The 57,671-nt window shown below is 44.2% G+C and carries 48 protein-coding genes (1 of these 48 cut by a window edge); 7 read left to right on the top strand and 41 right to left on the bottom strand.

All coding sequences use genetic code 11. The annotated features are described in order from the left end of the window. Positions 1–15: 15 nt before the first annotated feature. Genes AC787_RS01230 through AC787_RS01220 form a run of 3 tightly spaced genes read right to left on the bottom strand, consistent with a single transcriptional unit; the run spans position 16 to position 3,552 of the window. Entirely contained in the window at positions 16–1,617 is a 1,602-nt protein-coding gene (locus tag AC787_RS01230; protein WP_054023125.1) for an ABC transporter substrate-binding protein, read from the bottom strand. 50 nt (positions 1,618–1,667) lie between these two features. After that, positions 1,668–2,534 (bottom strand): carbohydrate ABC transporter permease, encoded by an 867-nt coding sequence (locus AC787_RS01225; protein WP_235560873.1) that lies wholly within the window; start codon positions 2,532–2,534, stop codon positions 1,668–1,670. A gap of 52 nt (positions 2,535–2,586) precedes the next feature. Then, on the bottom strand, positions 2,587–3,552 hold the full coding sequence (locus AC787_RS01220; protein ID WP_054023123.1) for an ABC transporter permease: 966 nt from the start codon (positions 3,550–3,552) through the stop codon (positions 2,587–2,589). A gap of 236 nt (positions 3,553–3,788) precedes the next feature. On the opposite strand from AC787_RS01220, the gene AC787_RS01215 reads away from it, so the two are divergent. Beyond that, entirely contained in the window at positions 3,789–6,179 is a 2,391-nt protein-coding gene (locus AC787_RS01215) for an AraC family transcriptional regulator (RefSeq protein ID WP_054023122.1), read from the top strand. A 12-nt stretch (positions 6,180–6,191) separates the two neighbouring features. Here AC787_RS01215 and AC787_RS01210 read toward each other — a convergent pair whose 3' ends face one another. Genes AC787_RS01210 through AC787_RS01195 form a run of 4 tightly spaced genes read right to left on the bottom strand, consistent with a single transcriptional unit; the run spans position 6,192 to position 9,437 of the window. Then, a complete protein-coding gene (locus tag AC787_RS01210; RefSeq protein WP_054023121.1) occupies positions 6,192–7,550 on the bottom strand; it encodes a hypothetical protein in 1,359 nt (452 codons plus the stop codon). A gap of 25 nt (positions 7,551–7,575) precedes the next feature. After that, positions 7,576–8,346, bottom strand: a complete 771-nt coding sequence (locus AC787_RS01205) for a DODA-type extradiol aromatic ring-opening family dioxygenase (RefSeq protein WP_054023120.1) — start codon at positions 8,344–8,346, stop codon at positions 7,576–7,578. A 6-nt stretch (positions 8,347–8,352) separates the two neighbouring features. Then, positions 8,353–9,012 carry an alpha/beta hydrolase gene (locus AC787_RS01200; protein WP_054023119.1) on the bottom strand — a complete coding sequence of 220 codons (660 nt, stop codon included), beginning with the start codon at positions 9,010–9,012 and terminating at the stop codon, positions 8,353–8,355. A 23-nt stretch (positions 9,013–9,035) separates the two neighbouring features. Continuing rightward, a complete protein-coding gene (locus tag AC787_RS01195; RefSeq protein WP_054023118.1) occupies positions 9,036–9,437 on the bottom strand; it encodes a DoxX family protein in 402 nt (133 codons plus the stop codon). Positions 9,438–9,581: 144 nt separating this feature from the next. Between AC787_RS01195 and AC787_RS01190 the strand changes: the two genes are divergently transcribed. Then, positions 9,582–10,139 carry a helix-turn-helix domain-containing protein gene (locus AC787_RS01190; RefSeq protein ID WP_054023117.1) on the top strand — a complete coding sequence of 186 codons (558 nt, stop codon included), beginning with the start codon at positions 9,582–9,584 and terminating at the stop codon, positions 10,137–10,139. 121 nt (positions 10,140–10,260) lie between these two features. Here AC787_RS01190 and AC787_RS01185 read toward each other — a convergent pair whose 3' ends face one another. The 17 genes from AC787_RS01185 to coxB all read right to left on the bottom strand — a co-directional run bounded on the left by AC787_RS01185 (position 10,261) and on the right by coxB (position 30,302). Further along, positions 10,261–12,858: a glycosyl hydrolase-related protein gene (locus tag AC787_RS01185; protein ID WP_054023116.1), complete on the bottom strand. Its 2,598-nt coding sequence runs from the start codon at positions 12,856–12,858 to the stop codon at positions 10,261–10,263. Then, entirely contained in the window at positions 12,845–15,037 is a 2,193-nt protein-coding gene (locus AC787_RS01180) for a glycosyl hydrolase family 95 catalytic domain-containing protein (protein ID WP_054023115.1), read from the bottom strand. Before AC787_RS01180 ends, AC787_RS01185 begins: the two co-directional genes overlap by 14 nt. Before the next feature lie 83 nt (positions 15,038–15,120). After that, on the bottom strand, positions 15,121–16,767 hold the full coding sequence (locus tag AC787_RS01175; protein WP_054023114.1) for an extracellular solute-binding protein: 1,647 nt from the start codon (positions 16,765–16,767) through the stop codon (positions 15,121–15,123). 117 nt (positions 16,768–16,884) lie between these two features. Next, positions 16,885–17,775, bottom strand: a complete 891-nt coding sequence (locus AC787_RS01170; protein ID WP_054023113.1) for a carbohydrate ABC transporter permease — start codon at positions 17,773–17,775, stop codon at positions 16,885–16,887. A 13-nt stretch (positions 17,776–17,788) separates the two neighbouring features. After that, positions 17,789–18,643 carry an ABC transporter permease gene (locus tag AC787_RS01165; RefSeq protein ID WP_054026831.1) on the bottom strand — a complete coding sequence of 285 codons (855 nt, stop codon included), beginning with the start codon at positions 18,641–18,643 and terminating at the stop codon, positions 17,789–17,791. 381 nt (positions 18,644–19,024) lie between these two features. Then, a complete protein-coding gene (locus tag AC787_RS01160) occupies positions 19,025–20,113 on the bottom strand; it encodes a GntR family transcriptional regulator (protein ID WP_054023112.1) in 1,089 nt (362 codons plus the stop codon). Positions 20,114–20,346: 233 nt separating this feature from the next. Then, entirely contained in the window at positions 20,347–21,663 is a 1,317-nt protein-coding gene (locus AC787_RS01155; RefSeq protein WP_054023111.1) for an ABC transporter permease, read from the bottom strand. Then, positions 21,656–22,558, bottom strand: coding sequence for an ABC transporter ATP-binding protein (locus AC787_RS01150; RefSeq protein WP_054023110.1), 903 nt, complete (start codon positions 22,556–22,558; stop codon positions 21,656–21,658). The genes AC787_RS01155 and AC787_RS01150 overlap by 8 nt, the downstream gene beginning before the upstream one ends. 17 nt (positions 22,559–22,575) lie before the next feature. Further along, positions 22,576–23,493 carry an ABC transporter ATP-binding protein gene (locus tag AC787_RS01145; RefSeq protein ID WP_235560872.1) on the bottom strand — a complete coding sequence of 306 codons (918 nt, stop codon included), beginning with the start codon at positions 23,491–23,493 and terminating at the stop codon, positions 22,576–22,578. A gap of 12 nt (positions 23,494–23,505) precedes the next feature. Next, positions 23,506–23,892 (bottom strand): GntR family transcriptional regulator, encoded by a 387-nt coding sequence (locus tag AC787_RS01140; RefSeq protein ID WP_054023108.1) that lies wholly within the window; start codon positions 23,890–23,892, stop codon positions 23,506–23,508. 29 nt (positions 23,893–23,921) lie between these two features. Further along, the gene (locus AC787_RS01135; protein WP_054023107.1) at positions 23,922–24,647 is read right to left on the bottom strand and encodes a hypothetical protein; all 726 of its coding nucleotides are present in this window, start codon (positions 24,645–24,647) and stop codon (positions 23,922–23,924) included. A gap of 260 nt (positions 24,648–24,907) precedes the next feature. Continuing rightward, entirely contained in the window at positions 24,908–25,369 is a 462-nt protein-coding gene (locus AC787_RS01130) for a DUF420 domain-containing protein (RefSeq protein ID WP_054023106.1), read from the bottom strand. Between the two features lie 35 nt (positions 25,370–25,404). Further along, positions 25,405–26,301: a cytochrome c oxidase assembly factor CtaG gene (ctaG, locus tag AC787_RS01125; protein WP_054023105.1), complete on the bottom strand. Its 897-nt coding sequence runs from the start codon at positions 26,299–26,301 to the stop codon at positions 25,405–25,407. A gap of 91 nt (positions 26,302–26,392) precedes the next feature. Beyond that, positions 26,393–26,710, bottom strand: coding sequence for a cytochrome C oxidase subunit IV family protein (locus tag AC787_RS01120; protein ID WP_054023104.1), 318 nt, complete (start codon positions 26,708–26,710; stop codon positions 26,393–26,395). A 3-nt stretch (positions 26,711–26,713) separates the two neighbouring features. Further along, entirely contained in the window at positions 26,714–27,331 is a 618-nt protein-coding gene (locus AC787_RS01115) for a cytochrome (ubi)quinol oxidase subunit III (RefSeq protein WP_054023103.1), read from the bottom strand. After that, the gene (gene ctaD / locus AC787_RS01110; RefSeq protein ID WP_054026830.1) at positions 27,328–29,175 is read right to left on the bottom strand and encodes a cytochrome c oxidase subunit I; all 1,848 of its coding nucleotides are present in this window, start codon (positions 29,173–29,175) and stop codon (positions 27,328–27,330) included. The genes AC787_RS01115 and ctaD overlap by 4 nt, the downstream gene beginning before the upstream one ends. 74 nt (positions 29,176–29,249) lie before the next feature. Then, positions 29,250–30,302, bottom strand: coding sequence for a cytochrome c oxidase subunit II (gene coxB / locus AC787_RS01105; RefSeq protein ID WP_054023102.1), 1,053 nt, complete (start codon positions 30,300–30,302; stop codon positions 29,250–29,252). Positions 30,303–30,670: 368 nt separating this feature from the next. Between coxB and AC787_RS01100 the strand changes: the two genes are divergently transcribed. Further along, positions 30,671–31,399 carry a YhcN/YlaJ family sporulation lipoprotein gene (locus AC787_RS01100; protein ID WP_054023101.1) on the top strand — a complete coding sequence of 243 codons (729 nt, stop codon included), beginning with the start codon at positions 30,671–30,673 and terminating at the stop codon, positions 31,397–31,399. A gap of 80 nt (positions 31,400–31,479) precedes the next feature. Here AC787_RS01100 and AC787_RS01095 read toward each other — a convergent pair whose 3' ends face one another. Beyond that, on the bottom strand, positions 31,480–32,454 hold the full coding sequence (locus tag AC787_RS01095) for an aldo/keto reductase family protein (RefSeq protein ID WP_054023100.1): 975 nt from the start codon (positions 32,452–32,454) through the stop codon (positions 31,480–31,482). Positions 32,455–32,608: 154 nt separating this feature from the next. Here AC787_RS01095 and AC787_RS01090 point away from each other — a divergent pair, with 154 nt between their 5' ends. Further along, positions 32,609–32,941, top strand: a complete 333-nt coding sequence (locus tag AC787_RS01090) for a winged helix-turn-helix transcriptional regulator (RefSeq protein ID WP_054023099.1) — start codon at positions 32,609–32,611, stop codon at positions 32,939–32,941. 1 nt (position 32,942) lies between these two features. On the opposite strand, the gene AC787_RS01085 is transcribed toward AC787_RS01090, so the two are convergent. From AC787_RS01085 to AC787_RS01040, 10 genes are all read right to left on the bottom strand, one after another. Next, positions 32,943–33,812 (bottom strand): DUF421 domain-containing protein, encoded by an 870-nt coding sequence (locus tag AC787_RS01085; protein WP_054023098.1) that lies wholly within the window; start codon positions 33,810–33,812, stop codon positions 32,943–32,945. 441 nt (positions 33,813–34,253) lie between these two features. Next, on the bottom strand, positions 34,254–34,991 hold the full coding sequence (locus AC787_RS01080) for a GTP cyclohydrolase II (protein WP_054023097.1): 738 nt from the start codon (positions 34,989–34,991) through the stop codon (positions 34,254–34,256). A gap of 152 nt (positions 34,992–35,143) precedes the next feature. After that, on the bottom strand, positions 35,144–36,910 hold the full coding sequence (locus AC787_RS01075) for a glycoside hydrolase family 2 (RefSeq protein WP_054023096.1): 1,767 nt from the start codon (positions 36,908–36,910) through the stop codon (positions 35,144–35,146). 35 nt (positions 36,911–36,945) lie between these two features. Beyond that, entirely contained in the window at positions 36,946–39,420 is a 2,475-nt protein-coding gene (locus tag AC787_RS01070; protein WP_054023095.1) for a family 43 glycosylhydrolase, read from the bottom strand. Between the two features lie 3 nt (positions 39,421–39,423). Next, entirely contained in the window at positions 39,424–40,260 is an 837-nt protein-coding gene (locus AC787_RS01065) for a carbohydrate ABC transporter permease (RefSeq protein WP_054023094.1), read from the bottom strand. Positions 40,261–40,300: 40 nt separating this feature from the next. Further along, the gene (locus AC787_RS01060; protein WP_054023093.1) at positions 40,301–41,194 is read right to left on the bottom strand and encodes a carbohydrate ABC transporter permease; all 894 of its coding nucleotides are present in this window, start codon (positions 41,192–41,194) and stop codon (positions 40,301–40,303) included. Between the two features lie 58 nt (positions 41,195–41,252). Continuing rightward, positions 41,253–42,629: an ABC transporter substrate-binding protein gene (locus AC787_RS01055; protein ID WP_054023092.1), complete on the bottom strand. Its 1,377-nt coding sequence runs from the start codon at positions 42,627–42,629 to the stop codon at positions 41,253–41,255. Between the two features lie 165 nt (positions 42,630–42,794). Continuing rightward, a complete protein-coding gene (locus AC787_RS01050; protein ID WP_054023091.1) occupies positions 42,795–43,853 on the bottom strand; it encodes a GntR family transcriptional regulator in 1,059 nt (352 codons plus the stop codon). Between the two features lie 147 nt (positions 43,854–44,000). Then, positions 44,001–45,377: an ABC transporter substrate-binding protein gene (locus AC787_RS01045; protein ID WP_054023090.1), complete on the bottom strand. Its 1,377-nt coding sequence runs from the start codon at positions 45,375–45,377 to the stop codon at positions 44,001–44,003. 385 nt (positions 45,378–45,762) lie between these two features. After that, entirely contained in the window at positions 45,763–46,515 is a 753-nt protein-coding gene (locus tag AC787_RS01040) for an SDR family NAD(P)-dependent oxidoreductase (protein WP_054023089.1), read from the bottom strand. 162 nt (positions 46,516–46,677) lie between these two features. Here AC787_RS01040 and AC787_RS01035 point away from each other — a divergent pair, with 162 nt between their 5' ends. Further along, complete coding sequence (locus tag AC787_RS01035) at positions 46,678–47,355, top strand: HAD family hydrolase (RefSeq protein ID WP_268760157.1); 678 nt, start codon at positions 46,678–46,680, stop codon at positions 47,353–47,355. Positions 47,356–47,662: 307 nt separating this feature from the next. Beyond that, positions 47,663–48,991, top strand: coding sequence for an FAD-dependent oxidoreductase (locus AC787_RS01030; RefSeq protein ID WP_054026828.1), 1,329 nt, complete (start codon positions 47,663–47,665; stop codon positions 48,989–48,991). Positions 48,992–49,108: 117 nt separating this feature from the next. Here AC787_RS01030 and AC787_RS01025 read toward each other — a convergent pair whose 3' ends face one another. Next, entirely contained in the window at positions 49,109–50,077 is a 969-nt protein-coding gene (locus AC787_RS01025; RefSeq protein WP_054023088.1) for a family 43 glycosylhydrolase, read from the bottom strand. A 304-nt stretch (positions 50,078–50,381) separates the two neighbouring features. Here AC787_RS01025 and AC787_RS01020 point away from each other — a divergent pair, with 304 nt between their 5' ends. Continuing rightward, positions 50,382–51,296: an ArsR/SmtB family transcription factor gene (locus AC787_RS01020; RefSeq protein WP_054023087.1), complete on the top strand. Its 915-nt coding sequence runs from the start codon at positions 50,382–50,384 to the stop codon at positions 51,294–51,296. A 78-nt stretch (positions 51,297–51,374) separates the two neighbouring features. Here the strand turns inward: AC787_RS01020 and AC787_RS01015 are convergent, their stop codons facing one another. The 5 genes in view from AC787_RS01015 to AC787_RS00995 are tightly spaced (at most 9 nt apart) and all read right to left on the bottom strand, a layout consistent with a single transcriptional unit that may run on beyond the window. After that, positions 51,375–52,355, bottom strand: coding sequence for a carbohydrate ABC transporter permease (locus tag AC787_RS01015; RefSeq protein WP_054023086.1), 981 nt, complete (start codon positions 52,353–52,355; stop codon positions 51,375–51,377). A gap of 5 nt (positions 52,356–52,360) precedes the next feature. Beyond that, positions 52,361–53,239 (bottom strand): carbohydrate ABC transporter permease, encoded by an 879-nt coding sequence (locus tag AC787_RS01010; protein WP_054023085.1) that lies wholly within the window; start codon positions 53,237–53,239, stop codon positions 52,361–52,363. 2 nt (positions 53,240–53,241) lie between these two features. Continuing rightward, a complete protein-coding gene (locus tag AC787_RS01005) occupies positions 53,242–55,602 on the bottom strand; it encodes a DUF5696 domain-containing protein (RefSeq protein WP_054023084.1) in 2,361 nt (786 codons plus the stop codon). A 9-nt stretch (positions 55,603–55,611) separates the two neighbouring features. After that, on the bottom strand, positions 55,612–56,229 hold the full coding sequence (locus AC787_RS01000; protein WP_054023083.1) for a YIP1 family protein: 618 nt from the start codon (positions 56,227–56,229) through the stop codon (positions 55,612–55,614). Then, positions 56,213–57,671 carry the 3' portion of an NHL repeat-containing protein gene (locus AC787_RS00995; RefSeq protein WP_054023082.1) on the bottom strand. The gene runs 41 nt beyond the window's last position, so only the last 1,459 of its 1,500 coding nucleotides appear in the window; its start codon lies beyond the right edge, outside the window; it ends in the stop codon at positions 56,213–56,215. The genes AC787_RS01000 and AC787_RS00995 overlap by 17 nt, the downstream gene beginning before the upstream one ends.

Raw genomic sequence — 57,671 nt, 5'->3', positions numbered from 1 at the left:
CTATGGAATGTGAGATTAATTGTTTCTCCAAGCGTCATATTGGGCTTGTTTTTCTTTGATGATGTCATCTACGCCAGCAGTTTTCAAACGCTCGAGAAATTTAGGCACGGCTGTAGTCGGGTCAATTGAACCAGAACTGATAGCTGGAACCATCTCAGTCATAACGGAAGAAACGTTAGCAATTTGCGTTTTTACAGGAGTCGGGTCAAATACAAAGCCTGACAATGGCGAAACATCTGCTGTTTTATCATTTTCAAAAACGATTGACTGTGCTTTTCTCTTCATCTCACCAGCTGCATTTTCGGCATGATCAGCACGGTTGAACGTTGGGCTGAAGGATTGACCGATTTGCCATTCATTCCAGTTGAAATTGTATTTGCCTTCAATTTGAGTGAAGTCACCTTTTTCGTTGTAGGTGTAGTCAACGTCTTTTTCACCTAATGTAATCAGTTTGTACAGATCGTCATCAGTGTTTAGCAGCTCAATTAACTGCAAAGCTTTTTCAATGTTTTTTGAACCTGAATTGATAGCAATAGCTGCATTGGAGGCAGCTCCAGCTGCAATCAATGTACGAGTAGTCGATACGGATTGAGCAGGTGCATTTTTGTATTCTGTCATTGACATAGCAAGCTCTTGACCTGGAAGATCGATGCTATCAGGCCAGCCATAGTTCGCTGCAAAGATAAATTTCCCAGCTTTACGATCAGGAGTCGTATCTTTTACCGTTGCACCATCTTTGCGCACATAACCTTTATTGTACCAGTCACGCATAATTTCTGCGTATTTGGCGAACTCAGGCGTTTCAAACTGGTTGATAACTTTGTCCGATTCATTAAGATTGATCCATCCAGGAATTAGCAAATCACCTACAGGCTCCATATCCCAGTAAAGCGGCTCATTGGCAAATAAGCTATTAACAGAGCTAGTTTCAAATCCAATCATATCAGGATGCTTAGCTAGCGCTTCACCAAGGAATGGTCCTACCATTTCGAGAGCTTCAATTGTTGGCTTGCCTTTTACAGCTTTCCAGTCAAACCCCGTTTCTTTAAGAATATCATCGCGGAAGATAAAGCCATTGCGCTTGGCAACGCCCCATTGCTGATAATTGACAACGGCATAAATACGATCGTCTACTTTCACACCATCCCATAGTCCTTGAGGGATACGGGAAAACGTTTCAGGCGCATGTACAGGAAGAAGGTCAGTTAAATCTGCATAGGCTCCTTTCGCAGCATTTCCAAAGAAATTAATTCCACCCCAGAATGCTGTGAAAGCAAGATCCCAATCGTCGCCAGAATTGATCATCAGATTCATTTTATCTGCATAAGTACTGCCGTCTACAAGAACCATATTCAATTTGGCATTGATTTTTTCACCAATAATTTCGTTAGCTTTCTTCATGACACGGTCAAAATCATTGACAGGGCCGTTCATCATATAAAAGTTAAGTTCAACGAGTTCTTCTTTTTCTTTTTCCTTTTCTTTTTCTGCATTTTTAGTATCAGCTGGTGGAGCCGTAGGATCGCCATTAGCGTTTGGTGTAGCCTTCGTGCAGCCAGACAGGATCATCGTGAGAAGCAGAGTTAAGCTGATCAACATCATAGAAAATTTTTTCATTGTTCTCCCCCTAAATTTTCAATTTTATTTTCACCTAGATTTCTGTAAAATCACTCTTTTACAGCACCTATTGTTAAGCCTTTTTCAAAATACTTTTGTAGAAAAGGATATAGTAATATAATCGGACCGATGGCAAGTACACAGGTAGCCATCCGTGCTCCTTCACTAGGAAGCATGCCGATAGCGGCTTCCATAGATTTTGAGGCTGCTGCATTGGCTTGTAAATAGCCAATATTGTTCATTAAAGATTGCAGCAAATATTGTAAGGTGTGCAACTTCGGCGATTCGATGTACAATGAAGCGGTCATCCAGTCATTCCAGTAGGAAATCGCTGTGAACAGACCGATAGTCGCTAGTGACGGTTTAGAAAGCGGAAGTGCAATACTGAAAAAAGTACGAATTTCACCTGAGCCGTCTATGCGTGCAGACTCGAACAAGGAATTCGGAATCGATCGGAAAAAGTTTTTCATGATCAGCACGTTAATTGCTGACACAAGGTAGACGACAATGAGTACCCAGATCGTATTCTTAAGATGCAGATATCGCGTGATTAAAATGTACTGTGGAACAAGTCCGCCATTGAACAGCACCGGAATATACACGAACAAAGTGAGTGCATTGCGAAATGTAACTTCTGGACGCGTCAACGAATACGACAGCATGGAAGTAACAAACAAATGCAGCAGTGTACCGACAGCGGTTACAAAGAAAGTAACGGCGTATGCATTCGCAATCGAGCCTGCTCCGCTAAATACATATCGATAAGATGCAGTATCGAACACTTTGGGCCAAAAATGATATCCGTCAATCATAAGCGACTTTTCAGCTGTAAACGATATCGATACAACCAATAGCAGCGGAATGATACAGGCTAGTGCTGATACAATGAAAATGAGATGAATCACAACTTTTGACACGTGAAAATTTCTTGCTAAAATGAAAATCCCTCCCTTTCTCTACGCTGATCGATTAAAACAAGGCGCTGTCGGGGTCTGTTTTTTTAATAATATAGTTAGAAACCAGGACAAGAACGAAGCCAACTACTGCCTGATATAAACCAATTGCAGACGACATGCCGTAGTCGTTCAGCTTTTTCAGCGAGCGGAATACAAGGGTGTCGATAACATCTGTTGCTGCATATAGTGCCCCTGAATCATTGGAAAGGGTATAGAATCCGTTCCAGTCTCCTAATCCGCCATTGAACAGCTTGCCAACCCATAGCAGAGAGAGAACAATAATAATCGGTTTCAGAAGCGGCAGTGTAACATATTTGACTTGCTGCCACTTCGAAGCGCCATCCAATTGGGCAGCTTCATAATAATCAGTATTAATCCCTGCGATCGCTGCTACATACAATACGGAATAGTAACCGATATTTTTCCACAGATAGGCAAAGGGAATGATAAAGCGCCAATAGAAAGGCTCACTGTACCAGTAAACGGCATCTCCACCATTTGAAGAAATGAGATTGTTGACGATGCCTCGGTCTACACTGAGCATGCCGAACACAATATACTGGACTACAATCCATGAAAGGAAGACTGGCAGCAATATCGAACCTTTATAGGTGGCGGAGAGAAATTTATTTTTTACTTCGCTTAATAGAATAGCCAATACAAGTGCACCGAGGGTAACGGCAACCATTTCTATGATATTGTAGAAAAGTGTATTGAACGTAACAATTCTCGCTGTTTCGGATTTAAAGAAAAATTCGAAGTTTTTGAACAGCGGATCCATCCAGGGACTTCCCAATATCCCATTACGAGGGTTGTAATCTTTGAAGGCAATCATAGCACCGCCCATTGGGATATAACACATGACGGCAATAAATAGTAGACCGGGTGACATCATTAGATAGAATGGAAATTGTTTACGTACGCTGCGCAATGTTCTGTTATGAATTGGTTTTGCAATTGGTTTTGCAATTAGTTTCATTTAGTTCACCCCTCTCCTTGCATGAAATGTATTTCTACTTTTAGTGTAGTTAGAGGGAGGGGCTTCCTCAACAAACAAAACCATCATTCTCTTAGTTTTTCGACACAAGCCATCTCTAAAAACTAATGAAATCTATAAAGAGTTATTAATCGGTGACGCTATATGGATTATCATGCTATTATGATAACGATTATAAATACATAGAAAATCGAAGTCGTATGAACTAGGGGGTCACTATGAAGCTACCGAGGGTAATAAAAAAAAGCAGTACGAGCTTTCTGCGCAAATCGTTTTTCTCCTTTCTGATTATTACGATCCTCATCACTGTGTTGCTTACTGTTTTCTTGACCATTACTTATTTGCGCACGAGTATTTCAATGATTAACCGCTTCAATCATGAGCTGATTGAGCATTACAATTATAGTATTACCTACCTAGATGAGACTGCAAAGAAATTAGGAAATGCGCTGTACAGCGACAAAGATATTATCCAATTTATTAATATGAAGAAAAATGATGAGCTCGTGGCGATTTCGGCAAGCAAGGTCATTGACAAGCACTTTCTGACACTAAAAGATATCGAAAGCGTTTATCTTTTCAATGCGGGGGCGGATTTGTTCTATTCTTCAAGGAGTGGCGAACGCCAATCAGCATCTACATTCTCAGATCAGGCGATTGTAGCGTTGCTAACCGATAAAAATTTTGTAGCTGAGTATCGTGGCCGACCTATTGTGACATCTATAGATGAAGAAACGCAATCGGCTGGTACATGCTCCTATATATTATTCGAACCGGGAGAGACTTCAACTGGCTTGAAAAATGCTATTGTCGTCAACATCCGCACGAAAGCGCTTACAGATTCTATTCAAGCCATCAATGGCAATGGCCCTGAAACAAAATCGTCTTTTTTAGTCGTTGATTCGAATGGCTCTATTCTAAGTAAGACGCTCACGCCAGAGCTTGAACATAATAGGAGTGAAACACGCGCATTAAGCCAGCAAGCGCATGAACTCGATAGGAGCAATAATCAGATACGAGAAATAGGTGGAATCAGCTATCTTGTATCAAGCAGTAAAAGTAATGCAAACAACTGGTACATCATGGGCGTTACCCCTGTAAAAGAAACTTTTAAAGATGTAATTAAGGCATCATTTGTGTCTGCGGGTATCGTAGTTGTTGTATTCATAATTTGTGCAGTAATTTGTTTGTATTTGGCTCGGAGATTGAACTATCCGATTCAAACGATTACGAAAATTATGAACGGCGAAGCTCCCGAAAAAAACGATGCCGTCGTTTCGAGAATGGAAGAATTTCAATTTATTTTGTCTGTATTCGAATCTATGAAGGAGAAAAATCAACAGCTTGATAAAATAATTCATGAAGCAGGTTATGCTGTCAAACAAGATTTTCTCAATGCATTATTAAGTGATAGTACCACACACCCCATAGACAAAGTGCTCGAGAAACTGCATGACATCAATCTGGATTATATCGCCACCAGTCAGCTGTGCATGTGTCTCATAAAAATCGATAATTACAGCCAATTTGTATCTATGAACAGCCAGAAGGAACGATGGGCGCTACGTTATGCTATTGTGAATATCGCAACAGAACTGGCAGAGGAATATGGTGTGTGCGAAATCTTCAGCAGTGAACCCGATAAATTCGTAGTGCTTATGGATTGTTCCACAGTAACCCAATATAAAGTGCTGCAGGAGAAAATAGAGCGTTATTTGTGCGAGGTGCAAAGTAATACACTTAAATATATCCGTATTTCTTTATCAATGGCGTACAGCACGATGTTTCGAGGGCTCGAGCATTTGCCTAGCATGTACAATAATATGAAGGGCTCCATTCTGTTGAAGATGCGCTACGGACATGGCAGTATTATTACTCCATACATGATGGATGAAATCAACACGGATAATTTTCACATACCCGTCAAGAAAGAGGAGCAGCTGGTTGAGAAAGTGGTCGAGGGCAATTATGAATCTGCTGCTGCAATCTATCAAACAATCAGCCCCATGTTATATCAATACTCGTACGATGAAATTTTGTATTGCATTGTTCATTTGATTTACAGCATTTACTCCAGTGTTTTAAGCAAGATGCCTGCTGTAAAGGATAGTCAGGATTTAACGCTACAGGAGTTTTTGCGCGGGATACAAAATGCAGAGGTGAGTACAGATATAGACAGCGTGATGGATTCGTTTTTACAGAAGCTATGCTATAAGGTAGCCGTCCTTAGGAATACAGCCAATAGTAATGACCAGCTGGTACAACGCATTATCGGAATTGTCGAGCAGGAATATTCCAACACAGAATTATGCCTCAGCTCTATCGCCGAAAAACTACGGCTATCATCGAACTATGTCGGCCATATATTCAAAACAGCACATGGGCAGTCTATTGCGCAGTATATTTTCGACTCGCGAATGCAAAAGCTGGACGAATATATGCGCAATACGCAACTGCCTTTAACATCCATTATCGACAAGGTGGGACTAGAGAGAAATAATTATTTTTACACGCGATTTAAAAAGCATTTTGGTATGTCCTTGAGTGAATACAGACTGCAGCTGGGGCAAGAAATAGATCATGAAAATGATATGTCAGTTCAATATTAGCTTGTTATTGTTTTAATACCTCACCACAACCATTAAAAAAATGATCAAACTGAGCGCCATACAGCCGGCGAACTTGTAATTCGGTGCGGCTATCTCAAACACTGATTTCTTTAGTAAACCGGACAGCAAGTTGTTTACAGCCGAAGCCGGCGAGATGGGATTAGACAAAGCCCAGCTTCCAAGCAGCAGCACCGCAAAATAAGTAGGGCTGATTTGCACGCTCACGGGATCAATGGCTCCAGCAAGCATAGTCACTGGCACGATTGGATGGAGACCAATTAATGAAGTGCTTGCAATCAAAAGAACGGTTAATATCGTGAATGTGAAGGAAATCGGCATTGGAACAAAGTCAAGCAAATTCGGAACCTTTGTGCCGAAGTTCGTAATCCCAATTGAGCCACTGAAAAAGCCGGCGGCCAGAAAAAGCGTGATCTCTTTCTGCAAAGCCGGCAAAGTGGTTGTTACATGATTTTTAATTCCTTCTCTGTATATGGTCATGGTCCCCTTTATAAGGCACCATAACAAAGGGAAAGCTACTGCAGCCATACAGATTAATAAGACCATTGGCAGCTTAATCATACGTTCCATGGTTAAGATAACAATAATGGCGCCTATTAAATACATTCCGAGTCCCACAGGAAAATTCGAGTTCTCCTTTTTGTCTACCGCCTCTTCAAATTCATCTAGACTAGCGTCACGCAATTCCCGAAAATCGACTGCCCAGCTTATACCGAGGCTAAGAATGGCCAATCCAAGCATATAGGGCAGAACGGTCGACCAGGACAGTCCTAAAGTTGAAGTCACAAGTGTCATGGCAGCGAAATAAGGTGACCAGAGAATCGCTCCCGCAAAACCTCGGTTGAGCGCATTTGCAAGCAAACGGCTCATACCGGGCTGCGGTTTAATAAAGACCATTTGATATACAACCGGTATCGAACCCACATTGATAAATACGCCCATGATTTGAGTGAGCAGCTGCGTTCCCAAGAATAGAGTGGTCTTGCTGTGCAGGTTAGCTTCGTAAAACCTCTTCAAGGTCTTAACGTATTCAGGAATACGAACTGGAATCCCGAACAACGGGGCGAATAGGAAAAGCGTTACAATGGTCACGTTTATTCCAGCCGACTCGAACCAAATCCTAGCATCTGCTTTCTGAAGCGCAAGAAGGACAACGCCTACAGTCACAAAGAAAATCGTGAGCCAAAACGTCATTCCCTTCAGTTTTGGCAACAGTAAGACGATTGCAGCAAACACCAATCCACCGAGCAGAAAGACCAGCATCTCAAGCTGCACCACTTGCAACGCAATATACACAGCGGCAATGGAGAATATTATCGTCCTCTCCGCCGCCGTCTTAAATGCGGATGTCATCCGATCCGCCCTCTTTCATTTCATCTTAATTAAATTGCCAGCAGCTTAAGCTTAGGTTACCGTATTGGTAGCTGCGGTGAAGTAGTTTCGCGTCACGGTTGACGTCACCTGCTCCCATGGCGAGAAGAAGCGGAATGAAGTGTTCACTCGTCGGTACGGCCTCTTGGGCATGGGGAGCAAGCTCATGGTATTGAAACAGGGCTTCGGTATCCCATGACTCCAGCTTACTTTGAATCCAGTTGTCGAATTGTTCCCCCCACTCGTCAATTCCCTCCGACCGCCAGTTCAATTTTCTTAAATTATGAACGGTCCCACCGCTTCCGATGATAAGAACATCCTGCTCGCGAAGTTCCGCTAATGCCTTGCCGATTTGATACTGCCGTTCATTAGATAGATAACGATTTACGGATAGCGCTACGACCGGAATATCTGCATCCGGATACAGTAGTTTTAGAACAGCCCAAGCCCCGTGGTCCAAACCTCTTTTTTCATTCTGAACGTTCTCAACACCATGCTTTGTAAACAAGTTTTGAATCTGATCTACTAACGATCGGTCACTTTGTGCCGGATAAGTCATCTGGTAAAGCTCATCTTGGAACCCGCCAAAATCATAAATGGTTTCATAAGTTTTAGCGGCGCTAACCGTCTGTATCGATTCCTCCCAATGAGCGGAGAAGAGAACAATAGCTTTCGGTCTTGGCGTGTGCTCTTTAAATTGCTTAAGCAACATTGTATATTCGTTATCATCGAGCACGATTGATGGTGCACCGTGCGCGAAAAAATAGGATGGCATCATGTGATCTCACTCCTTATTTATGTTTGATTCGGCATCCTTATTAATCCACTTTATAAAATCAAGCTGGTTCTCTTCAGAAACGCCGTGGTCGGTCGGATATAGTTTGAAAGTTAAACGCTCCGTCTGGTCTTTTAAATAGGCAGCTGTCTCGTGCCCGATACGAACCGGGAACACGGAGTCGAATTCTCCATGCGAGACAAATACGGAAACATCCTTAGCACTTCGAAGTGAATACTCCGTTTTCACAAACTCAGGAATATATCCGTTCAAAGCTACTATTCCCTTTAATTGATCTCCCATTGTAAGTGCAAGCGTCATAGACAGGATAGCACCTTGGCTAAAGCCGAGCAAATAACGTTTATCAGGATCGATTGGATACTCCTCAGTCGCATAATGAATGAATGCTTCGAGATCTTTAACCGCTTGATCATACATCTCTCGAATTGGGTTTCCAAGGCTTTTCAAATCGTAATATTGGAATCCCGCACCCAGCGGCAAATTACCGCGAATCCCAATGATGATGAAATCTTCAGCCAATGGAGCGACCAAACCGAACATATTTCGTTCATTCGATCCTTTGCCGTGGAAGGTGAATATCGTCGGATATTTCTTTCCTTGCTCCAGTTTAACCGGAAAGTGAACGTCATATTGATATTTCGAATTCATCTTAGTTTCCTCCATGATGTAAGTTATTCACTACGCTTGCGCATAATAAAACCGTCAACAGAGAACGGTGATCGATCGGCAACAACCAGATACAACGAGACCAAGATGAATCCAAGATCCAGCTCATAACCAGCCATTTGACCGTTACCAAGAAGTCCAGCCGATAATTTCGCGGTTAAAATTGCACCGATGAGTAGGATGACAAACAATCCTGATACATAACGAGTAAACAACCCCAAGATCAAGAATATACCGCCGATAAGTTCAAGCGCTGCAACAACATAAGCTAAAACTCCCGGGATACCTATCGAACTGAACCAAGCTTCTACATTGCTTATTCCCTGAAACTTATCCACTCCGTGAAATACAAATATAATGCCTAACACCACACGCATGATAATGGAAACAAAAGCTGTTTTAGTCATTCTTTTTTTCCCTCCAAAAATATTAGTAATAAGAATATAATTTCTATATGTGTAATTTAAAACGAATTGCATTGACTTGTCAACATAAATATTGATAATATAAAATTAATTTTTGTATTACAAATATTCTAGAGGTGTGATTAGATGGATATTGGCTCCACTATACGAGCGATCCGGAAGCGAAAAAATATCACAATCGCTCAAATATGCGAAACAACCGGCCTGTCTCAAGGATTTATGAGTCAGGTTGAAACGAATAAGACCTCACCGTCCATCTCAACACTAGAAAACATAGCTCAAGCACTTAAAGTGCCACTTGCCTACTTGCTTCTAAAGAAAGAAGAGCGAATGAAAATTGTTCGGAAAGACGAACGGACAATCACTACAAGCGGTTCAGAACATCTAAAAGTGCAACACTTGAGTTCCACAAAGAACGTACGGATGATGATTATAGAGTTTCCTCCTGGTTCTACAACTGGCAATACTCCTCATGCACATGAAGGCGAGGAGGTCCATGTGGTCATTAAAGGGAGAATTTACGCGGAACAAGGGGAAGATAAAGCTGAATTTGGAGAAGGTGATTCCTTTAGTTGGAATGCTTGTACGCCACATTTAGTAAGAAATATAGGTGAAGATAAGGCAATCGTGCTGATCTCCATCTATAAAGAGAATGAAAATGAGAATGGACAGGACCTCATCTAACTAAACCAAAAACCCACAATCGAGCCAGATAGGCCGAATGTGGGCTTTTTCAATATCTTTTGAAAACCGTTAGGGTAGTGAGTCATAGATGTCTAAGTTCTTTAAACGTTATGAAGCCAGTTCATCGGCTCTCAACATATACAAGAAGATGCAGCATTTGTTTAGCCTCAAGGCCTAACTCGATCGTGTCGTTATGAATGCAAGTTATTTCCGTTTGAATTTCTTCCAGAACATTCGTGTTGTAAGCGGCTTTAATGTGTCTATTCGGAAAATGAATTCGCATGTCTACATGCTCATCCTTACAGTTGCCTAGGCGCAATACAACTCCTGTTCCATCCTCGGCCGGCTTAACATCGAACACCTGAACCCCGTTGCCGCTGATCTGCATAAACTGTCCCGCCTCCTCTTTCTTGCAGGCGATGACAGGGACAGTGACAACATGGGATACGGCCTCGACAGCCGTCTGCATTGTAACCGCAGGGTCAAATGAATGAGAAGTAGTCAACATATAAGTGAACGAAACAAATCCCGGTTGACGTGCTCGAAAATTGGTATCCCAATAATTATTCATTGGCCAAGTCAATAGAAGCGGATTCGGATGCCTTGGGATACTCTTTTGCTCCTTGCCAAAGTTAAAATCTCCTACTTGCACAAGCGGTGCATCCGGGCAAACAAGAGTTACCCCATGTAAGTCGTCATAGACCGAAACACTCTTATCTACGGTAATATAGTCTCTGCATACGCCGGGCAGCTGCTCGGCGTCCAATTCGACGAATTGTCCGGCCGTATCATAATGGCATCGCCATTGTTTCAAGTTTAGCGGAATCGCGAAATAAGTACCTTCCGCTGTTGTAATATCTTGTTTATAACAGGAGACTTTCATTTCAATATCCGCGCGGTAGCTAAAGAATGTAAACCTCTGATCCAGATCGTCCACGCCGGGCGCATCGAACTGAAGAACCAATGTGGCTGAATGCGCACTGCGCTCTACGTGGCATGACTTCATTCCAGTATGCGTCTGCCTCCTGGCCTTCCAACTATGATTCCATACGCTGATGCTGTTGTTCCCCTTCTCCACATCTCTAGGAAAAAAAGTGCTGCGATGGTTATCCTGGCAGGTCGGATCGATCGATTCCTGCACATATTGAAATAAACTCCAGGGACTGGATACATCAAGCACCTCCCAATCCGCCTTCTTATCGTACAGACTCAAAATCCTTCCTGTTGAAGGGTCGAAGAGGCACTTATGGTAGGGGGTTTCTATGCTCCCTGCGTCAACTGTAATATCCTTTGACGACACTGCTTCTTGCAGCCTGTAGAGCGGAATCTTCCGCCAACTGAATGGGGGCAGCTCAATGATTCCATAACTTGTCGCCGAATGGTTAGCTTCAATATTCATCAGTGTCTGACGGATTCGATCGGCGCTAAGATGTCTTCCTCGCATGGTAAAGCTTGAAGGGATGCGAATATCATGTTTTACAGGAACCGAAGATGAATTCAGTACCAGAATCCCTTCGGGTTCTTCCGATTGTAGCGGATTACCTGCTAATTTCTCCATCTGCACTCCCAGCAAATAACCAGTCAAGCTGTTTGCCAAATATGCATAGTGCGCTTTATGCATCCACTGGATGTCCACATTCAAATGATCCGGTTCTGTGACGGAATTGAAAGCCCCCCATGTGTGTTCATCATATAAATGAATTTGTTCCCAGGCTTGCTTCTCCATTTGCATATAGGACGGATCATGCTCTATCTGAAAAGCATTTAAGAACTCCACTGTCTTCATTCCTTGTTTCGTGCGGCGACTCAACTTGGTTTCTTTGGCCGAGCTGCCTGAACCAAAATTCCAATAATCCGTCCAGTCGCCCGAATAAGTGGGTAATTTCTCCTCATGCTTTCTGACCCTTTTATATAGTTGCTCCGGCGTTACGAACGATATCGTCTGTTCCCGGTTTTCTCCGTTCCATCGCTTGATTAACCCAGCCAACTCCTGGTCGGGAGGATTGTTGTCATAAAGCGGTATGTTCGTTGCGGTCAAGTAAATAAAATCAAACGGATAGTCCAGGTTCGCGTCGATTTTCTCCAAATATCGGGTAAGTCCCTCGGCCATAATATTCGTATCTTGGGCGTTCACATTACAGATTTGGCTAAAGAGTGAGTAATGCTCGCCATTAAAAGTCAGCAGCTTTCTTTTATCCGGCGTTTCCCAATGAAAAGCCATCGGCCTCGTCAAAGGGATTCCCCCGAAGTGAATATTAATGCCCATAATGAAAAACTCTACGCCTGCATCCAGCAGAAGTTGGCTATAAGGCCAAGGCTGGCCATTCACATCATGGTGGATAACGGTCTTAATCTCATAACCTAAGCGGCTGCGAATCTCCTTGATCGGTTGCAGCATACGAGCCGCTTGCTCAGCTGTCACAAGCGGGGTCGTATGCATGAGCGAAGCGGAGATACTCATTTGTCCGTTCTGCAAGTAATGTCTAATTTGCCGTATTTGCTGCTCGCTTGCTGTTTCCAGCCAGCGAAGTACCGGATAACTGGACTCACACGTCCAACGAAACTTATTTTCCTCAGCCCAATCTTCAGTCAATTCGCACAACTGCAACGCTTGATCGATATATTTCTTTTGCAGCTCAAGCAAGACAGGCTGAGGGTGTGTGTAGCCAACATCCAAGTGACTATGATGGAGAATAAGTACTTCTTTAATTTTTGACATGAATACTCACCCTATAACTCTTGCCTGCTTCCGTAGTAAAAGAAACGATGTCTCCCGACAACTGCGCATCGATTTTCTTTTGAATATCTCCGCATTTCTCCATAACCACAACTTCCTCCATCGGCCATGGGTTGACGATTTTACATGCCCTGCCTTTCTCGCTTATGATGTCTACGTAAGTTACGTTTTCATCTGCCAGTTCGCTCGATACCACGAATGCTCCGACGGCTCTTAAATTTGTAAAGCGGGCGTTTCTTCCACGGGGCCAGGCGGGAAATAACTTGATTACATGCTCATGGCTTTGCATTAACATCTCGTTGATTGCCGAAGGTACACCGCTGCAGCACTCAATGCCGCCTCCACCGAAGAAAATAAACAGATTCGGATAGCTATGCTCAAGACACTGACGACGCAGCTCGCGCAAGATGACTTCGGGATCGTATCCGACCCGGGCCGCGGCTGTAAATATCGTTGGAAAACCATTATAATCCGTCCAACGGTTCAAAACAGTAATCGTATCTTTGGCTATTTCAAGCAGCTTCGGATCCGAGCCAAGTCCGATCGCTCCGGCAGGCCAGATATGCTGAATGGCCAGCGTATTATCATTCCACCAATCTCGCCCTTCTTCCGTTAAGCGAAATATCGTTTTTCCATCGCGCTCGTACGTTGGAAAATTGCTGATATGCTCCAATATATGCGACCATTTTTCCTGCCGGTTCGAATCGAGGTTCAATTCATGGGACATATCCAGCAGCCCTTTGAATACTGCCCGAATTAGCGCTAACGAGAGGATCGGATTTTTTTCCTCGAGCTCCCGCAACCATTCATCGTTAGGATGTGAATCTGTAAAAGTGGGGACTTCGTGAATCGCATCACGATATATGACATATCGGTTTCCTTCGAACGTCAAATAATCCTCCCAGAAATCGGCAACTTCAAGCAGAAACGGATACGCCTCCTGACTCGCGTATTGCATATCATAAGAGTAATAATAACGCATCAGCATATTGATTGCGCAATACGCTGCATTGCTTTTTTGCCCCAAAAATAAATGGCCGTTCTCATATTTTATGCTTGCTTGTGAAGAGGATAGGGCAGTCGGTAATCCTTTCGGTCCTATACCGACATCATAATAGATTCCTTTACCGCCTAAATATTGCTGGGCATACTTACGTCCGTTCGGTATATATTCCCGCAACGGCGTATCGTAGGGTTCGCTCAATTCGATATGATTCGACGAATACACTCCCCACCAAGGGGCTTGGTAATTGTAATTCAAGTGATAATCCCCCGCCCAGGCAGGGGTGTCTGTCGTAATCCAGTTGCCGAACAAACCAGGCGGAAACGCCTTGTTGCGGCTGCAACAAGCCATGATGTAGTGAGAGCCGTACCAATACTTCTCCAGCACATCATCGCCGATTTCAATCTCGGATTTTGCCCAAAACTGGCTCCACCATTGTTTATGATCCGAATGAAGCATCTCAATTCGGTTTACGTCCATAAGTCCGGCTCTTCTAACCGACTCTAGCTGATAATCTTCAACATTATGATTCGTCAATACAGATGCAACGATATATGTTTTTACTCCCGGCTGCAACAGGAGTGAATCGCGTCCGCCGCCCAAGCAGCGCATGGCGATTGCACCTTCTGTCGTCCAATCGAGGTCGGCGCCGTTAAACTTTCGAGACACCCAAACAACATCGTCCTGCTGCCCCTCTTCCGTCTTGGATTCATTCCCTTGCTGTACCCACAAGTCAACCGTAATCGGTAATGCATCGCCCTCACAAGAAAGCTCAACGATTACCACATTTTCGCCAGCCGGAACCGAGTAGTTTATGGAAACCGATGTCGCGTCATTATGAAATACCGATGCAACTTCCGCTTCAAGCAACCTCTGTTCGCTGTAATACGAAGCTTTTGCCAACGCAGGTATATGAATATCGATTCCTCCGAGCAAGCACGGACTGCCGTTCGGATACAGCCGCTTCGCTTTCCAAAAGTCGGTCTTCGATATCCATAAACGCTGCCGTTCTGGCGATCCGCTGATCACTACTCCGACATCACCGTTTCCAATTAAAGGGCCGTCCACCACTTTGTCCGTAGGTACGTTTTTGGGCGGCTCCGTGAAGATTCCGTTATACTTGGCCATTTGCTCTTTCCATTCAAATTCGCTTTTCAACCATCGTCACTCCTGTACTTAAAATAATTAAATTACCCGCAATATCATTATCCATAAGGAATATTGCGGGTTCGTTCATACCGCTATTTATTTACTCTGTCTTGGTATCTCTTTAGAGCATCGGCGTAGATCTGAAGAACTTTATCAATATCGCCCGTTTTTTTAATTCTATCTTGGAACGCTGTCCAGTTATCGAGGCTCTCTTTGCCGTTAATAAATTTGTTTTGCATTTCCGCTATAAAAGTGTTAATTGGCGACATAACCGAAGTAATTTGTTCCCGTTCGTCATCAGTAAACTCAAGAAAAGGTTCGTTCACCATAGGAGCTGTATACTCGTTAGGAAACGGCATATCTGCGAAAGCTGTTTCCCACGGTTTTTCAACTAAATTGCCATTTACGAAACCAAGGTCGTTCGGGGCAAAATCGACAAATGCCCTCGTATCGATTACCATTTGTAATCCCGGGCGGTACGAGCTGCTTGCTCTCATGCCGTATTTGTCTCCTTCTTCCCAAGCATTGGCGGCCTTTTTAATCGAATCGACAAACGTAGGTTTGCCATCGGCACTTCTCGTATATGTTGTCCCTTCTATGCCCCATGTCACGAGTTCAATGATTTCCGGGTTATATTGCAGATCCATCAACTGGACTAAATCTTTCGCATTCTTTGCTTTGGAGTTTACGACCATCACCGCACCCTGATCCACGCCTACAGTGCTGAAATCGGAAATACTTTGCCAAGCTTTCCCGTATTTCGGGTTATCCGGGAATAGTGAGATGACAAATTTTTCCCCTCCTGTTGCCGAGCGGTTCCAATCTGCGGCAGAGTTAAACCAGCTTTGCAGCAAAATAAAATTCGTTCCATTCATTATTTTTTTCTTGATTGCATCATCTTTATCAGAGAACGTTTCCGGATCCAGTAATTTCTCGGAGAACAGTTTGTTCGCAAACTGCAGAGCTTCCTTATACGACTCTTCCATCGGTCCAAATACATATTTCTCGCCGTTCCAGTAAACTTTAGATCCTCCGTTATGGTGAGCTAAGAAGAGCGAATCAAAGGAATTCCATATTGTACTGACCGGGAACGATTTAGGATAAAGTTCCTTTAGCTTTTTGGCAGCTTCGTATAGCTCGTCTATCGTATTTGGAATCTTCATGTTATTCTTCTCCAAAATATCGTAACGGTAAGTTGCCGGAGTGTATACTCCCATTCCTTTATCTTCGGCCTGTCTTGGCAAATTCATGTTCCACAATCCATAAAATTTACCATCGGATCTGATTGCTTTTATTTCACCGTCTGTCGCCTGTGTAACCAAATTCATGTAATTAGGCAGGAGCTCTTTATATGAGCTAAGATCCATAAATGTGCCGTCTTCTTCATACTGATTATATAAGTCCTTGTTCATGATCAATACTAAATCCGTAATATCGCCGCTTGCAAGCAAAAGTCTCGACTTATCGTCATACTCGCTTATAGGTATATAATTAAATTCAATGTCAAGCTTTTTACCCGTCAGGGACTCCATCTTGGCTACCCATTCTTTTTGCACCATGGAATCTTCGATTTTCTTACCGAAAGAAGGCAAAGTAACGGAAAAACTTAGGGTGCCGCCTGATTTTGCCGAATCATTCGTATTTTTATCTGTATCTTCGGAGCTACAACCCGCTAATATTGTTCCCGAGACGAATAATATCGCGAGAATAAGTGAAAAAAGCCGATTACTTCGTTTCATACTTACCCCTCCATTATTTTTCTTAACTACCCGTTAATCGTCACTATTCCTTTAATGCTCTTCTATGCTTATTCGCAGGATATCCCCTCCCTTCAGTCACCAACTATATGGTGATAGCTAACCTTTAACAGCCCCAATCATGACGCCTTTCACAAAATATTTTTGGAGAAACGGATATATTAACATGATTGGAAACATCGCAATGACAACAATCGCCATCTGAATATTTTTCGGATCCATTTTCATTTGCGACAGCATCGCTTGCATGGCAGCCGATCCGGACCCGGCTTCGAAGGAAAGTGTAAATAAATACTTTCTGAGGATTAATTGCAGCGGATATTTGTTCTCGTCATTCAGATAGATCAGCGCCTCAAACCAACCGTTCCAGCTACCCACAATCCCAAACAGAGCAAAGGTCGCCAATAATGGTTTTGAAAGCGGTAAATAAATTTTTGACAAAATTTGAATGTCATTGGCTCCGTCAATGACAGCGGATTCACGCAAATCGGCCGGTATGGATTGATAAAACGACCTGAACATCAATACATTAAAAGCAGATATACATCCCGGTATAATCATTACCCAGTATGTATCAAGCAGGTTAAGGCTGCGCATAAGCATATATGTTGGGATCATGCCGCCGCTAAAGAACATCGTTATGACCAGGAAAATCGCAAAAAACTTTTTGGCAACAAAATCGGTAATTGTAAGCGGATACGCCATGAGCGAAGTAAAGGTCAACATACACAATGTAGATCCTGCCGCATAGATGATCGAATGTGCATATCCAGAATACAAAAACGGATCTTTAAAGATGTAGCTATACCCGTTTATATTAAATCCTCTTGGAAAAATCGTAATATTGCCTCGTAAAATATGTTCAGAATTGCTTAGTGATACTGCGATTACGTTTAAGAACGGATAAAGCATAACCACACACAGAAGCAGCATGATACCTATATTTATGATGTTAAATATTTTCGAACCGATACTCTCTTTGCCTACCATCTTCAATGCCCCCCTACCAAAGACTTGTTTCTGAAACCTTTCGGCTTATCATGTTAGCCCCAACAAGCAGTATAAATGCAATTACCGACTGGAAGAGTCCAATTGCCGTCGTATATTCAAACCTTGCTCCTATGATGCCTTCCCGGTATAGAAACGTACCGATTACATCGGCGACTTCGTATGTATCCGGACTGTACAACAATAATACCTTTTGGAAATCGGTACCCAATATACCGCTTACAGAAAAAATCAGTAGTATAATCGTCGTCGGTTTAATTTGAGGCCAGTTGATATTCAGCACTTTTCTCCAACGGCTTGCTCCATCGATATTTGCGACATCATATAGGGTAGGATCAACACTGCTTAATGCAGCCAAGTATAGGATTGTACCGAATCCGATGCCCTGCCATATATTTGTACTAATAAAAATAGTCCTAAACCAGCTTGGTTCCGAGAGAAACACGATGGGATCGATGCCAAATAGTGAGACCATTTTGTTAAATAGTCCTTCCCTCTCCGTAAAAGTCCTAATGATCCCTATGATGATCACAGTTGATATAAAGTGAGGCAAATAGGAAATCGTCTGAACCACTTTTTTGAAAACGGAATTTTTGATTTCGTTAAATAGCAAAGCCAGTATGATCGGGGCCGGAAACCCCCACAGCAAAGAATAGATCCCGAGCAGTAACGTGTTCTTAAGAACTCTCAACGCGGTCGGGTCATTAAAAAACATAATGAAGTATTTAAGACCAACCCAATCGCTCCCCCATATCCCTTGCACCCCACTGTATTTTTTGAATGCAATCTGTATGCCGTACATCGGAAAATAGCTGAACACCAAAACAATTAGAAAACCGGGTAATACCATTAAAAATAAGTATCGCTGATTCCATGATTTAACCCAAAAATTACGTAGACTTACCAACCCTCTCAGTCCCCCTCTAGAACATAAACTTGCCAAAGAAAGCGTTTTATAATTCACTTCGATAAGTCAGATATTATAATAAACAAACATCTGTGTCAATAAAAAGATTATTTAATATCATTTTTATGACACATAAATTAATACAGATTTGATCAGTTTTAAAATGAAAAACCTATTACGTTAGTTAATTCTGTCGAACACGCCGAACAAACGGTGTTTCAAGAAGTAATAAAACTGAACCATGGGCTTTTGGTCAGCAAAAAGACGACTATTATCCCAGATATTTGGAATAACAGTCGTCTTCATTTCAATAACCAGCTATAACTAAATCGATTTTACAGATTCTCCAATGTCGATCTTCGATTTGCATACTTGTCCGATATTATATTGTTCTTCTTTTCCATCAATTAAATTGAGCAATAATCTGGCGGCACACTGTCCCATTTCATAAAAGGGTTGTGAAATTCCCGTTACATTGAAATTAATTTTCCGGTTTAAATTGGCAGCATCGTACGTTACAAACGATACATCCTCGGGAATATTATATTTTAGTTTTTTGAAAGAATGAATTACAGCTTCCCCAATCTGATCATTCGCTGTCAATACCGCCGTAAAACTCAATTGTTTCATTTTCTGCTCAAATACGTCACAATACCAATCAAATTCGTCAGAAAAATCTTCCATTCTGGTCGGTATAATCACATCAAATTCTTCGGAATATTCTAAATCAGAATCGATAATCGCTTGTTTAAATCCCACTAACCGTTCATTCATTGTACTTATGTTCGAATTCCGGATAAATAATATACGACGATGGCCATGACTGATTAACAACTTCGTTAAATTATATGCCCCGGTAATATTGTCGCTTGTTACATACGGAATATTGCTGTTATATACGGTTCGATCCAGGCATACAACTTTTATTCCATTATCTTGGAGGAGGGAGAAGATTCGATTATTAATATCTTCATGTCCATGACTCAAAATTGGACATAATATGACTCCCTCGACTTTTCTTGCTACCGCCCCTTTTGCAAGCACTTCCAACTTCTCCAAATTCCGATCATTACTTGAACTTATCAGTTGATATTCTTGTAAATATAATACATCTTCAATTCCTCTCAATGCAGCCGACCAAAGCGGATTTTCAATGCCAAAAACGAAAGCAGCCACCAGATGTGTGCTGCCTTGAACAGTAAGCTTACTTTTATCCATGAAAGTTCCTCTACGGGAATCCCGGATTAACCACCCTTCTTCGACTAATTCTTTGATGGCTTTCTCCACCGTATTCACACTGGATTCGTAGTATTCGGCAAATTCTCTGCTGGAGGGCATTCTAAAACCTTCCGCCCACTCCCCATTCATTAGTCTTCTATGAATGTCTTGTTTAAGAATAATGTACTTAGCCACTATATGAAATCTCCCCGTTTTTATTAACACATTAACTTTTTGCATTCGCTGTGTCAAGTTTTTTGATACAGAACATAGAAGTACCTCGTTTTCTGACTACAAGTCTATTGCAATGCGTCCTACAACTCGTCTTGCACTTCGAGAGATGACAATCACACTCTGTACAAGTAATTCAAAACGAAAAGAGGCCTACAGAAGTAAGCCTCTTTCCGATTTGAGCGTTGCCGTGCCTTCTAAATCTTATACGCCTTCATAGCCTTGCGGATTTCTTTCAAGCTAGGTCGCTTGCCGTACATGAGTACGCCGGTGCGGTAGATCTTAGCGGAGATGTAGACCGCCACGTAGATCGAGACGAGCAGGATGCCGAAAGAGAGAAGCGTCTGCCACATCGGCACGTCCGTCAGCCCAAGGCGGAGCAGCATGACGAATGGTGAGAAGACCGGAATGTACGACGTCACCTTCACGAGCATGCTGTCCGGCGCGCTAATGCTGAAGATTGCGATGTAGAAGCCCGCCAGAGAGACGAATGTCAATGGCATGACCGCTTGACCCAGGTCTTCCGTCCGGCTAACGATCGAACCGACCGCCGCGTACAGCGTCGCGAACAGGAAGAAGCCCGTCAGGAAGAACAGCAGCGCGTAGATGATCAGTAACGGATCGACGAGCGACAAGTCGATGTCGAGATTGCCTAGTGCGCCTTTGTTATGTGGCATGGACACGTTCGTCAGAATGACAGCGAGGTAGAATGTAACCTGCACGATGACGACGACGAACATGCCGAATATTTTGCCGAACATTTGCTTCAGTGGCGATACGCTCGTAATGAGGATTTCCATGACGCGCGAGCTTTTCTCCGCTGTAATTTCCGACGCGATCATGTTGCCGGAGGTCATGATGGCCATGAACAGGAAGATAATCATGATATAGATGACGCCCATGTTGACGCCTTGCTCCGCCGGCGTTCTGCCCGTGTTGCCGCTGCCCGAACCTTCGCCGGTATAAATCTGAACGGTGCCGATCTCGATCGGAGCCGATAGCTGCGCCATTTGCTCAGCCGAAAGGCCCGCATCCTGGAGCACGTTCGTTTGGCGAATTTGCAAAAGTGCTCCCTGCAGTGATTCCGTCATGCCGAATTCCATCAGCTTCTCGGACTTGTAAGTCATTTGCGGGAAACCGTTGTCCGTCATATCGCCGAACTCAAGGTAGCCCTTGATTTTCCCATCGTCGATTGCTTTTTTCAGCTGCTTTTCATTCGCCGATGCATCGCCTTTGTCTTCAAGAGGAACCATCACGATGTTCGAATTTTCTTGTTTCTCGTAGTACGCCTTCAAACTGTCGCCAGTTGCCGTGCCGCTTGCCGCTTGTTCGCTCTGCGACTGGATATAGCCGATATTTGTTACTTTGTCGCCTTTATCGAACTGTGCAATGATATAAGGAAGATTAATGCCGATGCTGATAATTAACGCGATAATCAACGTAGTAATGACGAAAGCTTTGCCTTTGACCTTATTCCGGATCGTAAACCCTACTACCGTCCAGAAACTATTCATGACGATCACCCACCATTCGGATAAAGATTTCATTTAGCGTTGGTTCCTTGATTTCGAAATGATTCACGTTCGCCTGCTCCATCGCCAAACGCAGAATGTCAGCGCCCGCCGCTTCGTAGGAGATGGAAATGTCGTAGCCGCGCTCCGTGCGCGTGACGCCGGTTACGCCGGCCAGCCGATCGAGTCCGCTAATATCTTTGTCGGCGCCAAGGATGACACGTTCTCTCGGGAATTGTTTTTTAATTTCCTTCAAACTGCCCTTCAAGACCGTGTTCGATCGATGCAAAATCGTAATGTTCCGGCACAGCTCCTCGACATGCTCCATCCGGTGCGTCGAGAACAGGATGCTTGAGCCGGAGTCGCGCAGTTCCTTAACCGTTGACTTCAACAATTCGACGTTGACGGGGTCAAGCCCGCTGAACGCTTCGTCCATGACGACGATGCGTGGTTTGTGGTTGACGGCCGCGATGAACTGAATCTTCTGCTGGTTCCCCTTCGACAGCTCTTCGACCTTCTTGTTGTAATATTCCGGCACCTCGAACCTCTCCAGCCACTGCTTCAGGTTGCGGTCGGCATCCGCTTTCGACATTCCTCTGAGCTGCGACAGATAGATAATCTGATCGCTGACCTTCACCTTCGGATAGAGCCCACGCTCCTCCGGCAAATACCCGAGCAGGCTAAGCTGCTCATTGCTGTAAGGCTTTCCGTTGTAGAGAATCCGCCCTTCGTCCGGATAGATCAAGCCGAGCACCATCCGCATCGTCGTTGTTTTGCCGGCGCCGTTGGCCCCGAGCAGGCCGTAAATCTCTCCCTCGCTTACCTCCAAGCTAATTTCGTTTACCGCCGTTTTATCCCCGTATTGCTTCACTACTTTTTCTACTATTAATGGATTCATGTTATTACTCCCCTCTACTAGTTCATCCTTGTACTTAATCTGTCTTGTATAAGTAAAGCATTCATAATCTCATCCAGCTCAAGTACCTGCCTGCTGACGATCTGGTAACCTTCCGCAGCACACCATGCCTCAGCTTCAGCAGCCTTGTTCGTCGCAATACGATACGTTGTTCCGCCTGCATGCTCCACAACGGTTTGACCTGGCATTAACGCCGCTTTCTTCGGCGATAGATCAACACCGCTTACAAATAGCGTAAACCAACTGCTGAATAACTCATCCTTCTCGTACATGCCAAGCACTCTTCCTTGAGCCATAAATATGATAAAATCAGCAAGTCGTTTCACTTCTTCAATAATATGAGAGGTCATGAGAATCGTACGATCTCCACGATCCATATACCGATGAAGCACCTCAATCATCGTTTTCCATGCGAGCGGATCGAGCCCTGAGGAAGGTTCGTCGAGTAGGAGAAGCTCCGGGTTATGCGTTAAGGCTAGTGCAAATTCGAATTTGCGACGCATTCCCTTCGACATTTTGCCAAGCAGCTGATTATCGTCGACTTCAAGAATGCGAAGCAGCTCCCGATAGCGATTCACATCCCATTTGTCGTACCAGAAGCGATGAAACTCAGCTTTCTCCGTCCCCTTCATGTTATCCTCATGCGAGGAGGATTGGTCATGCAAGTAACCGATTCTTTTCTTCAGCTCTGTGTCCAGCCCATTCTCAACTTGCTCTCCAAGCAACTGAATTGTGCCCCCATCCGCTTTATCCAGATCAAGAATTAACCGAAATGTAGAGCTCTTGCCGCACCCGTTCGGCCCAACAATTGCCGTGATGTAACCCTGCGGAATGCTCATATGGACTGGTCCTAGTTTGAAGCTCGCACGATTTTGCACAACACCGTCTAATTGTATCGCCATCGTCTCATTCATCATATGTCCCATCCTTTATTCAAAATGCTTACTCATTGCTTCTTTAAACATCGTCTCCAGCTCTTCTTCTGTACACTGAACCCGCTTGCCGGCAATGACTGCCAGCTCTAACGCTTCGATAACAGCAGCAAGACGATGCCGGTCACGTTCCTGTTCACCAACCTGTGCCACATACGTGCCGGTTCCTTGCCGCGTTCGAAGCAGTCCTTCCGCTTCCAAATCGTTATATACTCTTTTTACTGTAATAACACTGCACTTAACGGTTTGGGCAAGCTCGCGTATCGATGGCAGCAGCATCCCTTCTGAAAGCTGGCCGCTGACGATTAATGCTCGCAGTTGTACTTCGATTTGATGATAAAGCGGCTCTGCACTTTGTTCATTAATTTGGATCGGCAGCCGCATGACCTTCACCTTCTTTCAATCTCGAATATCTATGCTCTGTAGGTACGTTTATCCAGCCGATTTTCGATTCGTTTAACTCCGAGGATGGCAGTAATAACGCTAGCGGTGACCGTTACGATTGGCAGCCACCAGCTGCCATTCTCAATCGCGTGCAGCGAACCGGCAACAATATTTCCAATGTCCAAAAGAGATAAACTAATTGAAATGACGAGCAGCAGAACAAGATAGATGATGTTGAAGAAAAAATATGTTTTTCCTGAATGCCCTGTTTCCCAGTATACATATCCAATTCCCATCGTCAGAGAGTAGCCGAACCAGCTTATTCCATATAACACGAAGTTTCCGGTTGAAATATCAACGCCCATTTCTCGTGCAATTAGAAACTGCAAAAGGAAGAAAACAAGCTGAGCAGCAAATAATACGATGGTGAACTGGATGATTCGTCCCAGTGCAATTTGTTTCGAGGAGATCGGCAATGTTCTCCATTGCGCTATCTTTCTCGTATAGGAATTTTCTTTCCATGAACGCATCATCGTTTTATTAACGACGAAGCCTAGAACAGGCAGAATCGAGAGATAAATGAAATCGAGTGACCAGTTTCCGAATGATCCATTTTCCCCCTCAAAGCCATCATTTATTAAAGAGACGGTAAATAACAATAAATAGCCGATAAAAAATAATGTAAAAAGACTTTTCCAACGATCTTTAGCCAGCTCATGCTTCGCTAAATACCATGCACCCTTCCATAGCCCCACAGCATTTGCTCCTTTCAATCGCTTAGCGAATATACTGTATATATCCTTATACACAGTATATTCAGTGCATACACAGTTGTCAAGTACTTCCATAAAAAGATTTTTGGAGGAGAATTCCCTACTACGGTAAATACTCCTGCACAATGACAATACGCCTATTTGTATACAAATCGCTGCTTAACCATAAAAAAAAGCCATGCTGTCAAAAGAGTTGCCTCTTTCGAAAACATGGCTTACTAACGGTATATCTATTGATGTTCCTATCCGAAAATTGCATCAATGACGGGTTTCGTATGGCCGCCTGGATACATGAGATATAGCAATACGTACACCGCTGTGCCTGTAATAGCAGTAACAAACCAAACCATCGAGGTTACTTTGCCCCACTTGCGGTGTTTAGCAAATTTCTTCTTATAACCGAGCGTTAGTGTGGTAATTCCAAACGCACCTCCAACTGTCGCAAGCACGATATGAAACAATAGGAAGACAAAATAGTAAGGTTTTAAGCTATCTGGCCCGCCCCAGATTGTATTTCCTACGAATATCGAACGCGATACATATACGATAAAGAAGATCGTTGCTGACACTGCTGCGTAGAACATAACCTTCTGATGCTCCGCCAGCCTTCGCTTAATCGCCAGCCTCCAGCCTACGGCTACCAGCACTGCACTAAGTACGATGAAGAAAGTACTGATTGTCGGTACAATATTATATCTGTCCACTTTTACCCCACCTATTGTTCGTAAAATAATTGGTATTAAGCTGTTCCTGTATTCGTGTTCGGCAGTTCATCATCCTTGTGCTCACGCTTGAACCATTGTTTGAAAATATACGCCAAAATAATTCCGTACATAATTTCCTGCACGAATTTCATGACGATTCCGCCAAGCTGCTGGTCCTCAACAACGTCCATCAAATTAAAAAATTGTGGACCGCTGAAGCTCTCGAGCAAACGGCTTGGATCACCCGATACGCAGTAGCCCATCGCTGTAACCCATACATTAGGATCGCTATAGATCGCATACATAGACGTTTTCGCAAAAATAATTAAAGCACAAGCCGGTGTCAGAAGCATTCCGTTCGCAAACACATAAGCCATTCTTTTCACATCGCTAAGCCTGCTCCACTCCGGTACTGGAGCTGCAATCTGCCACCACATCATAAACGACGTTACAAGCAAAATAAAATAATAAAGACGATGCACAGAGAAGTGCGTCATCACATAGTCATGGACAATTGGGACATGATAAACAGAGAATAGTATATTAAACAACAGAAGACAAATAATAGGATGCATCATAAAACTCAACTTTTTCCAAAACCGAGTCGAGAACATTTTTCGCCATAAGAAGCTTGGAATGCCAAGCAATACTAGCGGCGGCACAACTAAATACGATACTGACATATTGACCATATGAAATGTAAACATCAGGTGACCTAATAGATTAAAAGGTCCTCCATGAACCATATAAAACATAATAGCAGCCGAAACAAACATGAACTTCTGAAGCTTTGTCGCAGCATCTGCCTCAGGAGCATGCTTTTCTCGCCATGGTCCAATTAAGTAGAAATATAGAATGACAATTGCGGCCATTCCGAACAAAAACATGGGGGTCCACAATTCCTCGAAGCGAAAATATTGTAAGCCAAGCATCGTGGAAACTCCTTTCAATTACGCTAGCTTTTTTACAAAAGAGGAGGGACCCAAGCCTCGGGACCCTCCTCTCCTCCAATAGTTAAATCTTTTACCACCAAGCCCAGTATTCAGCCATAATGACACAAGTGAATACGATGAATACGCCAGTCAAAATCCCAATAATAGCGAATGTATGACCACGGTCTTTCATATGCATCCAGAATGCCATTTGAACGAATACTTGCAATACCGCTAAGCCGATCAAAATGATGTAGATAAAATCTTTGTTGATTTCTCCGCTTATTACGGTCGCAAATGCGATGAACGTAAGCAAGAGTGAGAAAATAAACGCGATAATATGCTTCTTAGGTCCTTCGACCTTATGACGCTTGGGGCTTTCCTCTGTGGCTGTATGATTGCTTGCCATGGATTAAACCACCTTTCCCATCAAGTAAACGACGGTGAAAATGAATACCCATACAACATCGATAAAGTGCCAGTACATACCAGCTACATATACCTTAGGTGCAGTTACTACAGTCAAACCTTTTCTTGCCAGTTGAATAATAATCAACGTGATCCATGTAATACCGAAAGCAACGTGTGCTCCGTGGAAACCTACGAGCGTATAGAACGAGGAGCTAAATGCACTCGTTGTAAAGCCGTGACCTTCATGTACATAGTGGTAGAACTCATAAATTTCAAGAGCAAGGAAACCTGCGCCAAGAATAACAGTAATAATCAACCAATTAATTAGCGCCTTGACTCTGTTTGTGTGCAGCGCATGAACAGCGAACACGCTTGTTAAGCTTGACGTTAGCAATAGCGCAGTCGCAAGCGCAACGAGTGGAAGCTGGAACAATTCATGTGCTGGCGGTCCATCTAGAACTTGATTCCGTAGTGCGAGGAACGCTGAGAACAACGTTCCGAACAATACAGTCTCTCCACCAAGGAAAAGCCAAAAGCCTAGTACTTTATTGCGTCCCTCGAGGGTCGCCTTTTCGGGCTCATGAGGCAATTGCCCCTCTACATGCGAATGCGCACTCATGCTTTCCCCCCCAAATCTCTAAGGATTTCTTCTTCTTCAATGTGGAAGCCATGATCATCGATTACGGAACGAAGGAACATGCAACCGAACAAGATCAGCAAACCAACAATACCGAGAGCATAACCCGATTTGAACGATCCGAACAAGTTGCCCCAATCTTTTGCATACATGAAACCTAAACCTGCGATAAACAATCCAAGTCCCATGAAGAAAGGCAGGATCGAAGGAGAAGGCATATGAATTGGACCAATTGGCTCCGCAGGCGTCATGCCCTTGTGGCCGTCCGCTTTTTCTTTCCAGTAGGCATCATAGCCGCGTACAAGCGGTGTTTGAGCAAAGTTGTACTCAGGTGGTGGAGATGGAATTGTCCACTCCAACGTACGACCGTCTTCCCATGGATCCGCTGGTGCATTTTGTGGTTTAAATGCTGTGATAACAACGTTCAGCAAGAAGAAAATTGTACCAAAGCCCATCAAGAATGCGCCCACTGTACTGATCATGTTCATTTCGTTAAAACCAAGACCGTCGAGATATGTCCAAATACGACGAGGCATACCAAGCAAGCCTAGGAAATGCTGAATAAAGAATGTTAAGTGGAATCCAATGAAGAAAGTCCAGAACGTCAGCTTGCCAAGTGTTTCATTCAGCACGCGACCGAACATTTTTGGCCACCAATAGTGAAGACCTGAGAATATACCTAGTACCAAACCACCTACGATAACATAGTGGAAATGCGCTACGACAAAGTAAGAATCATGATATTGGAAGTCAGCAGGTGCTGCTGCAAGCATGACACCGGTAACGCCGCCCATTACGAAGGTTGGTATAAATCCGACAGCGAACAAGTTTGCTGTTGTGAATTTAATGGAACCGCCCCACATCGTAAATAGCCAGTTGAAAATTTTGATACCTGTTGGAACTGCGATAAGCATCGTTGCAATCGAGAACAGCGCATTCGCAACTGGCCCTAGACCTACTGTGAACATGTGATGCGCCCAAACCATGAAGCCCAAGAAGCCGATCAGGATTGTAGCGAATACCATCGAGCTGTAACCGAACAAACGCTTACGTGAGAATGTACTTATTACCTCGGAAATAACGCCGAAGGCCGGCAAGATGAGGATATAAACCTCAGGATGCCCGAATATCCAGAAAATATGCTCCCATAGGACCGCGTTACCGCCGCCAGAAGGATCAAAGAAATTAGCATCAAACAATCTGTCGAACATGAGTGCCGCTAGACCAACTGCCAAAGCAGGGAAAGCGAACAGGATAAGCGCCGAAGTAATGAACGCTGTCCATGTGAACATCGGCATACGCATGAACGTCATGCCTGGCGCACGCATGTTAATAATCGTTACGAGGAAGTTAATTCCCCCGATAAGTGTTCCGATACCTGCAATTTGCAAGCCTAGTACATAATAGTCAACGCCATGATCGCCGCTGTAGGTCGTACCCGCGAGCGGTGCATAAGACGTCCAGCCTGCATCTGGAGCGCCGCCAGTAAACCAGCTAACGTTAAGCAGGATACCGCCGAATAAGAATGTCCAGAAGCCTAATGAGTTAACGAAAGGAAAAGCTACGTCGCGCGCGCCGATTTGAAGCGGTACAACCGCATTCATCAAGGCGAATAAAAGCGGCATCGCGGCAAGGAAGATCATTGTCGTTCCGTGCATGGTTAAAAGCTCATTATATGTATCCGCGCTAACAAAGTTATTTAGCGGCTTCCACAATTGAACCCGAATCAAAATCGCTTCCAAACCGCCGACAAGGAAGAAAAATCCGCCGGCAATCATATACAATATTCCGATTTTTTTATGGTCAACCGTAGTCAGCCAGTCCATCAGACCGCTGTAACGTTTGACCTTATGCGTATGCGCATGAGCCAAAGTAGGTACCTCCTTCAATCACCGATAAATTATTGTTCGTAGTTAAGCTTCAATTCAGATAAATACTTAGCAATACCTTCAATCTCTTGTTCAGTCAAATCGTCGATTTTACCCATTTGGTTGCCTGGTTTAATTTCATCAGGGTTTTTGATCCAACGGTGTAAGTTATCGTATACTGAACCTTCATTGGAATATTGCGGATCATCGGTGTTAACAAGTATACCCCCGACAGTCTCACGGCTTCCGATACCTGTCAAGTTAGGATAAGCAGGTCCGCCCAAATCACCCACTGCGTGGCATGATAGACATTTGCTTTCAAATGCTTTAGCAATTGCAGGATCGCTTGGAAGTGCTACAGGCTCTTTAAGAGCTGCTACCCAACGATCAAATGAAGACTCGTCCACTGATTTAACTTTAAAGTCCATCAAACCATGTGAAGGCCCGCAAAGCTCAGCACATTTACCCAGGTAAACGCCTTCTTTTGGTGCAGAGAAGTACATTTTATTTACGTTTGCACCAGGATTTGTATCAATTTTCCCTGCAAGCGATGGAATCCAGAATGAGTGAAGCACATCTGCGGATTTCGCTGTGATAGAGATCGTCTTGCCTTTTGGAATAATAAGCTCTTGTGCTGTTTTGATTCCGTAAGCTGGGTATTCAAACTCCCACCAGTATTGGTGTGAAGTAACGATGACCTGAACCGCTTCCGGATCTTTGCTGTAGTCTTTAGCAAGATTAAACACGGATTGAACGGTTGGAACACCCAAAATGATAAGCATGATAATTGGAATTACTGTCCAAATAATCTCAAGCTTATGATTTCCTTCCACTTGCTTAGGAATTGTTTTGTCTCCCGGACGTCTGCGGAAACGAATAATTACAAACAAAGAAATCGCAAATACGGCAATAATCACGATCAACATGATTCCAATTGCCAGCTTCATCAGCCCGAATTGTTCTTCCGCTACAGGTCCCTGAGGATTCAGCGTCGACAAATCGCTCCGCCCGCAAGCCGCTAGTACCAGTACCATCATGGCCATAAGCGGCGCAAGCCGTTTTACAAATCGCCACCGTTTCATCATTAATCAACCCCACTTTTGACATTATCGCAGCTGCCTAATTTTCACGTGGCATACGGCTGGCTGCGTGTTTCACAGATGTTATTACAACTCCTGCAACTTAAATCACTTTATTAAATATAAAGTTGAAGCCCCTATTTGTCAATGTTCCACAGAGAGTTCACAAATTGTTCTCAAAGCTGTCAAATTCGCATCGTTACTGCGTTTTTTCGCATGATAAACAGTTATGTTTGACCCATCTGCATGGCATTCTCTCTATCCTACATTGTGCACCAAACCCATGGTCAATTATGTATGCTTGCGAAAACGTATATTTAAGAAGCAGCGGCAAAAACTAAAGCCATTATCGTATGAATGGGGGTCCGTTCTTTATGGTTAAACAAATAGCCGCATTGCTGCTATCGGCTGTCATGATAACAACTGTAGCCGGTTGTGCCTACGAAAAGCATGCTCAGCAAAGCGACACCGATTATGGAAGCCGCCAAGCTAACGATCCAAAGATGCTCGGTGGCAGAGCTTATGGGCCGACGACAAACAATGCTAACCAGCATGATAATTCTTTTTTTGAATACAGCTCCGTCATTTCTCGAAAAGTATCTAATCTTAATGGCGTTGCTTCCGCAATCGTCATGCTCACAGACAAAAATGCTTATGTTGGTTTAATGCTTGACTGGACCGCCGTTGGCACTCGGAATTCCGGGGGGAAAAGCGAGCAAGACAATACCGGTACGAATGAAGGCGTCTATAACCATGACACTGGAAGTCCTTATGGCAACAGCCGCATGCTTGTATCACCGTACAATTCCTATTTTTCAGTCAACGATATTAATGATTTGTCGGATGAACTGAAGCAGACTGTAGCTCTTAGAGTTCGAGAACTCGCTCCAGCCGTACAAGAAGTTCATATTTCAGCTAATATGGAGTTCGTAAACTACTTTAATGATTTTGCCAAGGAAGCATGGGGCGGTCGATCATTGATGCCTTTGATCGATAAATTCAATACCGTCGTGAAATATCATTTTGCTGGTGGCAAGGATATGCCTCCTCCGATCACGCAGCCTGGTACCTACAGCCCATCCGAGGCTCAAATGAATCAATAAAAAAAATCGCTTCTATTATATATATAGCAAAAAGGCTCTCCTCTCGAAGAGCCTTTTTGCTAATTTTATCATTTTTCTTTTTAACGCATTGGAGAAAAACCGCTGATTTCTTCCAAGATCGCTTCTGCTTGTGACAGCAGCTCATCCGTCAGTTCAAATTGAATGGATTTTATATTTTCTTCAATTTGGGCCGGTCGGCTTGATCCGATAATTGCTGAACTTACATTCGGCTGGCGCAGCACCCATGCTAATGCAAATTGTGATAATGATGCTCCGATCGTTGCAGCTAGCTGCTCCAGCTTCTGAGCAACCTGTAGTACATCTTCGCGCAAATAGCTGTTTATTATGCCATTTGTCTTTTCATTCGCGGCACGACTGCCGGATGGCACTGCTTGGCCTGGTTTGTACTTACCTGTCAAAATACCTTGTGCAAGCGGCGAGAAAACAACCTGCCCCATCCCTTCTTGCTCACAAGCTCTAATAACTCCTCGTTCAATATACCGCTCAAACATATTGTAAATCGGTTGATTAGAAACAAGCTTGCGCAAGCCAAGTTGTTTTCCTATCGCTGCAGCATCCGTAATTTGCTCAGCTGTCCATTCACTTACGCCTGTATAAAGCACTTTCCCTTGTGCTGTCAAATCATCGAGTGCTCGCAATGTTTCTTCAACCGGCGTTTCTGAATCAAAGCGGTGGCATTGATAAAGATCAATATAATCTGTGCCTAAACGCTTCAAGCTTGCATCACATTGCTCAACGATATGCTTTCTTGACAGTCCGCGGTCATTGGGTCCTGAGCCCATCGGGAAAAAAAGCTTTGTTGCGAGAACATAGCTGCTTCGCGTATACCCCTTCAAAGCGTCTCCCATTACTTTTTCTGCTTCCCCATTATTGTAAGCGTTAGCAGTATCAAAAAAATTAATGCCTAAATCATATGCTTTATGAATACACTCTTGTGCAGTTTTCGCTTCTGTTGCTGTGCCGTATGTCAGCCAGCTGCCAAGTCCAATTTCACTTACCTTTAATCCGCTATTGCCTAGCCTTCTATACTTCATTCCCAAGCACTCCTCTTAATCGATTCGCTCCGCCCTTAGATAGTAGTCTATAGCACAACGTTCAATAATTAAAGTAGTGAATGTTTTTTCACTTTATTATCTTATATATACATACTATACTATTGATAGCAGATAACAGAGAGGAGCATTATCGATGAGTGCACATAATTACGTTCCTAAGGAACCCATCCATATCGAATGCAATATTGAGAAAACATTGGACGTGATCGGCGGTAAATGGGCATTCCTAGTGCTGAGAGAGTTGTTTTGCGGAACCAAAAGATTCGGAGAAATACAGAGGCTTATTCCTGCGGTCAGCCCGCGCGCATTAACAAGCACGCTCCGTCATCTTGAGGATAAGGGCGTGCTTGAACGCAAGGTTTTTCCAACCGTGCCGGTTACAGTCGAATACACATTGACACCAAAAGGCGAGGACTTGCATCATATTTTAAAAGAAATGAAGCTTTGGTCGGCTAAATGGACCTAGGTTAGTGCTTCAACAACTGATCAGGCAGTGACTTCGTACTCGCTTGAAAGCGATCAATCGCTGTCTGATAAACGCGTCGATCGCTTTCATTACGGGATAATCGTTCAAGTCGAAGCAGCTCCGCCTCAAACTGCTCAATTAGCATAATGACGCGCTCCTTGGGTTTGGACTGACTGTTATGCGGCTGCTTGCTCTCTTCACCTGTATCGATAAGCAATTCACCATTGCTGTCAATTTGAGCAAAAAACACTTCCGCTTCCTTCACATTTCTCTTTTCCAGTTCATGCAGCAGCCATTGCCGGTCATGCCCCATGCTTTCAAGCACCTCATCTTGTATATCCCCGTCCATCAAAACGGTCATTGCTTCTCTTTCATTCTTCACCTGCCAGCCAAGAGTATCCGGTGTTAAAGGTTGATAAGCCTTCTTCAGCATAACATTGACCTCGCCGCTTGATTCCATAACAGCAAACTCTACGTCGGCTACGCGGTATACGTCTTTTTTGCGCAATTGCTCCAGCATCTCATCCAAAGTCAGGCGTTCTTTGTGCAGGCCTTTTTTCAACAGCTGGCCATCTTTAATCAGTACTGTACCTTTTCCATCAATAAAGTCACGAGCTTTCTTGCTCTTCATGGTCAAAAATTCCATTGCTACCGATACACTTACCCAAACTCCTAATGATACCAGCCCCAAAAACCATAAATTGTCGAGATCAAGCGAGATATATGCGGCTATATTACCGATCGATATACCTGTTATGTACTCGAACAGTGACAGCTGAGAAATTTGGCGTTTTCCCAGAACCTTCGTAAGTGCAAATAAAATAGTGATTGCAGCTAACGTTCGCAGAACAATTTCAAACCAATTAGGCATTTTACTTCCCCCTTCCATTTCTAGAGTATCCAGAAAGGTAAAAGTCATTCGCTATAATTTGTTGTTGCAATTAAATGTAATATGTAGTATGATAATGTGAATGTATAATATTTAACCCCATAACATCCCCAGTAAGATTCAATGATTTCCTCGGATTTTGATTTCTTTGCTGTTAATTCCAAACCTGTTTCGTGATGTATTTCTGATTCACACTGGCGCGGTCATCGGAGCCGCGAGGACGGAAGAGAGGTAGGGCTTTCGTTGTTTTAGGATGCGAGTTTAAGACAACTTGGTACACATGCTGTTTGCTGTTAACAAGGGGATTCCATACGGCCTTTCTTAATGAAGAGGTCCGGTTAAATATATGATACAAACAAGGGCTGTCCGGCTAGCGCATTTATGTGCTAATGGGGCAGCCCTATCCAATTTTCAAGGCCTTATTTATTCATTAGGACAAACAGTTGCTGCAAAATGGCCCGAACGATTCACTTTTGTAGCGAGATACCGTTCATTATGCTCCGATCGATCTCCCCACAGCGGAATACGATCCTTCACATCAAGCCCCGCCGCTTGCAAAGCCCCCAGCTTCTTCGGATTATTCGTAATTAGTGAAACTGGCTTTTCTCGGAGTGCTTGCAGCACGAGTATAGCGTCGCTATAACTGCGAGCGTCATCAACAAATCCGAGCTCTTCATTCGCCTCTACAGTATCATAGCCCTGCTCTTGCAGTAAATAAGCCATCGCTTTGCTGAACAGGCCGATCCCTCTTCCTTCATGATTGGCCAGATAAAATAAAGCGCCTGTACCCTTTTCCACAATCATATGCATCGATTCATGCAGCTGGTAACCGCAATCACAGCGTTTGCTGCCAAAAATATCACCAGTATGACAAATGCTGTGCATACGAATCCACGCCTCATCAGCCTGTTCGAAATCACCATACACAAGCACGCTTGATTGCTGCATTTCTGCTAAATTAATCGACGAAAGCTTTTTGATGATTTGTTCTGCATCTTCCAGCTTCTCTTTACAGAGCAGCCAGCAATACCATTGAAAAATTGACTCTCCTTCATCCAGCTTTACAGGCAACTGAATTGGACCAACTAAATAAATAGTCCCATGATCGCTCTCAATCACTTTTATCTTCTGATCCACAATAGATACTGCTTCTTTAAACATATCGCAATGCTCCTGACCTGTTCATAGTCTTTGTTTCGACTATTATGTTCGGTAAGTACATTAGCTATGCTTGGACCTATGATCTGGTTGAAAATAAAGCTCATGAATTTGAGGCGTTTGGCATCGTGCCAAACGCCCCATGGAAAGTCTCTTTACAGTACCGGAATCATCCCTTTGTTTAACTCACGATATCTTTCAATAGGAAGCTTCGGTTCACGCTCGAAAGTCAGTAATCCATTTTTTTCCTGCTCCACGTCAGTCAACTGCGTATAACAATAACCTTGCAGTCCGCCTGCCGCAATAATTGGACGCATCACGGCAACTAAACGGTTCAAGAAATCCTGATCGTCTCTAGCGGAAGAATACCCCCAGCCTTCACCATTATCCTTAATATATGAAATTCCGCCGAACTCAGATAGCTGTACCGGCTCGCCATTATACGTGAACCCAGGCACAATTATTTTTCTACCTTGGGGATCACACTTGACGGACATTTCTGGCGTTGCATATCTACTTGCCAGTATCTCTTCTTGGCTCTCGTAATCATGAACCGTGTAAATATCAGATTTCACATGCTCCCAGCCATCGTTCGAAATGACAGGCCTTGTGTCATCAAGTGATTTCGTCAAATAATAAAGCGTAGACGCATGATGCTGCTGTCTTTTGTCTATTAATATATTTGGCGTTCCCCAGCTTTCATTAAGCGGAACCCACACGACAATACATGGATGATTATAATCGCGATGAACAGCCTCTTGCCATTCATTCATAATACGTGCTACATATTGCTCCGAGAATTGGTATGCATTTGCCATCTCACCCCAAACAAGCAGTCCAAGCTTATCACACCAATACAAATAACGCGGGTCTTCAATTTTTTGATGTTTTCTCGCTCCATTAAACCCCATTTGTTTGGTCAGTTCGACGTCCGTACGGAGCATTTCATCGCTAGGTGCTGTAAGTACGCCACCAGGAAAATAACCTTGGTCCAAAATTAGCTTCATATAATAAGGCCGATTATTTAAGCATATGACGCCATCCTCGATCGATATCTTTCTCATGCCGAAATAGCTTTTCACATGATCCAATTCTCGTTCTCCATCAAGCAGCATAAATTCAACGTCATACAAGTTCGGCTTCTCCGGCGACCACCAGCGGCCGAGCCCATGATCATTAAAATCATGAAGCTTAATAGAAACTTCCTCTTCCTGCTCCATAACACGAATGATATCCTCAGCTATTAATTCACCCTCAAACAATATTTTAATGCTGAGGCGTAAGCCATTATATAATTCCGTTCCCTTTATAAAGCTGCGAATATGAATTTTATTGTAATCGATATCCGGCGTTAGCCTAACTCGGCTCACATGCGCATGATTAACTGCTTCGATCCAAACCGTCTGCCAAATACCTGTCGTCCGCGTGTAGAAGACTTGCTCAGACTGCTCCTTCCAATACTGCTTCCCTCTAGGCAGCGTGACGTCTTTACTGTAATCTTGAGCACGCACAACTATACTATTCGGGCCTATTGGATTCAAAACAGCAGTAATATCAGCATGAAATGGCGTATGTCCTCCCTCATGGCTTGCTACTAAATGTCCATTTACCCATACCTTTGCTTCGTAATCGACTGCACCAAAATGGAGAATGATTCGTTTCCCTGCAAACTCCGTCGGTACCTCAACATTTTTACGATACCATACGATATCATGAAATGATTTTTCATTAATCCCACTTAACTCGCTTTGATAACAAAATGGCACTTGAATCTTGCGATCAAACCGCTTTCTCTCGAACCATTTATTATCGCTGCCTACATTCGAATCGTCATACTCGAATTCCCATTCTCCATTAAGGTTTAGCCAGGATGGTCGCTCAAATTGCGGTCTTGGATATTCATTTCGTATTGCATCCATCATGTTCCCACTCCAGTCCTATTGCTTATGCTTTTATTTTATTTTTTTAGCGGATTTATCATTATATTGTTGAACGAAATCGTGGATCTTTCTGAACGAATCCCTACCTTGCCATGCAAAAATGGATTTGAATCCGTATAGTTAATGACTGGATTTGAGCCATCCCCCAGGAATACTTGAATGTTCCCGCCTTTTACGATAACTCTGAGCGAGTACGTTTTTCCCGGTTCCAGTTCTGCGGTTTCACTAGCTAATAAATTGGAATCATAGTTCATACGATTCAAGGTCAGCTGCGAAGAAGAAATACCGATGTAATAGCCCATCGCTGCATCCCTAACCTGATGCGGATGGTATGATTCATTGGAACCTCGAACAAATACGCCCCCGATATCCATCTCTGCATTCAACTGCACATCAAACGCCAACTCATAGTTGTCCCAATTGTCGCTGCCTGCGAACAACATGTCATCCTCTGTGCCGCTGCCGGTATAACCATCCTTCGATTGTCCAAACAACCCAAAGCCCGATTGAACTGATAATTGATCGAATGGCTGCTCCTTATCCAGCATCTCAGTAGCAAATAGCTCGAATGCCTGTATCTCAGTAGATCCGGTTTTTAGCTCTATCTTAAGCTCATGAAAACCTGCCTCAATATCTATTGTTCCGACTCGAAGGTTTGCTGCCCCCTCCTTAAAGGCTGGGTCATCGGCTTTGATTTTCGTCTTCACTGCTTCTCCGCCGTCAACCGACCATTCCAGGACAATATCCTTTTCCGGCTTCTGAAGCGTGAGTCCGATTCCATATTTCGCACTTTCCTTCACGTTCAGCTTGTATTTCATCCAGTCACCGCCTTGCAGCAGGCGCACAGAGTAACTGCCGTCGTCCAGCTTGCGAATCGGTACTCCGTCTGCTTTCCTGAAGTCGCTTATCTCAGATAGCTTCTGCTCCATATGGAAGCCGCGCTCCGCTTCCTTCAAATAATGAACAGCTTCAACAGCCCCAGGCACAGGCTTGTATGCTTCAAAATCACTGCTGCCGCCTGCCTCATTCGTAAATGCTGTATATTCATAGATTGGTTTTGACTGAATGGCGATATAACCAACTTTCCCTTTGCTCGGTTCAGTTGTGCGCTCCTCTATCTTCTTCATTCCGTCGAAGAAAACGAGGACGCTGTCATCACGCTGCTCAACACGAATGGTATGCAGCATCGAGTAATCAAATTCGTTCGGAAGCAGCGCTTGTGCGACCTGTTTCTCTGTACCATTTTTCACAGTTACATATTGAACCTCATGTTTGGCTGGCAAAAGCTTAATTGCTGCATAATTAGCATCATCAGCATACGAGAATACGGCTGCAATCATACCGCTTTCCGCTGCATTGTCTGTAAGATTCAAACGGAAATTATATTCCGCAATAAAGGCGTCTTCGGTAGAAAGCTTACTCAGCACCTTATCTTCTAGGGCTGATGATGTCTCATCCCATTGTTCGGACAAAATACCGTCTGCGAGCCAACTATATAATGAAGGCATTGCTGGTGCAGGCTGCTTATGATAGTGAGACGGACCAAATACAACCAGCTTTTCCCCGTTATAGGCAAGTCTATCAATGTTCAATTCTCGTACAGGCGGGCCTTCTGAGGAATGTCCAACCAGATTATGATAAGTCACATAGTAGGAGTCCATATCCGGACCAAGCACGGTCGCACTATGGCCAAGTCCTTTAAATTCATCCTTCACATTGATGATAATTGGATTGTTTGCAGGGATGGTATAATCACCGAAAGGTCCATCCTTTGAAACCGCGTAGTTCACCCGATAACCGTTGCTAAATACGTGATTGCCTGTATACGTCATATAGTACAGGTTATTTCTCTTCCATATCATGGAACCTTCCGTCCAATGTCCAAGAAATGCGTTTGTCGTTACGCCAACATCAATCGTAAATGGATCTGGCATTTCATGCGCAACGATGCCTTGCGTACCTGCATTCGTAAAATACCATTTCCCGTCATCATCAATAAAAACAGAGCCGTCAATGGAATTACCTAGATTTTCTGTTTTGACTACGAACGGCCCAGTTGGGCTGTCACTTTGCAGTACATAATGTCCTTGGCCTGCCGGAGATGTATATAAATAGAAGCTGCCATTCCAGTAAAATACTTCGGGTGCGTATGCTCCAGTCGTTATGGGGTCCTCAGTGACTAGCCCTTCATACTTCCATTCCACTAAGTTCTCGGAGCTCCAAGCTTTAATGCCAGGACGCCAATCCTTTGTACTGCAATACAAATAAAACTTACCGTTGTAACGCATGATGAAAGGATCGCCAATCCCATAATCCTCCCACTCCTGATCCAGCTTCAACGAGTTCGTATACAATTTTGCATCCTCCTTCAACAAGACGATCTCTTTTTCTTCCGAAACAGATTTACAACCACTTAGCATGACCACAATGAATACAACGAGGAAGGCGACCAGCTTCGTCGCCTTCATATTTCTGACTGTAAAATAACTCATGCCCTAACCCTTTAAGCCGCTAATCGCCATGGATTCGATAAAATAGCGTTGGCAGAAAAAGAATACAAGAATGACCGGAACCATTGAAATGATCGATGCTGCCAAAATAACCGGATAGTTAGACGATCCCATGTATTGTGATTGCATAGAAGCGATGAGTACTTGAATGGTTTGCTTTTGTGGGGAGCTTAAATAAATAAGCGGCCCCATAAAGTCATTCCAAATCCCCATGAAGCTTAGCGCTGCTTGTGCAGCAATCGCGGGTTTTGCAACCGGCAAAGCAATAGTCCAGAAGGTACGGAAGAAACCGCTGCCGTCCAGCTTCGCTGCTTCCACCAGCTCATTCGGCAATCCGCCCGCCAAGTATTGACGCAGGAAGAAAATGACGACAATGTTGCCAAACAGTCCGGGAACGATGAGCGGCAACAGCGTGTCCGTCCAGTTAATCGACGAGAAGCCAATGAACTGAGGAATCATGACGACGGAAAAAGGAATCATCATTGTGCCAAGCAAAGATAGGAAGATTGCATCTTTAAACGGAAATTCGATCTTTGCGAATGCATATGCCGCCATGGTCGATACGAATAATCCAATGACAAGAACGAATACGACGATAATCATGCTATTCATAAATCCGCTGAGCAAAGGAGAATCATTCCACGCTGTGACATAGTTTTTGAATGTAGCAGGGTCAGGAATCCACTTAGGCGGAATCTCGAAAACGTTACGTTGATCTTTTAATGAAGTGGATATCGTCCATACGAACGGCGCCAGCATAATAATAGAGCCGATACCAAGGATTAATGCCACCCAAAGGTTTGTTATTCGTTTCTGTTGCATCTGAAATCAAACTCCCCTCGCAAACTGTGACGGTAAAATATTAATCGTTGTACACCCATTTTTTGGACAAGCGGAACTGAATGAGTGTAACGATGAAAATAATAAGGCCAAGAACCCACGCAACTGAGCTGGCGTAGCCCATATTAAAGTACTTGAACGCATTTTCGAAAATATAAAACACTACCGTTGCCGCACTATACTCCGGCCCACCATCGCCTGCCAATACATAGATTTGGCTAAATGACTGGAATGCGCCGATAACACCCATAACAATGACGAAAAAATGAATGTTCGTCAGCAGTGGAATCGTAATTAACCACAGTTTCTGGAATGCATTCGCGCCATCTACCTCAGCAGCTTCGTAATAGGAGGAGGAAATCGATTGAAGTCCCGCTAAATAAAGAACCATCGTACCGCCAACGCCGCCCCATACTCCCATCAAAATCATCGAAGGTTTAATCCAGCTTGCGTCGCCTAACCAGTTAGGCCCTTGTATGCCAAACCAATTCCACATCGTTTGGTTAAGCAAACCAAAATCTTGATTCAAAATCCATTGCCATAATAGCGACACCGCAATAATGGGTGAAATAACTGGCAAGTAATAGATTGTCCGTAAAAACGAGATGCCCTTGAGCGGCCGATTCATCATAATGGCAAGCAAGAGCGCCACAATCATTCCAATTGGAATGCCTAACATCATAAATACGGTGTTATAAAGCGATTTGTATACCTTCTCATCGTGAAATACTTCTACATAGTTGGCGAAACCTACAAACTCAGGCGGCGTAACCAAATCCCAAGACGTGAAGCTTAACCATGCTGAGTAGATAAGCGGTGCGACTCCAAAAATGAGAAAACCAAGCACAGGGGCCGCCACAAACAGGTAGGCCCATGCATATTCTTTGCGGATATAACTAGGTTTACTTTTCCTCATGCGTACACATCCTCGCACTAGCTATTCGTTATTTATGTTTGTATTTAAAACAATTAACTTACTTATTGCCCTTGTCATAGAGCTCTTGAAGCTTCGGCTGCAATTCCTTCGCCCAGCCCTCCGCAGTCATCTTGCCATCCCACACTTTGCCGGCCTCTTGCCACATCGTATCGATCCATTTCGTATCTTTTGAACCGAAGTCAACCGGCGGATGACCGTAATCTTCGATAATATCAAGGAAAACTTGACGGTTCGCAGGCGCCTTGTCATAAGCTACAAATTCGCCTTTTGCCATATCAATTAAGTTAGGCACCGCTTGCCCCAGCTCGTAGTTTTGCTTCTGTCCTTCTTTGTCTAGCGCAAGAAATGCTGCTAAGTTAAACGCTTCCTGTGCATGCTTCGATTTGCTTGATACCGAGTAACCCATCGATCCAACCCATGTTCCTGCTTTGCCTGTCTCAGGATTCACCGGCCATGCGGCGATGTCCCATTCAAACGGCAAGTCCCAGAAGCCCGGTTGATCCCACGGACCCATCGGGAACATGCCTACTTTACCGGCTACAAAACGAGAGTACGCATTCATTGCTTTCTCATCCTCTGGCGATGGCGTTACATTATGCTTCAGGCGCAGATCGGCTACCCATTGCATCGCTTTAGTGAATGCAGGTGTATCGATCGTAACCTTTCCTGTTTTGTAGTCGATGAACTCTCCACCGCTTGCCCATACCGCGCCTTCCAGCGTGAAGTTGGCTCCGCCGTAGATGTCGACTTTGCCATCGCCATTCTCATCTTTCGTCAGCTTCTTCGCTGCTTCGAGCCAATTGTCCCACGTCCATTTGCCAACCTCTGCAGGCGGCAATTCGACGCCTGCTTCCTCAAACATCGTTTTGTTGTAGGCCATTGCCCATGGACCTACGTCCTTCGGCAATCCATACAAATCCCCTTGGCCTAGCTCCTTGCCGTCAAAACGGTAACGATCGAGCGCTTGCTTCCATACATTAGCTGCTTGGAACAGTTCTGTCGTTTCTAGAAACGGCTGCAAATTTTGAATTGTGCCTGCTTCGGCAAACTTGTAAAACTGCGGTCCCGATACGTAAAATACGTCCGGTGTTTTTCCCGATGCGACCAGCGTAGACAGTTTCTGGTTGTATTCTGCTGGCGGCACGCTTGTATACTCAACCTTTACGTTCGGGTATTTCGTTTCATACGATTTGATCAGCTTCGCGAATATATCTTTCTCCTGCGGGCTGCCATGACCCATAAACGAAATCTTCACTTCCTCTTGCGGTGTGTTTACTGCTGCATCACCTTTGTTACCCGTATTCCCTTTTGGAGTAGAACCGTTTCCATTTCCGCCTGATGAACAAGCCGATAACAATATTCCAAAGCATAATAGCAGTACGAGTCCAAACTTTACGGATAATTTGCTCTTCATTGCGTTTGACGCCCCCTATGTTGTGTGAATACTTCCAGCACTCTGTAAGCGCTTAATCCAATGAATTCATTATAAATTATATTGTTATATGTTTATATACTGAATATAATATAAAAAAATACCCTGCACTAAAAATCAGCACACGGTATTTGTATGTTCTATTGATTACGTTTTGCAAAACTTTACGGGTACGACGATACGCTGCGGCTCGTACTCCCCTTGTAATTGCGCATGAAGAAGCTCAACGGTAACCTTGCAAATCTCATCTTCATTTTGCTGCAAATACGATACATCTTGGAAATCCGGTCGGTCAAAGCAAACGAGCTCAATATCGTCAGGCACTAATTTCTTCAACCTCTTCGCTGCATAATATGTATAATTGGTCAGCTCAACATTGACAACAAATGCGGCTGAAACCTCAGGCCGTTCACTCATAAAGGATTCAATAATGTGCTGCGCTTTGCCGCTAGATATATCCTCAATTTTGAGGATGCACCATAAATCCTTGTTGATCGGAAGTTTTTTGGCTAAATACGCTTTTTCAAACCCAACGACTCTCTCTTCGGTCGCTGTATTCGTAATTTCAGGTGTGATAAGAGCAATATGCTCATGGCCGCTGTCGAGCAAATGGGTAATGGCCTGTTCCGTTCCATTCACATTATCCGAGCTGACGCTATACGTGCGAATCTCTTTCAAAAAACGATCGATCAGCACATGCGGGAATTTATCAAGCGACAAGCGTAAAATGCTATCGTTATAGCGCTCCTCCTCCGTTGGAAATACAATTAATCCGCGTACATTTGCAGCGACCATTGATTCAATAGCTGCGCTTTCTTCAATTTGCGACTCTCTTGTAATCCGGACCTGAAGGTTGTAGCCGCTGGCTGTTACATACTTTTCAATTGAATCAAGAATTTTCTGATCTACCTTCGTCTTCATGCACGGTAGAATTAGTCCGATGACATCCCGCACATTGCTTGAAACATCTAATTCCTCTGCCGCTTCGCCATCCTGCCTTACAAACGTTCCTTTGCCTTGTACTCGAACGAGCACGCCTTCATCAGCTAAACCAATCAATGCATTTTTACTCGTAATTTGGCTGACTCTATATTTGTCCGCAAGTTCCTTCTCGGAAGGGACGCGATCTCCGGGACGTAATTTCCCAGTCTTGATTTGCCCTAAAATTTCGACTTGAATTTGTTTATATAAAGGGAAATTTTTCATAACGACGCCCTCTCCTTATATTAATATATCAAGTATACTAAATTAATTTCATTTTGTCTTTAGCTTAATCAACGGTGGATCTCAACAAAAAAACTATGCCTTAAGGTTAAGAACCTCAAGGCATAGTTTCTCTAATGCATATTCCTTTTACTTATTACCTTTGTCATACAAGTCTTGAAGCTTCGGCTGCAATTCCTTCGCCCAGCCCTCCGCAGTCATTTTTCCATCCCACACTTTGCCGGCCTCTTGCCACATCGTATCGATCCATTTCGTATCCTTTGAACCAAAATCAACCGGAGGATGACCGTAATCTTCAATAATATCAAGGAAAACTTGTCGGTTTGCAGGTGCCTTGTCATAAGCTACAAACTCGCCTTTTGCCATATCAATCAAGTTAGGCACCGCTTGCCCCAGCTCGTAGTTTTGCTTCTGTCCTTCTTTATCCAGCGCAAGGAATGCCGCTAAGTTAAACGCTTCCTGTGCATGCTTCGATTTGCTTGACACCGAGTAACCCATCGATCCAACCCATGTTCCTGCTTTGCCTGTTTCAGGATTCACCGGCCATGCGGCGATGTCCCATTCAAACGGCAAATCCCAGAAGCCTGGTTGATCCCACGGACCCATAGGGAACATGCCTACTTTACCGGCTACAAAACGAGAATAAGCATTCATCGCTTTCTCATCCTCCGGCGATGGCGTTACATTATGCTTCAGGCGCAGATCGGCTACCCATTGCATCGCTTTGGTGAATTCAGGCGTATCGATCGTAACCGTTCCTGTTTTGTAGTCGATGAAGTCTCCACCGCTTGCCCATACCGCACCTTCCAACGTGAAGTTGGCTCCGCCGTAAATGTCGACTTTGCCATCGCCATTCTCATCTTTCGTCAGCTTTTTCGCTGCTTCGAGCCAATTCTCCCACGTCCATTTGCCAACCTCTGCAGGCGGCAATTCGACGCCAGCTTCCTCAAACATCGTTTTGTTGTAGGCCATTGCCCATGGACCTACGTCCTTCGGCAATCCGTACAAATCCCCTTGGCCTAGCTCCTTGCCGTCAAAACGGTAACGATCCAGCGCTTGCTTCCATACATTATCTGCTTGGAACAGTTCTGTCGTTTCTAGAAACGGCTGCAAATTTTGAATTGTGCCTGCTTCGGCAAACTTGTAAAACTGCGGTCCCGATACGTAGAATACGTCCGGCGTTTTGCCTGATGCGACTAACGTAGACAGCTTCTGATTGTATTCTGCTGGCGGCACGCTTGTATACTCAACCTTTACGTTCGGGTATTTCACTTCATACGATTTGATCAGCTTCGCGAATATATCTTTCTCCTGCGGGCTGCCATGACCCATGAACGAAATCTTCACTTTCTCTTGCGGCGTGTTTACTGCTGCGTCTTCTTTATTACCCACATTCCCATTCGTCGAAGAACCGTTTCCATTCCCACCTGATGAACAAGCCGACAACAGCATACCAAAGCACAATAGTAGAACGAGTCCAAGCTTTGCCGATAATTTTCTGTTCATAATATTTGACGCCTCCCTTTTTTTGCAAGCGCTTCCTTGATGAACTTATTCTAGTTTATATTGTTATACTTTTAAATACTCTATTTAGTATAAAAAATGGATATTTATTTTCTTCACCCTACTATTCCATACTGAAAACCTGTCCTAAAACCAATTTTCCCATAATAATCGTCTTCTTTTCATTCTACTTTTATCATTCCATCGGTTTCAAACCCGAAGACATACTAACTTTAGTATATATTTAAATACTAATATATTTTATAATCGATGGAAGCTTGTTCGCGGTTTCAACATGAATAAACAAAACAGTCGAGCAGTTTTAAAAAAATCTGCTCGACTGTTTTTTGTTCTCAACTAATGCTGACTTCATAAGCCCAACTACTAGTTACTCCTCATAAATCATTTTTCTCGTCATACCGCCATCAAGAGTGATATGGGTTCCGGTCACAAAATCATTTTTGGGATCTGTTAGATATAGACATGCTAGGGCAACATCTTCTGGCTTGCCTACACGCCCAGACGGATGCTGCACGTGATCCTCTGGGCGCAGCTTGCTGTAATCCCCCGTCTCAATCCAACCCGGACAAATCGCGTTAACTGTAATGTGATCTGGGCCGAGCGACACCGCCATCGCATGCGTAAGCGAGAGAATTCCGCCTTTCGAAGCAGCATAGGCCTCACCATTCGGTTCCGACATCATCGCTCTCGTGGAGGAAATGTTTACGATGGCTCCACCGCCGGTTGTCCGCATCAGCTTGGCAGCTTCACGCGAGCAAACGAACGTCCCGCGCAGGTTCGTATTCACAACGCTGTCCCATTCGTCAATGGTTAGATCGTACGGTGACTTCCATATGCCAAAACCTGCATTGTTAATGACGATGTCCAGTCTCCCTACAATCGTTTCCAAATCATGCAGCATTCCAATAATGTCATCAGGTTTACTCATATCGGCAGTAAATGATAAAGAATCGTAACCTGACTCTTGCAGCAGCAAACCTGTTTGCTCGAGTCCCTCTTCATTTTTATCCACCAATACTGGAAGTGCTCCTTGTTCCGCATAAGCTAGCGCAAGAGCTCGGCCAATACCGGCTCCGGCGCCAGTTATAAGTACGATTTTATCATCATATATTGCTTTCATTATGAATTCCTCCTCAGCTATTGCTCGCTTTACCTAAAGAGTCTAATGCAAAACGCTTCAAAATGAAAATATCAGTGTTGCTGAAAGGAATAACATCGTTACATCTCGAATGAATGGTTAACTCAACAATAGAAAAAATTTTATTATTATCTAAAAAAGGAGTTGGTTATACTGCACACAAAAGCTGTATTTTTCGATTTGTTTGAAACGTTGGTAACCGAATTTACAGACGGTAAACGTACAATAAATAGATCTACAAACGACTCCACATTATTCGGAATGAATCATGAAGATTTCAAGAAAGAATGGGGAAACCGCCAAGAAGCAAGAATGACCGGACAATTTGTTAACTTCATCGAAGTAATGAGGAACATTTTGGAGAAGCGGAATTTGCCATATAACGAACAAATCGTGGAGCATTTATATCGAACAAGAATCGAAGAAAAGAAAGCTCCCTTTCTAACGATTCAGCCTGCTGTCATTGCCATGTTAGAACAGTTGCAAAGTAAACATATAAAAATAGGCCTTATTAGTAATTGTACAGAAGAGGAAGTTCAGCAGTGGCAGGCAAGCGAACTTGCTCCCTATTTTGACGATGCCATCTTTTCGTTCAAAGTTGGCTTAGCCAAACCAGATATTCGAATATATCAATTAGCCTGTGAGCGGATGGGCGTAGATCCAGGAAATGCGGTATTTGTAGGCGATGGCGGTTCCAGTGAGCTCGATGGTGCGTATAACGCTGGTTTACATCCCTACCATGCATTTTGGTTTAATACCTATATAACTAGCCGTTTTAAGAAGCTGCTCCATCCTGAACATTTAATAAATCAATTACCGTAACATGAAGGGAGCAGATCAGCTGCTTTTCAGCGCTTGCTCACGCCTCGTTACTATCTAATCTTATGAAAAGTGGTTTCGGTGGAAGTTGTGGACAAAAAGTGTCAAATAATCTGAAAATTTAATCAATATTGTAAAAACGGCTTGAACACCCCTTGTCATTTTTCTCAAAAGCGCATATGATAAAAGCAATCAAAGGTTGTGATTTTTTTCACACTGTATAGTATATTGTGAATTAATTCACGTTGTATAGGCGACTGCGTTTGCAGACTCCCCTTTACACATCCCATAGGAGGCGTTTTATATGACAATTAATATCGCTGTTATTGGCTGTACACACGCAGGAACTGCTGCAATTAAACAAATGGCTGTACTTTACCCGGAGGCGAACATTACCGTTTATGAGCGGAATGACAATATCTCGTTTCTATCGTGCGGTATCGCGCTGCATGTTGGCGGTGTAGTAAAAAATGCCGAGCAGCTATTTTATGCTTCGCCCGAGCAGCTCGCTGAGCTTGGCGTGAAGACGCATATGCGACATGATGTGCTTGCTGTAAATACGGATGCCAAACAAATTCAAGTCCGCAATCTTGTAACGGGCGACGAATTTACGGAAAGTTATGATAAGCTCGTCGTTACGACAGGCTCGTGGCCGATTATTCCGCAAATGGACGGCATCGCGCTTGAAAATATAGTACTATGCAAAAACTACAACCATTCGAAAGAAATCATCGAAAAAGCAAAAACAGCGAACCGCATTGCTGTTATCGGAGCTGGCTACATCGGTATTGAGCTCGTTGAAGCATTTGAACAGCTTGGCAAACAGGTTACCTTAATTGACAATATGGAACGTATTTTATATAAATACTTGGATCGTGAATTTACCGAAGTTACAGAGCAAGCATTGATTGATAAAGGAATTACCATCGCAACCGGCCAAACGGTTACTTCGTTTAAGGGCAGCGAGGGTCAGGTAACGACTGTCATCACAACAGCGGGAGAATATGAAGCAGACCTCGTCGTGCTTTGCATTGGGTTCCGTCCCAACACTGAGCTATTGAAAGGCCAAGTTGATATGCTGCCTAACGGCGCGATCATTGTGGATGATTATATGAGAACGAGCAAGCCGGATGTATTTGCCGCTGGCGACAGCTGCGCCATTCACTATAATCCAACAGGGCGAAATGCTTATATCCCTTTAGCAACAAACGCGGTACGCATGGGAACGCTCGTTGCCAAAAACCTGATGAAACCAACGGTCAGATATCTCGGAACACAAGGCACGTCGGGTATTAAGATTTACGATTATAATATTGCATCGACAGGTTTAACGGAAACAGCTGCGCTTGCTGCGGGAATGAATGTGAAAAATGTCACAATCGTTGATAGCTACCGTCTCGAATTTATGCCTACCTTCGAGCAAGTGACATTGAAGGTCGTCTATGAAGCGGATAGCGGCAGAATCGTTGGCGCGCAGGTCTTATCGAAAGTGGATCTTACCCAGTCGATTAATACATTGTCGGTTTGCATCCAGAACGGAATGACGATGGAGGAATTAAGCTACGTCGACTTCTTCTTCCAGCCTCATTACAACAAACCTTGGAACATGCTTAACCAAGCTGGCTTGCAAGCTGTATAATCTCACATGAGCTGCAAAGATGGTGTACTTCGCCTTCGATTGCAGCTCTTTTTTTTATCGAACACTTTTAATATAAGAACAAAAGCCGCCTTTTTACAGGCAGCTCTTGCTAATTAACTACAGATTATCTGCTGGCGGCCTCCCGAAATTCGGGGTCCCGTCGTCATTCCACGTAAACACCTTGGCTCGTGCATGGCGATTGGGATCAAATAGTGGATCACCTTCAATGTCTTTGTAGCTACGCGCATGGTAGATCAGAATATCCTGCTCGCCGTTCTCCGACACAGTGAAGCTGTTATGGCCTGGGCCATATTGGCTATTTTCCGGGCAACTCGTAAACACTGGTGTCTGTGTCTTCACCCATGAGAGGGGATCGAGTAGATTACTGAACTCGGAAGCTGTCAATAACCCCATCGCATAGTTATGATTAGTGGCGCTGCCGGAATAAGTCATGAATATTTTCCCGCTCCGCTTAATGACAGCCGCTCCCTCATTCACCATGAAGCCAATAACTTCCCAGTCGAGCTCGGGTTTCGTAATCATTACTTGCTTGCTCTTCAGCGTCCAAGGATTGCTCATCGAAGCGATATACAAATTCGTATTGCCTTGAATGGCTGGGTCTTGCTGCGCCCATACTAAATATTGCTCGCCATTATGCAAGAAGCTAGTAGCATCGAGCGAGAACGAATCCCAATCCGTTACGATCTGGCCCTTTTCCGTCCAATTGCCCTCAAGCGGATTATCCGAATCATTTTCAATCACATACATGCGATGTCTAAATGGCGCTTCTTCCATTGCCGCGGCAAAATATACATACCATTTTCCAGCGATAAAATGCAGCTCGGGGGCCCAAATATTTCGGCTCATAGGCCCTGCATCGTGTTTTCTCCATACAACAACTTGCTCTGTATCAGTTAGCCCTTCTAGCGTTCTTGCTCTTCGCAGCTCGATCCGATCATACTCAGGAACGGATCCCGTAAAATAATAATATCCGTCTACATGCTTCATAACCCATGGATCTGCTCGTTGTTCTATTAACGGATTTCGCAGCTGCTTCTGCGACTGTTCGGATGCTTGTGTACTCATGTTTTCTCTCAGTCCTCCAGCTAATATTTCTATTTAAATAAGATGTCATCCTAGATTCATTAATATATATACGAATAGGTAGAGCTCTCTAAATATAAATTGTCAAGCAATCCCTTTGCATATAAAATAGATAAGATAGTTAGTGCTGCTTGGATCGTACGAATCAACCTTACATACAGCGAACCATACTCAATAGATTTTATAACTTTATCCAAGTAATGTTTTTGTTAACGATTAAGACTTTATATTTCAATCACAAGATACAAGGCGGATGCAAAGTTAAAAAACTGAGCGGAGTGAACGTATGAAAATTGATATTTCAGATACTCATTTACCTATCTATGAAGCATTAGCCAGCGATGTAAGATTGAGAATTATACAACTGCTTGCTATACAAGAAATGAACATCAAGGATCTCGCACAGGCGCTCGAACTAAGCAGCCCCATAATGACGATGCATGTGAAAAAGCTCGAAAAGGCCGGTTTGATTAGCTCCGAGATGGTTTCCAGCAGCGGCGGAACCAAAAAAATGTGCAAGCTTATCACCGATAGCATTGAAATAGATTTCCCGTCAACACGGCGTCCAGCGCTTCGCACTTATCATGAATCCATTATTTCCATCGGGCACTACACCGACTTTGAAGTGGAACCAACCTGTGGTCTTGCTACAACTGCTAAAGTAATTGGCATGTTCGACGAGCCGCGTTTTTTTCTTGATCCCGATCGTATCAATGCCAGAATACTTTGGTTCAGCAGCGGCTTTATTGAATACAAAACGGCCAACTTCTTATTGAAAAGCGAGAAGCCTACTGAACTTGAAATTTCGTTCGAAATCTCTTCGGAGGCTCCTTTTGCCAATGACAATTGGCCTTCCGATATTTCCTTCTACTTGAATGACACCAAAATTGGCCTGTGGACGAGTCCTGGCGACTTCGGCGGTAAACGCGGAAAGTATACCCCCGATTGGTGGTGGGATGAAATTAATCAATATGGCCTGCTTAAGGTGCTGAAAATAACGCAAACCGGAACATTTATCGACGGCCAGCAAATATCCGAAGTTACGCTTGATGATGTCAACATCTTAAGCAAGCAATGGAAATTCCGCATAGCTGTTGAGAAAGACGCAGAAAATGTTGGCGGCGTTACTTTATTCGGCTCTGGCTTTGGCAATTACAATCAAGACATCGTCTTTAAGCTTTATTATGAAAGAAATGAATAAGAGCTTGCGGCGCGAGCCGCCAGCTCTCCATCCCCTTCTTTTTTATCGCATACTCTTTAATCTGTAGAACCTCTCCTATTATTCACCTGCGATCCCAGAACGTTCAACGCTCTCGACGAAGTAACGCTGCGTGAACATATACAAAATGAGTACCGGCAGGATCGTTAGCATAACGCCAGCCATCACTTGGTTTTGCAGCGTCGGCGCCATGCCAAGCGTGCCTGAGGATATCGAGCTCGATGCCTGCTGAAGATCTAAGTTGGCGTTGCCGTTGAAGAAAGCCATATTTTGCGCCAGGTTGAAATACTCTGGAACGAGCAAATACATATTTGGCTCAAACAGATCATTCCAGTGCCAGACGACCGAGAACAAGAAGACGACCAGCATGGCTGGTTTCGCGAGCGGGAACATAATCATCCAGTACGTCCGGAACGCACCTGCACCATCGATTCTTGCCGCTTCCTCCAGCACATTCGGCAGCGTACGGTAAAACTGAATAAAGATGAGTACGAACAAAGAGCCTTTAAGTCCGTGTCCTAGCAACGCCGGCACAACGAACGGGAGATGCGTATTTACCCAGCCCAAATCGAGGAAAAAGGTAAACAGCGGCACAACGATCGTCTGCGGCGGCACAAGAAATGTAAATACAACCATCGCCAAAAACAACGCTTGACCGGGAAAACGGTAACGCGCGAAGCCGTAGCCTACAATAGAGCAGCTAACGACTTGAAGCATCGCACTGCCAAATGAAATGATGGAGCTGTTCAGCAGTCCTGGCCAGAAATTGATTTCCTCCATCGCAATCGAATAATTCGTTAAGTTGAACTGCTTCGGAATCCATTGAATCGTAGCATCCGCCACGTCCTCCGGTCGCATAAGCGATTTCGATACCATGTACAGCAGCGGATAGACGAAGACAAACGCCAAGCTAAGAATAACTACATAGTAGAAGATCGTTCCGATTACGCCGCGTCCACGCTTCATCCACGTAATCTTCCAGACCGTTTCCGCTTTGCCTTGAAGGTCTGCATATTTTTCGGTCATGCTAGGTGAACTCATGCCCTCTACCCCCTACCTTCGGTTGCTGACAAGCTTTTGCGGAAGATAAAGAACACGACCGCAAGCACAACCGAAATCACAATAAAGTAAATCCAGCCCATTGCAGAGCCATAAGCGTAATTATTCGTTTTGAACACATTGTTCATAATGTGATTCATAATTTGGTTATCCGTTTTGGTAAATGAGTTCACGACGCTGTAAAGCGTGTTTACGAACAGCATCGGCATAATCATCGGAAACGTAATTTTCCAGAAGCTTTCCCATTTCGTCGCCCCATCGCATTTGGCCGCTTCATAAAGCGCAGGCGAGATCGTCTGCAAGCCAGCGATAAAAATCAAAATTTGCACGCCCGAATCCCACATGACGAGGGTTAGAGAATCTGCATACTGAAGCAGCGGCTCCAAGATGCTGTCCGGTATAAAAGCGTTTAGCTTGCTGTAAAGATCATATTGATAGAAGATCGGGAGCTGGGCAGCCCCCTGCTCCAGCAGCTCTCTCAAAATTGCTCCGGAAGCGATAATGACCGGCAGAAAGAAAATACCACGGAATAATGTACGCCCGCGAAAAGGACGATTAAGCAGCAAAGCGCTAAACATCGCAAATATTAGAATGAGCGGCACCTGCGACAGCATCGTTGTCAGCGTGGCTTGCAGCAGCGGAACAAAATCGATGTCTGTCGTAAAAGCAGCCCGGTAATGGGTTAGGCCCGTGTAAGATGCCTTTAACCCTGCCTTCGTTACCTCTAAATTGTTAAGCGAATAATAAAGCGATTTGCCGAGCGGAATGACCATGAACAATAAGAAACCGACAATCCATATGGAAATGAACGAGTATCCCTCAAAGATGTGGCGGCCTCTCATCGAGAGTCCAAATTTTTTGCCCATGCTCATTTCCCTCCGTTCTGCATGAGATAACCAGCCGCAGGAATAGAGATGCCGTCAACCGTCGCTAAAGCACCGCCGTAATTGACAATAACCTTTGTTCCGTTCGCATACGTTGTTTGGTATAGATCGCTGCTCAGCTTCTCATGATCAGCAATCGCTTGATTTGAGATCGCATCATAGATTTGTTCAAGCTCGTTATATTGCTGAACGGCATCGTCAATCCAAGTCGTATATTGCGAGCTCCATAACCGATCCTCCAGCGTTCTTTGAAGCTTCGTCGTAGGCTCATAAGTCAGCTCCAGACTAGGCAGCGCACCGTACTCCACCATCCGAAGCAGCTCGTTCTGAGCATCATTTCGCAAATTGATCGGGTTAGCCGTGTATGGCACTAGACCTCGCACCGCAATTTGATAGAAAGGAACCGTCTCGTCATTGTAAATAAAATGGCTGGAATCCAGCGGCGCGCCGCTAATGCCATCGATATGCCCAAGCATGTAAGCAAAGCCATAATCGACTGACGCACCGCCGGTCGCTTCCCGAATGGCATCCGTAGCTTTAACCCACGCTGATGCTGTCTCGCCGCGTGTTGTCAGCGACTTTGGATTGATATCGGAGTACAATGTATTTCCCCAATAAGCAAGATGGACACCAGAGATGCCAAGCTTCGAATAATCCTTCAGCTCTTTATTCAGATGTTTACTAATGACACGCTCTGGCTTCATCCAATAGTAGAGTCTGTTGTCGTCATTCCATCTGCTCCCGACATAATAATCAGTGGACGGCGCTACTTCACGATCCATACCGCGAATGGCGTCTTTCCCCTTCTTTATGCCATCGCTATCCGCAATTGCGCGAGCATAGTTCGCTTCCAAATAAAACGAAACACCTTTATTAGCCGCATATGCGGCAAGGTCTTTCAGATCCTTCGCTCCGCCCAGCTTCTTCTCCACAGGGAAGTGATCCGGCTGATCCCCATATAAACCATCATCAGACCATCCAGAAAACGTAAGCTCCAAATTTTTGATTCCTTTTTTCTGAAAAGCATCGATAATTTCACGCGCTTGATCGAATGTGGTCATCGAAATAAACGTACTGCCCAGCACCTCATCGCGCAAAATACCACCAAGCAGCTTCACCTTTACGGGAACTGCAGTTTGTTCTGAAGGCTTAACTCCCTGCTCTTCTTTCAGGAATTTCCCGTAAGCCTGCGCCATACCAACGTAATCAGCTTCCTTATCCTGAAGCAGCACATAACGCAGCTGCCGATCGCCTTTGATCCAGTTGCCTTGGAAAAATGGAATTTCTCCTGATGTTCCAATAAAAATAACATCGCTCCAGCGATACACAAATTCCGCGGACGTCCGATAATACGAGATCGCGCGAATGCCAGACGGCGTTCCGTTAACCTTCGCATCGTATTGCCCCTTCGTTACAATACCGAGCGAGCCGATATCATTGCGGTAGTTGCCGAATACCGGCAGCGCAACCATTTCTTTTGGAGCAACCTTTTGACGCCATATTTGATCGATATTCTCATGTGATTGCGTAACATACGCCGGGTCCGCGCCATAGATCATTTCGGAATAACCCGCAAAAAACTGCGGATGTTTCGCACTGTACTTCATAAGAGCGCCCGAGCCGTCCGGCAAGAAAATCGCACCTTCCTCCGTATCCGCAGCAGCATTCCAGAATGGCAGCGGCTCAATACTCACGAACTTTGCTTTGCCAGCTTCCTTAATAGAAGCTTCCGGAATCGTCAATTCGAAGCCTTTCTCATCCAAGCGATATTCAATCGCAAACTCAAGCTTTTCCTTAATAAATTGGAAGGTCACTTTCGCTCCACCGTCGATCGTCTCGATTTTCAGTTTATTTTCCTTTTCCTTCGCCAAATACGTTTGTACGGTATCCGAACCCTCTGTATACTTCACGTGAACGGCTGCGTCCATAAACTTCTTATTATTAGGCATCGTCGTTCTAGGAAGCTGCGGCGTACCTAACCATTCCGTTTTGGCTTGCTTATCAACAAGGCGAACATTGCCTGTTTTCTCATCGATGTACATCTTGTAGCTGTTGTTCTCTGCAATCAGCTTCGTAGCAGATACGGGATACAGCTTCACTTCGCCTTGGTCAGCAGGTTCCGCGGTCTCTGCAGCAATCTCTTCTGCGGGGTCTTCCTGAGCTGCAGTCGTATCCGCAACCACTGCGGCTTCTGCATCCGCGGTGGTCTCCGTTGCAGGCGCATTCGTGCCCGCGTCTTCCTCCGCCTGAACACGGGTTTCGCCTTCCACGGTCCCGAAGTGAGGGAATATGCTGACAACGAGCAGCAATGCCGCGATAATAAGCCATTTTCGTTGTTTCCTCATCTCGTCCACCTACTTTCGGAAGTTTATTTCTTTGAACATGTCGACTATAAAGTTAAGGAGCTGATTAATTAAGCCAAACATTAGAATGCCGATAAACCAAATAATCAATATACCGACGATGCTCAGCACCGTAATCCAAATCATTTTCCCGATCTCAAAATCATGAACAATTCTTACCTTAAGCAAGAGCAGCCAACCTACCCAGTAGAGAGTGAAATTGATTAAAAACGAATAAATAGAGCTTTCATCCAGCGCCAAAATATTCGTAAGCAGCGTGATTGGAATAATAAAGATCGCATAAGGAACTAGCGCAAATGCACTGCCGACGAACACTTCCTTAAATTTGCCTTCCCCCTCAAGAATTGCACTGACGCCCCAGTTCGATATTGTCCAAGTTACCCACGGCACGACGATCCAAATCAGCTCATGCACGAACGATATCTCATAGGTTTCTCTCGTCTCGAAGGCATACCCCGTTATTAGAATGGCAACCATTCTCGCGATATAAGCAAGTGCGACGATGAACAACGCTTGCCCCCATTTAATGCGGCCCGGCTCCTGAATGTCGTGGTAAAAATCTATCGGGTGCACGAGCACCTGCCGCATCATTTTAAACGTTGCGATCATAAGGCACTCCTCCCTTCATTTGAACCACTTTAGCCGAATTACGGGCTGACAGCATCGCGGAAACTCTGCGCCAAACAAATGGAATGATGTAGCGCAAAAGGGCGATAAGTACAATAATAGCTAGACATATCCATGCAAAATGCTCTCTAATGTATTCCTTCCGATATTCCTTGAAAGCGACCGAGTAGTCGTAACGCGATCTTGCCAGTTCAAAATACTCCATAGCTCCCTTATAGTTTTCCGCTTTATAGAGAGATTTGCCGATGGCAAGGTAGGCTAGATCGAAATTTGCATTCAAATGCAAAACCTCGTTCCACATTCCCTCCGACTCTTTATATCGTCCATCAACGAATAGCCGCGATGCATCATGCACCAGATCAGCGAACGGCGTCGTTCGGAACAAGTCAATGCGGTTCCGTCCTTTATCGACCACATACACCGTGCCGTCTGCTGACTGATCAAGGCTTGATGGTGTAATAAATAAGCCATTCTGATCGCCAAGCCCTCCGAATACAAACAAGAAATTACCGAGCTTATCATACTGATATACTTTGCTGGACTGAAGATCGAGTGCGGTTATAACACCGTCCTTATCTACCGCGAGATCAAGAAATGACGGCACTTCGAAAGGCCCAGCATCAAACCGTCCGCCATACCTCTTCGGAACAATATTGAGCGTATCCACACCGACTGGCGATAAACGCTTCAATTGATTCATTTCTGTTCCAAGTGTAGAGGTATAAACGAAACCTTCCTCGTCCTGCACCGCATTGGAGAACTCCAGCGGTTTAACAACGGACAATTTCGCCTTCTGCTCCTCGGTTGCAACGAGTTTAACGAACAATCTGCTCCAGCTGAAGCCCACATGATTCGCACCATAAAAGCCTTTGAATTGCCCGTTCGGATCAATTTGAATAAGACCCTGTGTATTCCCGTCACTTACGACAAACATGTAGTTCCGCTTGTCAACGAGCAGCTTCGACGGCGAATACGAGAAGGTTGCTCCAAGCAGTGGACTTTCAGGCTTGCCGAACTGCTTCTGGAATTTCCCGTTTTTATCAAAAATAGCGATTCGCTGGTTTTTGGTATCGGCTACATAAACGGTTCCATCCCGTTTCACGTAAACACCTTTTGGCTCGTTTAGCTTACCGTCGCCTTCTTCATCACCGATAATGTTCAGCACCTCATGTTTTGCATCCAAATGCACGATCCGGCTATTTCCTGAATCGACGATATACATCGTTCCATCGTCAGCGAGGAAAATATCTTCAGGTGCGTTAAATGGCCCCGATGATAGGTTATATCCGTCAATTGAGCTCTCGTACATGTACCCGTTGATCGAGTGAACATCATCGCCCAGCTTATTTCTCGTATACCCTTCATAAGGAGAGGCCGCGAACGTTTGAACAGGTAGAGCTGTAACTAGCATCAGTAAAGCGATA

Source organism: Bacillus sp. FJAT-28004, assembly GCF_001280845.1.
Classification (GTDB): domain Bacteria; phylum Bacillota; class Bacilli; order Paenibacillales; family Paenibacillaceae; genus Pristimantibacillus.
Note: the sequence above shows the minus strand (reverse complement) of the source record. Positions and strands in the feature narration are given on the sequence as shown.

What these genes read in the sequence shown, in the direction of transcription:
- AC787_RS01215 (WP_054023122.1), top strand. Translation starts at nt 3,789, where the DNA reads ATGAAGCTACCGAGGGTAATAAAAAAAAGCAGTACGAGCTTTCTGCGC.
- AC787_RS01095 (WP_054023100.1), bottom strand. Translation starts at nt 32,454, where the DNA reads ATGAAGTATAGAAGGCTAGGCAATAGCGGATTAAAGGTAAGTGAAATT.
- AC787_RS01080 (WP_054023097.1), bottom strand. Translation starts at nt 34,991, where the DNA reads ATGTTTAAAGAAGCAGTATCTATTGTGGATCAGAAGATAAAAGTGATT.
- AC787_RS01040 (WP_054023089.1), bottom strand. Translation starts at nt 46,515, where the DNA reads ATGAAAGCAATATATGATGATAAAATCGTACTTATAACTGGCGCCGGA.
- AC787_RS01115 (WP_054023103.1), bottom strand. Translation starts at nt 27,331, where the DNA reads ATGAGTGCGCATTCGCATGTAGAGGGGCAATTGCCTCATGAGCCCGAA.
- AC787_RS01205 (WP_054023120.1), bottom strand. Translation starts at nt 8,346, where the DNA reads ATGATGCCATCCTATTTTTTCGCGCACGGTGCACCATCAATCGTGCTC.
- AC787_RS01210 (WP_054023121.1), bottom strand. Translation starts at nt 7,550, where the DNA reads ATGACATCCGCATTTAAGACGGCGGCGGAGAGGACGATAATATTCTCC.
- AC787_RS01075 (WP_054023096.1), bottom strand. Translation starts at nt 36,910, where the DNA reads ATGATGGATGCAATACGAAATGAATATCCAAGACCGCAATTTGAGCGA.
- AC787_RS01050 (WP_054023091.1), bottom strand. Translation starts at nt 43,853, where the DNA reads ATGAAAAATTTCCCTTTATATAAACAAATTCAAGTCGAAATTTTAGGG.
- AC787_RS01070 (WP_054023095.1), bottom strand. Translation starts at nt 39,420, where the DNA reads ATGAGTTATTTTACAGTCAGAAATATGAAGGCGACGAAGCTGGTCGCC.
- AC787_RS01045 (WP_054023090.1), bottom strand. Translation starts at nt 45,377, where the DNA reads ATGAACAGAAAATTATCGGCAAAGCTTGGACTCGTTCTACTATTGTGC.
- AC787_RS01185 (WP_054023116.1), bottom strand. Translation starts at nt 12,858, where the DNA reads ATGTCAAAAATTAAAGAAGTACTTATTCTCCATCATAGTCACTTGGAT.
- AC787_RS01090 (WP_054023099.1), top strand. Translation starts at nt 32,609, where the DNA reads ATGAGTGCACATAATTACGTTCCTAAGGAACCCATCCATATCGAATGC.
- ctaD (WP_054026830.1), bottom strand. Translation starts at nt 29,175, where the DNA reads ATGGACTGGCTGACTACGGTTGACCATAAAAAAATCGGAATATTGTAT.
- AC787_RS01165 (WP_054026831.1), bottom strand. Translation starts at nt 18,643, where the DNA reads ATGGTATTACCCGGTTTTCTAATTGTTTTGGTGTTCAGCTATTTTCCG.
- AC787_RS01055 (WP_054023092.1), bottom strand. Translation starts at nt 42,629, where the DNA reads ATGAAGAGCAAATTATCCGTAAAGTTTGGACTCGTACTGCTATTATGC.
- AC787_RS01005 (WP_054023084.1), bottom strand. Translation starts at nt 55,602, where the DNA reads ATGAGGAAACAACGAAAATGGCTTATTATCGCGGCATTGCTGCTCGTT.
- AC787_RS01100 (WP_054023101.1), top strand. Translation starts at nt 30,671, where the DNA reads ATGGTTAAACAAATAGCCGCATTGCTGCTATCGGCTGTCATGATAACA.
- AC787_RS01200 (WP_054023119.1), bottom strand. Translation starts at nt 9,012, where the DNA reads ATGAATTCGAAATATCAATATGACGTTCACTTTCCGGTTAAACTGGAG.
- AC787_RS01140 (WP_054023108.1), bottom strand. Translation starts at nt 23,892, where the DNA reads ATGCGGCTGCCGATCCAAATTAATGAACAAAGTGCAGAGCCGCTTTAT.
- AC787_RS01060 (WP_054023093.1), bottom strand. Translation starts at nt 41,194, where the DNA reads ATGAGGAAAAGTAAACCTAGTTATATCCGCAAAGAATATGCATGGGCC.
- AC787_RS01175 (WP_054023114.1), bottom strand. Translation starts at nt 16,767, where the DNA reads ATGAAACGAAGTAATCGGCTTTTTTCACTTATTCTCGCGATATTATTC.
- ctaG (WP_054023105.1), bottom strand. Translation starts at nt 26,301, where the DNA reads ATGCTTGGCTTACAATATTTTCGCTTCGAGGAATTGTGGACCCCCATG.
- AC787_RS01230 (WP_054023125.1), bottom strand. Translation starts at nt 1,617, where the DNA reads ATGAAAAAATTTTCTATGATGTTGATCAGCTTAACTCTGCTTCTCACG.
- AC787_RS01155 (WP_054023111.1), bottom strand. Translation starts at nt 21,663, where the DNA reads ATGAATAGTTTCTGGACGGTAGTAGGGTTTACGATCCGGAATAAGGTC.
- AC787_RS01065 (WP_054023094.1), bottom strand. Translation starts at nt 40,260, where the DNA reads ATGCAACAGAAACGAATAACAAACCTTTGGGTGGCATTAATCCTTGGT.
- coxB (WP_054023102.1), bottom strand. Translation starts at nt 30,302, where the DNA reads ATGATGAAACGGTGGCGATTTGTAAAACGGCTTGCGCCGCTTATGGCC.
- AC787_RS01145 (WP_235560872.1), bottom strand. Translation starts at nt 23,493, where the DNA reads ATGATGAATGAGACGATGGCGATACAATTAGACGGTGTTGTGCAAAAT.
- AC787_RS01150 (WP_054023110.1), bottom strand. Translation starts at nt 22,558, where the DNA reads ATGAATCCATTAATAGTAGAAAAAGTAGTGAAGCAATACGGGGATAAA.
- AC787_RS01010 (WP_054023085.1), bottom strand. Translation starts at nt 53,239, where the DNA reads ATGGGCAAAAAATTTGGACTCTCGATGAGAGGCCGCCACATCTTTGAG.
- AC787_RS01025 (WP_054023088.1), bottom strand. Translation starts at nt 50,077, where the DNA reads ATGAGTACACAAGCATCCGAACAGTCGCAGAAGCAGCTGCGAAATCCG.
- AC787_RS01015 (WP_054023086.1), bottom strand. Translation starts at nt 52,355, where the DNA reads ATGAGTTCACCTAGCATGACCGAAAAATATGCAGACCTTCAAGGCAAA.
- AC787_RS01220 (WP_054023123.1), bottom strand. Translation starts at nt 3,552, where the DNA reads ATGAAACTAATTGCAAAACCAATTGCAAAACCAATTCATAACAGAACA.
- AC787_RS01085 (WP_054023098.1), bottom strand. Translation starts at nt 33,812, where the DNA reads ATGCCTAATTGGTTTGAAATTGTTCTGCGAACGTTAGCTGCAATCACT.
- AC787_RS01195 (WP_054023118.1), bottom strand. Translation starts at nt 9,437, where the DNA reads ATGACTAAAACAGCTTTTGTTTCCATTATCATGCGTGTGGTGTTAGGC.
- AC787_RS01000 (WP_054023083.1), bottom strand. Translation starts at nt 56,229, where the DNA reads ATGATCGCAACGTTTAAAATGATGCGGCAGGTGCTCGTGCACCCGATA.
- AC787_RS01190 (WP_054023117.1), top strand. Translation starts at nt 9,582, where the DNA reads ATGGATATTGGCTCCACTATACGAGCGATCCGGAAGCGAAAAAATATC.
- AC787_RS01170 (WP_054023113.1), bottom strand. Translation starts at nt 17,775, where the DNA reads ATGGTAGGCAAAGAGAGTATCGGTTCGAAAATATTTAACATCATAAAT.
- AC787_RS01020 (WP_054023087.1), top strand. Translation starts at nt 50,382, where the DNA reads ATGAAAATTGATATTTCAGATACTCATTTACCTATCTATGAAGCATTA.
- AC787_RS01120 (WP_054023104.1), bottom strand. Translation starts at nt 26,710, where the DNA reads ATGGCAAGCAATCATACAGCCACAGAGGAAAGCCCCAAGCGTCATAAG.